Genomic DNA, 56,107 nt, shown 5'->3' on the forward strand with positions numbered 1-56,107 from the left:
CCATCGGCGACACGGCCGCGGCGCACGGGATCCCGCTTCACGAGGTGACGCCGCACAGCGCCTCGCTGGGCGCCCCCGCCGCTCAGGACTCGAAGCCGAGCGGCATGTACGTGTCGACGTTGTCCTTGGCGACCGTCTCGGAGGCCAGCGTGATCGACTGGGGCACCTGGAGCTCGACCAGGTCGGCCATGCCCTTGCCCTGCGCGATGAGCCGGCCCAGCTTGATCGCGGACGCGGCCATCGTCGGCGGGTAGGTGACGGTGGCCTCCAGCACGCCGCCGCCGGACTTGATCTCGCGCATCGCGTTGGCCGAGCCCGCGCCGCCGACCATGAAGAACTCCTTGCGGCCGGACTGCTTGATCGCGGCGAGCACGCCGACGCCCTGGTCGTCGTCGTGGTTCCACAACGCGTCGATCTTCTTGTGCGCCTGCAGCAGGTTGGAGGCGACCTGGTTGCCGGACTCCACGGTGAACTTGGCGTCCTGCTTCGCGGTGACGGTGTAGCCGTAGGACTTCAGCGCGTCCGCGAAGCCCTTGCTGCGGTCCTGCGTCAGCGGCAGCGTCGCGATGCCCTGGATCTCCACGATCACGGGCTTCGAGACGCCCTTGCCCTTCAGCTTCTTGCCGACGTAGTGACCGGCGGAGACGCCCATGCCGTAGTTGTCGCCGCCGACCCACGTCCGGTACGACAGCTTGTCGGGGAAGACGCGGTCGAGGTTGACGACCGGGATGCCGGCGTCCATCGCCTTGCGGGCGACCTGGTTCAGCTGCTCCCCGTCGTTGGGCAGGATCACCAGCACGTCGACCTTCGCTCGGATCAGCGACTCGACGGCGGAGATCTGCTGGTTGATGTCGTTGGTCGGCTCGACCGGCTTGAACGTCACGTCCTTGTACTTCTTGGCCTGCCCCTCGGCGTTCTTGGCGATCGCCGCGATCCAGCCGTGGTCCGCCGCGGGCGCGGAGAACCCGATGGTGACCTGCTTGCCCGGCTTGTCGTTGTCGCCGGCGAGCGACCCGGCCTGCGCCGCCGGGCTCGGGTCGTCCTTCTCGCTGTTGCTCGTGCAGGCCGCGGCGAGGCTGCCCGCCGCGACGACGGCGCCGCCGAACAGGACGCCTCTGCGGGTGGGACGGGGGCTCTGGTCACGCATGACGTGCTCCTGATGATCAAGGGATGGGGCGTCCCCCGCCGCGCGTTCCCCGGGATGCGCGGCGCCGGACGTGGGGTGGGTGTCGGGCGGTGACGAGCGGAGGTCAGGTGGGCGAGCGGAGCCCGCGGCGCTGCAGCAGCACGGCGATCACGATGATCGCGCCCTTGGCGATCAGCTGGTCGCTGGTCTGCAGGCCGTTGAGGATGAACAGGTTGGTGATGAGGGTGAACACCAGCACGCCGAGGATCGACCCGGCGACGGTGCCGCGCCCGCCGGTGAGCAGCGTCCCGCCGATGATGACGGCGGCGATCGCGTCGAGTTCGTACAGGTCGCCGTGGGTGCTGGAGCCGGTGGTGGTGCGGGCCATGATGATGAGCGCGGCGATGCCGCAGCAGAACCCGGACAGCGCGTACAGCTTCAGGGTGTGCCGGCGGACGTCGATGCCGGCCAGGCGCGCCGCCTCGGGGTTGCCGCCGACGGCGAACGTCCGGCGGCCGAACGTGGTGCGGTTGAGCAGCAGCCACCCGGCGGCGGCGACCGCGGCGAAGATGTACACGACGAGCGGCAGCCCGAGCACCTTGGTGGTGGACAGCGCCTCGATCGCGTCGTTCTCCGGCCGGACGAGCTGGGTCCTGCGGTCCGACATCCGCTGCGCCAGCCCCCGTGCCGCGACGAGCATCGCGAGGGTGGCGATGAACGGGACCAGCCGCCCGTAGGAGATCAGCAGCCCGGTGACGACGCCCGCGCCGGTGCCGACGAGGACCGCGCACAGCGCCATCACCACCGGGCCGTAGGACTGCGTCGCCACGGTCGTCGCCCACACCGACGCCAGCGCCATCACCGACCCGACGGACAGGTCGATCCCGCCGCCGATGATCACGAATGTCTGGCCGACGGTGATCACGCCGATCGTGGCGGCGAGCGCGAGGATGCCGACGACGTTGCCCGAGGTCGCGAAGTTGCCCGGCTCGGTCACCAGGCCGACGACCGCCAGCAGCACCAGCGCGGCGACGAGCCCGAGGTGGTGGATCTCGCGGCTCCCCGCGGCGCCGCCCCGCGCGAACGGGCGCCACGGCCCCCCGCCCCCGCTCTTGCCGGTCGGTCGGGCGGGCGCCCCGCCGCGCTCGCCCGCGTTCTTCTCGGTCCGGGGGGCCGACCCTCCGGAGTGAAAGGTGCCGGTCACAGGGCACTCCCCTCCATGATCATGTTGAGCACGGCGCCCTCGTCGAGGTCGCGGGCGTCGCCGGTGTGCACGACGCGCCCCTCCCGGACGACGAGGACGCGGTCGGCGAGCCCGAGCACCTCGGGTACCTCGCTGGACACCAGCAGCACCCCGATCCCGCGCCCGGCCAGCTCGCGGATCACCGCGTACAGCTCGGCGCGGGCGCCGACGTCCACGCCGCGGGTGGGCTCGTCGAGGATCAGCAGCCGCAGCCCGGCCGTGCCGAGCAGCCAGCGGGCCAGCACGACCTTCTGCTGGTTGCCGCCCGACAGCGTCACGACCGGGCGCCGCGGGTCGGGCGGCCGGATGTCGAGCGAAGCGATCTGGCGCCGCACGTCGGCGAGCTCGCGGCGGCGGCTGAGCCAGCCGAACGAGGCGTAGCGCGGCAGCGAGGCGACGCTGACGTTCGCGGCGACGGTCTCGTTCAGCAGCAGCGCCTGGCTCTTGCGCTCCTCGGGCGCCATGCCCATGCCGCGCCGCACCGCCGCGCCCGTGTCGCCGGGGCGGACGGGGCGGCCGTCCACGAGCACCCGTCCCCGCGCGGCGCGCCGGGCCCCGTAGACGGTCTCCAGGATCTCCGAGCGCCCGGACCCGACCAGCCCGGCGAGCCCGACGATCTCGCCCGCGCGGACGGTGAGCGACACGTCCTCGAAGGCGCCGGGCAGCGTGAGCCCCTCGACCCGCAGCACCTCGGGGCGGCCGTCCTCGGGTTCGGGCCGCGGCGGGAAGACGTACTCGACGTCGCGGCCGGTCATCAGCGACACGATCTCGTCGGTGGAGGTGCCGCGCGCGGGCAGCCCGCCCGCGACCGACCGGCCGTCCTTGAGGACCGTCACCCGGTCGCCGATCTCGCGGATCTCCTCCAGCCGGTGCGAGATGTACACCACGGCGACGCCGGCGGCGGTCAGCTCCCGGATGATGCGGAACAGGTTGGCGACCTCGTCGTGGGCGAGCGCGGCGGACGGCTCGTCCATCACGATGAGGCGGGCGTCATGCGACAGGGCGCGGGCCATGCTGACGACCTGCTTGCCCGCCGCCGGCAGCCGTCCGACCTCGCGGCGCGGCGGGATCTCCCCGTGGCCGAGCCGTCCGAGCAGCTCCCGCGCCGCCCGCTCGGCCTCGCCGCGGCGGGTGAAGCCCAGCCGCGCCCTCTCGTGGCCGAGGAAGATGTTCTCGGCGACCGACAGGCCGTCCACCAGGTCCAGTTCCTGGTAGATGGTGGCGATCCCGGCCCGCATGGCGGCGGTGGGCCCGGCGAGCCGCACCGGCGCCCCGCCGAACACGATCTCGCCCCGGTCGGGCTGGTGCGCGCCGGCGAGCACCTTGATGAGCGTGGACTTGCCGGCGCCGTTCTGGCCGAGCAGGCAGTGCACCTCGCCGGGGCGGACGTCGAGGTCGACGCCGTCCAGGGCGCGGACGCCGGGGAACTGCTTGACGATGCCGCGCATCCGCAGCAGTGGTTCGGGTTCGGGCGAGCCCATCGGGCCTCCTCAGGGGCCGGAGAGGGGTCAGGACGCGGAGAAGACGTGGTCGCTGATGAGCCGGGCGCCGCCGACCACGCCGGCGGCGCCGGCGAGCTCGGACAGCACGATCGGGAGGTTGCCGGTCGCGAGCGGCGCGGACCGCCGGTACACGACGCTGCGGATCTCGGCGAGCAGCGCGTGGCCGAGGCCCGCGACGCCGCCCGCGATGATGACGAGGCCGGGGTTGAAGAAGCTGACCAGCCCGGCGAGGACCTGGCCGACGTGCCGGCCGCCCTCCCGGATGATCTGCACCGCGGAGGGGTCGCCGGCCGCGGCGGCCTCGCCGACGTGCTCGGCCGCCAGCTCCCCGTGGGCCTCCAGCAGGGCCGCGAGGGCGGGCGAGCGGCCGGACCGCGCCGCCGCCTCGGCGTCCCGCGCGAGCGCCGCGCCGCCGAAGAACGCCTCCAGGCACCCGGCGTTGCCGCAGGCGCAGGTCGGGCCGTCGTCGTCCACCCGGATGTGGCCGATGTCCCCGGCGCTGCCGGACACGCCGCGGTAGATGGCGCCGTCCACCACGATGCCGCAGCCGATCCCGGTGCCGATCTTCACGAGCAGGAAGTCGTCCACCGACCGGGCGAGCCCGGCGTGCAGCTCGCCGAGGGCCATCAGGTTCACGTCGTTGTCGACGAGCACCGGGCAGCCGAGCTCCTGGCCGATCGCGTCCCGCACCGGGAACCGGTCCCAGCCCGGCATGATCGGCGGGACGACCGGCATGCCGTCGCGGAAGCTGACCGGCCCGGGCACCCCGATGCCCGTCCCGTGCACCTGCGGGATCAGGCCCTCGTCGCGCAGCTTGCCGAGCAGGTCCAGCGCCCGTTCCAGCACCACGGTCGCGCCCTGCCGGACGTCGCACCGCTCGCTGACGTGCCCGAGGACCTCCAGCGCGCCGTCGGTCACCGCCACGTCGATCGAGGTCGCCCCGATGTCGAAGGCGACGAACCGCAGCCGCGGCGACAGCCGGACGATCCCCGACCGCCGCCCGCCCCGCGAGGCCGCCAGCCCCGCCCCCTCCACGAGGCCGAGCTCGACGAGCCGGTCCAGCTCGACGGCCAGCTTGGACCGCGACAGCCGGACGACGTCGCCCAGCTCGGCGCGCGAGCGCGGCCCCTCGTCACGCAGCAGCCGCAGCAGGCGTGCCTGGTGCACGTTCTGCGGGCGAGCCGACATGCGCATCACGCCGTCCTCTCGGGATCAGGCCCGGCCCCGTGTGACGCCGGTCTCATGCCCGAGACCGTAACCCGCTTTCGCCGCCAAGAGAAGACCTTTCCCCCGAAAACTCCAAACTTTCCCCACTCAGAAGACAAAGCCGCCCACAAGCAACGACCCCGCCCAGCACGCCCAGCGCACCGAACGGGGCCGCCCCCCACCAAACGCCTACCTAAACGACACTGACCGCCCCTCCCGACACCAGCCCGCACCGCACCTACACGCCGACCTCAACCCCACCGCAACCCCGCAACAACCTCCAGGACCGCGATCGCGTCCGAAGGCAGATTCAAGCGAAGCAAGAATCTGATCGCGAAGCGAGCCGCAAGGCGAGCCGAAGCGATGCCAGCGATCGCCCGCAGTCCCCGACGACAGAGGGCCCCCAGGGCCCGAAGGAGGAGGGCACTGCAATAAACACAGCCGACACCAGCCCGCACCGCACCTACACGCCGACCTCAACCCCACCGCAACCCCGCGACAACCCCAACACTCGCGATCGCGTCCGAAGGCAGGTTCGAGCTTGCGAGAACCTGATCGCGAAGCGAGCCGCAAGGCGAGCCGGAGCGATGCCAGCGATCGCCCGCTTTTATCGACGATGGAGGGCCGCCAGGCCCGAAGGAGGAGAAAAAAGCTAATAAGACACAGTCTGCCTTCCGGTGCTCATGGTTCGCATGATGTGTTCGACGAGGCTGATGAGGACGCGTTTGGCGTCCTCGCGGTCGCGGACGTCGCAGGAGATCACGGGGATCTCCGGGGCGAGGTCGAGCGCGTCGCGGACCTGGTCGGCCGAGTGCTGCCCGGCGCCGTCGAAGCGGTTGACCCCGATGATGAACGGGACGCCGCGGCGTTCGAAGTAGTCGACCGAGGCGAAGCAGTCGGCGAGGCGCCGGGTGTCGACGAGGACGACCGCTCCAAGGGCACCCTTGGCCAGTTCGTCCCACATGAACCAGAACCGGTCCTGGCCGGGGGTGCCGAACACGAACAGCACCAGGCCGTTGGGCAGGGTGATGCGCCCGAAGTCCATCGCCACGGTCGTGGTGGTCTTGGACGCGACGGCGGTGGTGTCGTCGACCCCGATGCTCTTCTCGGTCAGCGCCTCCTCGGTGCGCAGCGGGCGGATCTCACTGACCGCGCTGACCAGGGTGGTCTTGCCGACGCCGAAACCGCCGGCGACGAGGATCTTTACCGTCAGCGCCGAGTCGCCCTGCTGGGCGGCCGCGTCAGAGCGCACGGATTCCATCGATCACTTCCTTGAGTACGCGCTCGCTGGGGAACTGCGCCACCGGCGCTGGGCGCCGGACCTGTATCAGCGAGTGGTCGAGCAGGTCGCCGAGCAGGACACGGACGACCCCGAGGGGAAGTTCCAGATCCGACGCTATCTCGGCGACCGACAACGGGGTGCGGCAAAGCTCCAGGATCATGTCATGTTCCGGCTCCGGCGCCCATGGGGTCGCCGGAAGTGCGTGGGCGTCCTCCGCGGGCTCGGGCGGGTCGGCCGCGACGATCAGCGCGACCAGGTCGAACTCGACGCCGTCGTAGTGCGTCCGGCCTCGGGTGAGCGCGTAGGGGCGCACGACGGGGCCCGCCGCGTCGTCGTACCAGGCCGTGCCGCCCACCTCACACTCCGCCGGGCTCGGCCGCGGCGACGCGCGGGTTGGCCGACAGGTGCTGGCCGACCCGGGTGACCAGCATCGCCATCTCGTAGGCGATGATCCCGAGGTCGGCCTCGGCGTCGGCGAGGACGGCGAGGCAGGCGCCCCGGCCGGCGGCGGTGACGAAGAGGAACGACGACTCCATCTCCACGATCGTCTGCCGGACGGGCCCGCCGCCGAAGGACTCCCCGGCCCCGCGCGCGAGGCTCTGGAAGCTGGCCGCCACGGCCGACAGGTGGTCGGACTCCTCGCGGGCCAGCCCGCTGGACGCGGCGATCCGCAGCCCGTCGCTGGACAGCACCACCGCGTTCTGCACCGGGGCGACCCGCTGGACGAGGCTGTCCAGGAGCCAGTTGAGCTCACCTCCGGCTCCGCCCGGGACCTCCGCGCCGGAGTGCTGGGGCTGTGTCATGGGGCGTCGTCCTCCTGGTCACCTTCGTTGCCCGCGGCCTCCGCGTCGGCCGCGTCCTGTCTGCCGCGCTGCCAGCCGCGCTGCATGGCCGACATCATCGATCGCATCGACTCGGGCGAGCGGGCGGCGCCGTCGTCCGGGTCATCGCCCGTGGGAACGGTCCCGGCCGCGTCGCGGCCGGTCTCGTCCGCGGGAGCGTCCATGGGGACGGGCGCGGCGAGCGGCATGCCGGCCGGCTCCGGGGCGGGCGGCGCCGGGGGCGCGGCCGGTTCCGGAGCGGGCGGCGGAGCCTGCCCCTGCGCGGCGAGGTGCGCGTCCACCCGTTCCTTGAGCTGGGGCGCCAGGTGCTGCTGCCGCCTGCGCCGGGGCAGCTCACCTTCCCGCGAGGGCGGGGCCGGCTCCGGCGGCGGCGCCTCGACCGGAGCGGGCGCGGGCGGCGTCGCGGCCCGCACGGGCGCCGCGGGCGCCGGCTCTTCGGCCGGGCGCGCCGGCTCGGGCCGGTACGGCTCGGCCTCGGCGACGAGGCGGACGACGCCGCCGGACTCGCCGCGTCCGGGCTGGGCGGCCGCGGGGAGCGCCGCGGCGGGGCTCGGCAGTTTCTGCATGGGCCCGGTGGCGCGGCGCACGGCGGCCGGTTCCGGCTCGGCGCTCTCCACGATGAGCGAGCTCGGGATCAGCGCGATCGCCGTCGTCCCCCCGTACGGGGACGGGCGGAGCGTGACGGTGATCTCCTGCCGCTCGGCCAGCCGGGCGACGACGAACAGCCCGAGCTGGGCGCTGTCGGAGGGGTCGAACTCGGGTGGGCGGGCGAGCCGCTCGTTGGCCCGGCGCAGCGCCTCCTCGGTCATCCCGAGGCCGCGGTCCTCGACCTCGATCGCGAACCCGCTGGCGACCCCGTGGCCGCTGACCCGCACCGGCGACTGCGGCGGCGAGAACGTGGTGGCGTTCTCCACCACCTCGGCGAGCAGGTGGATGACGTCGGCGACGGCGGAGCCGAGCAGCGAGACCCGCGGCAGCGGCTGCACCCGCACGCGCGGGTAGTCCTCGACCTCGGCGACGGCGCCGCGCACCACGTCCACCAGCGGGACGGGACGGCGCCAGCCGCGCCCGGCGGTCTTGCCGGCCAGGATGACCAGGCCCTCGGCGTGCCGGCGCATGCGGGTCGCGAGGTGGTCGAGGCGGAACAGGTCCGACAGCTCCGAGGGGTCCTCGGTGCGGCGCTCCATGGTGTCGAGCAGGCTGAGCTGCCGGTGCAGCAGCGCCTGGTTGCGGCGCGCGAGGTTGACGAACACCTCGCTGATGCCGCGCCGCGCCGCGACCTCGCCCTCGGCGGCGAGGAGCACGGCCTCGCGGGCGCGGTCGAACGACTCGGCGATCTGCCGGATCTCGGTGATGCGGTAGTCGAGCTCGGCCGCGGCCGCGGCCTCGGGTTCGACGGGGGCGCCGGCGCGGACCTGCTCGGCCATCAGCGGCAGCCGCGTGCGGGTGAAGTCCACGACGCCTGCGGCGAGCGTGCGGCACTCCTGGAGGAGCCGCCGCGACACCCGGACCGCGAGCAACGCCGACAGCACGATCGCGAGCAGGCCGACGCCGCCGGCGAGGCCGAGGCGGGTGAAGGCGCCGATCGCGATGTGCTGCCCGTGGTCGGCGACGTCGTCGAGGATCTCGTTCTCCAGCTCGAACAGCCGGCCGTTGGTGGTGTCGGCGAGGGACCGCCAGATGGCGGGCTCGATGACCGGTGCGTGCGGGGCGCGGGCGGCGGCCTGCCCGGTGCCGGCGCCCGCGGGCTGGGCGCCCGTCTCGCGGGTCTTGCGCACGGCGGCGCGGGGCGGTTCGGCGCCGCGGATGACCTGGTCCTCCAGCGCCCGCAGCTGGACGAACGGCGGCGACGCCGCGAGCCGCTCGTAGCGTCCGTGGTCGTCGTGCGGAAGGTTGGGCGCGTTGTCGGCGTACAGCATCCGCTGCGCGCCGACGAGCTGCGCGAACTGGCCGCGTTCGGCGGAGGTGATGTGCCCGGCGGCCAGGGCGCCGGTCAGCAGGGCGTCCTCGCGCGCCATGAACTCGCGGGCGCGGCCGAACGAGGCGAGCGTGCGGGCGTGCGCGGTGATGGACCCGTCCCCCGGCGTGGTCGCGTTGTACACGGCGAAGCCCGCGTCGATGATGTCGCTGTACCCGCGCAGCACGCGCTCGCGGTCGGCGACGCGCTGGTCCACGCTCTGGCGGACGCCGCGCAGCGTGTCGATCCGCTCCACGAACGAATCCAGCCGTTCGACGACCAGGGGCAGGATCGAGCCCCGCAGACCTTCGTCACGCGCGCCCTCGCGGACCTTCTCGGCCGCGTCGTCGGTGGTCTGGCGCTGCGTCCGCATCACGCCGAGGTCGGGGCGGGCGCCGCCGAGCTCTGCCATCGTCAGCCGCCGCTCCTTCTGCAGCGCGTCGATGAAGTGCTGCGTGGGCAGCACGGTCTTCTCCTGGAAGTCACGGCTCTGCAGCAGCTGGTGCGCGTCGCCGTAGGTGAAGCCCGTGAGGAACACCCACAGCGAGGCGAGGGCCAGCAGCGGCACGAGGACCAGCAGGCTGATCCTCGCCCGGATGGAGGAGAAACGGGGGCCCGTCACGGCTGGCGGACCCTGCTCACGTGTGTCGCGGTCGGCATTGGGGGGCGGAACATGCGGGGAAACCTCCCGATGCGTGGAGTACGGGGGTGTGCGGGAGCCTACTACGTCGCGGGTTCACGATGATCGGCCTTCCGGCCGCCGGGTGCCTCATCCTCTTCGTCCGGCCAGCTCAGCACGTGCTCCATCAGCGCGACGAGCACCTCCTTGGACGACTCGCGCCGGCGCGCGTCGCACAGCACCACCGGGACGCCGGGGTCCAGGTCGAGCGCGATGGCGATGTCGCTCGGCCGGTGCGTCCGCTCGCCGTCGAAGCAGTTCACGGCCACCACGAACGGGACGCCGCGGCGCTCGAAGTAGTCGATCGCGGGGAAGCTGCCGGTCAGCCGGCGCGTGTCGGCGAGCACGACGGCGCCGATCGCGCCCGCCGCCAGCTCGTCCCACATGAACCAGAACCGCTCCTGCCCGGGGGTGCCGAACAGGTAGAGCAGCAGCTGGTCCGACAGCGTGATTCGGCCGAAATCCATGGCGACGGTCGTGGTCGCCTTCGCGGCGACGCCGGCCACGTCGTCGACCCCGGATCCCTGGTCGGTCAGGGGCTCCTCGGTGTGCAGCGGGCGGATCTCGCTGACCGAGCCGACCAGGGTGGTCTTGCCCGCGCCGAACCCGCCCGCGATGAGGATCTTGGTGGTGACGAGCGGCCGGGCCGCGAAGCCAGGCCCGCCCGGCGCCCGGTCATAGTGCGCGGAGTCCATTGAGCACCTCTCTCAGCACCCCGGACGGGGGCCGCCGGCCCTCGGCCGGGCGCGCCTCGTCCACCACCGCGATCAGGCCCTTGTCCCGCAGATCGCCGAGCAGCACCCGCACGACGCCGATGGGCAGGCCGAGGTCGGCCGCGAGGTCGACGACCGTCACCGGCCGCGTACAGCCGCGCAGCACCCGCGCGTGGTCGGGGCTGTAGCGCAGCCGGTCGCCCGGGGGAACGCCGGTGGCCGCGACCACCGCGATCAGCTCGAAGCCCGCACCCTCGGGACGGGTCCGTCCCCGGGTCATCGCGTAGGGGCGTACGAGCGGTCCGGCGTCGCGGTCCAGCCAGCGCTCTCCCGGCGGGGTCATCGGTCAGAAGCCCCGTGGCGCGGACCCCCCGGCGCCTCCGAATCCCTGGCCGCCCGCCTCCGCCCCGAACCTCGGGCTCGCCTGCAGGTGCTGGCCGACCCGCTTGACCAGCACCGCCATCTCGTAGGCGACCAGTCCGGCGTCGGCCTCCGCCTCGGCCAGCACCGCCAGGCAGGTGCCGTCGCCGGCCGCCGTCACGAACAGCAGCAGCGCGTCCATCTCGATGATGGTCTGCCGGACGTTGCCGCCCGCGAAGTGCCGCCCGGCGCCGCGGGCGAGGCTCTGCACGCCGGACGCCAGCGCCGACAGGTGCTCGGCGTCCTCACGGGCGAGCTCGTTGGACGCGGCCACGGCCAGCCCGTCGCGCGACAGGATCACGGCCTGCCGCACCATCGTGACCCGCTGGGCGAAGTCGTTGAGCAGCCAGTTCAACTCACCGGTCACGGTGTTGTGCATCATCGGGTCCCCTCATCCCCAACGTCGGACGCGCGTCCGCGCCGCCATCCCTGCTGTATCGATGCCATCAGCGAGCGTGCCTCCTCGGGCGAGCGTGCGACGGCCCCGGTCGCGGTTCCGCCGGTCGGCGGAGGCGACGGGGGCCTCTTGCGCAGTTGCGGGGCCAGGTTCCTCTGCCTGACGCGGCGGGGCAACCCGGCGTGGGTCCCCGCGGGCTGCCAGTCCTCACCGGCGGCCTCGGCGGGGTCCTCGTGGACGGCGCCGCCGGGGCCCTCGGCCGCCGGCGTGTGGGCGTCGTCCGACCAGGGGTTCGGGGCGGGACGCGGGGGCGCGGCGGCCGCCGGCCCATCCGGGACGCCCCACGGTGCCACGGGCGCGGGGGGCGCCGGATCCTCGGCGGGCGCCGGAGTCGCGGCCGGCGCCGGAGTCGCGGCCGGCGCGGCGGGTCCGGTGAGCGCGGGCAGCGCGGGCGGCGCCTCCAGCCGGCCGCCGGCGCCCTCCAGGTGCCCTGGAGCGTTCCGCCGCCCCTGGTGCGGGTCGTCCGCGGGAAGGGCGGCGAGCTCCCCGGGGGCGCCGGAGTCGCGGAGCGGAACGACCCCCTCGGGGACCGGCGCGGCCATGATCGTCGGCCCCCACCCAGGGGCGCCCTCGACGGCGGTCCCGGTCAGGGCAGCGGTCTCGTCGTGCGGCGCGTCCGCGGGCGGCGCCACTCCGGCGGCCATCTCCTCGGCCGGCACCACCAGCTCGTGCGGGAACAGGACGATCGCGGTGACGCCGCCGTACGGGGACCGCTGGAGCGTCACGGAGATGTCGTGGCGGGCGGCCAGCCGCGCGACGACGAACAGCCCGAGCTGGTCGGTGTCGGCCAGGTCGTACTCGGGCGGCTCGGCGAGCCGCCGGTTGGCCTCGGCCAGCTGCTCCGGCTTCACGCCGAGGCCGCGGTCCTCGACCTCGACCGCGAACCCGATGCCGACGCGCTCGGCCATCACCCGCACCTCGGTGTTGGGCGGGGAGAACACCGCCGCGTTCTCGATCAGCTCGGCCAGCAGGTGCACCACGTCGGCGACGGCCGCGCCGACCAGGCCGTCCTCGGAGTCGGTCAGCACGGTCGCGCGGGTGTAGTCCTCGATCTCCGAGACGGCGGCGCGCAGCACGTCGGCGAAGCGCACCGGCCGCCGCCAGCCGCGCCCCGGCGTCGCGCCGGACAGGATGATCAGGCTCTCGGCGTGCCGCCGCATGCGGGTGGTGAGGTGGTCGATGCGGAACAGGTCTTCCAGGTCGTCGGCCTCGGCGCGGCTCTCCAGGCCGTCCAGCAGCGTCAGCTGGCGGTGCAGGAGCGACTGGTTGCGGCGGGCGATGTTGAGGAAGATGCGGCTGACGCCCGCGCGCATCTCGGCCTGGCCGACGGCGGCGTCGACGGCGGTCCGCTGCACCTTGGCGAACGCCTCGGCGAGCCGGGCGACCTCGGCGGTGCGCCCGGCGTGCAGGGGCGGGGCCTCCGCGGCGACGTCCACGCTCTCGTTGCGGCCGAGCCGCTCGACGATGCCGGGAAGCCGCTGCTCGGCCAGTTCCTCGGCCGAGCCGCGCAGCCCGACCAGCTCGCGGACGAACCCGCGCGCGAACCGCAGCGACAGCAGCACCGACAGCAGGATGGCCAGCAGGCCGAGTCCGCCGACGGCGGCGAGCCGGAGGTAGGCCTCGCGGCCGAGGTCGTCGGCGTGCTCCCCGGCACGCCTGGAGTTGCCGAGCACCATCGCGTTGACCGACAGCACGAGCGGCTGCGCCGTCCGCTGCCACTCGCCGGGCTGGACGGGGATCGGCCGGCGCGGATCGGCGTCGGCGACCCGGTCCTCCATCGCCGTGAACGCCTGGTACTGCGGGGACGCGAAGACCTGCGCGGTGCCGGTCCGGTAGACCACCGGGTCGAGCAGCGAGCGCTGCTTGGTCCACTGCCAGCGCTGCTCGCCGACCATCTCCACGAACAACCGGTGCTCGGCCGCCGTCATCCGGCCCTTGGTGATGAACGCGCCGGCGACCAGCGCGTTCTCGCGCTGCAGCAGCTCCATGCCGCGGCCGGCGTGCCGGGTGGACTGCGTCCAGTCGTAGAGCGCGGAGTCGTCGATGGCCACGAGGCTGTCGTAGAGCCGGTGCATGTTGTCGACCATCGTGCCGTACCCGTTGACCGCGGCCAACCGGTCGACGGACCGGGCGTCGACCGCGGCGCGCAGCCCGCCGAGCCCGCCGAGCGCCCGCAGGACCGCGCCGACGCGGGACTCCATCTCGGCGTTGGTGGCGCTGCGCGCGGCGCCGGAGGTGGCCTTGCGGCGGAAGTTCTCGACGGCCGCGTCGAGGCGCGAGCGCTGCGACAGCAGGGCGGCGGAGGTTCCGCCGGCGACCCTGCGCGGGGTGCTGAGGAACACCGCCGAGGCCAGCCGCTCCTTGCCCAGCTCGACCAGGACGCCCTGGCCGCTCGGCGCGAACTCGCGGTCGAGCGTGTGGTATCGGCGCTGGGCGAGCGCGTCGCGGCCGGTGACGATCGCGGCGTATCCCCAGAGCGCGACGAGCGAGAGCAGCGGCACGAGCAGCAGCGCGGTGACCTTCGAGCGGATCGACCGCCTACGGGGGGATTTCATGTGACCTCGAACGTTCCGGCACGGAGGGCCCCTGGATCATAAAGGCCGCCCGCGACGCCGCCGCAACCCCTTTGACGGCATTCGGCCGCATTGACGCAATTCGTTGCCACCTGCGGCGATGTGCGGAGGCAAGACGATCTTGTGGAACCCGACACAAGAGGATAGCGGCAAATCCGGACAATTTGCTTCATTTCCCCCTGTCGCTCCGCGACAATGCGCCATACTCTGCTTCTTCACCACCGCTCGCGCCGCGACCGGTCCGGGAAGGAGATCCACGATTCCTACAGGCAACGACGACGGCCGGGCCGGGAGGACGGCTCCTGGGCCTGAGGGCGTTACGATGCCCGCCGTGAGTCCCGAAAGCCAGGCATCCGAGGCATTGCCGTCGCGACGGCGCCGCACACCCCGCGGCGGCCGTCACCGCGGCGACGAATCCTTCCTGCTGCCCCCCGGATCCCCCACGCTCGTCCTCGCCGTCCCCGGACCCGCCCGGCGGGCCGGCACCGACCTCGCCGCCGAACTCGCCCGGCTCGTCGAGCTGGAGCACACCGGGCAGCCGGCCCACGTCGCGCACCTGGAGGGCGACGAGGCGAGCCTGCACGCCGTGCTCGCCGGGATCCGGCAGCAGGGCGACGAGCTCGCGGCCGTGGTGGTGCCGCTGTCCACCGGGCCCGACCCGGCGCTGGACGCCGCCGTGCGCGCCGCCGTGGCGGCCTCGCCCGTGCGCACCGTCGCCGCCGAGCCGCTCGGCCCGCACCCGCTCATCGCCGAGGCGCTGCACGACCGGCTCGCCGACGCGGGGCTCGCCCGCGCCGACCGGATCAGGCTGATGACGATGGTGACGGCCGCGTCCGGTGTGATCGTCGCCACTCCGGGCGGCGCGGCGGCCGTCCGGCAGGCCGAGGTCACCGGCGTGCTCCTGGCCTCCCGGCTCGCGGCCCCCGTCTTCACCGCCTCGCTGAACGACGAGGCGTCGGTGAAGGCCGCCTACGAGCAGCTGCGCGCGGCCGGCGCGGCGTCCATCGCGGTCGCCCCGCACCTGATCGGGCCCGAGCCGGAGGCCGCGCTGATCGCCGCGGCCGCCGCCACCGTGGGCTCCGCCCACTCCGCGCCCCTGGGCGCCCACCCGGCCCTGGCCCGCCTGGCCGCCCTCCGCTACGTCGAGGCGCTCTCCACCGCGCTCGCCGACTAGCCCAAGGGGGGTGCACCCCCCTTGGGCCGGTCTCGGCATCCTTTGTTCGGGGGGTGCCCCCGAACACCCCTGGCAGGGCCGCCGACCTTCAGCGATTCTTGAATTCGGGACGGCGTTTCTCCAGCGTGGCCGCCATTCCCTCGGCGAGGTCCTCGCTGAAGAAGGCCAGGGTCTGCACGGCCGTCTCCGCCATGAGCTGCCGGCGCAGGCCGGGGACGTCCAGGGACGCGTTGAGCAGTTCCTTCGTACGGCTCAGGCCGTAGGGTGACCTGCCGAGCAGCTCGTCGGCGAGGGCCTGGGCGGCGGCCAGGTCCCCGCCCTCGGGGGCGGTCTCGGTGAGGAGGCCGAGGGCCTCGGCGCGCGCCGCGTCCAGGCGCTGCGCCCGGTAGCAGATCTCCGCGGCCTTCGCCGGCCCGACCAGGCGCGGCAGCAGCCAGGACAGGCCGCAGTCGCCGGCCGACAGCCCGAGGTCGACGAACGGCACGACGAAGCGGGTCGTGGGGTCGGCGACCCGCAGGTCGCAGGCCAGCGCCCAGGACACGCCCATGCCCGCGACGGGGCCGTGCAGCGCCGCGATCACCGGCTGCGGGATCTCCCGCAGCCGCGCGGTGACCTCGCCGCCCCGCGCGATGCCCCGGTAGAGCCGCTGGACGCGGCCCTCACCGGTCGCGCCGCCCGGGTCGCCGCCCTGCAGGTCCATGCCCGAGCAGAAGCCGCGGCCCGCGCCGGTCAGCACGACCACCCGGGTGGACGGGTCGCGCATCAGCCCGTTGAGGACGTCCAGCATCTCCTCGGTCAGCGCGCCGTCGACCGCGTTCAGGCGCTCCGGCCGGGACAGGGTGATCGTGAGCACCCCGTCCCGCCGGTCGAGCTCGATCCCGCTCAACGGCTCAGGACGTGAGCTGCTGGATCAGCGGGCCCATCTGCTCGCCCACGTTGCCGAACACCGTCAGCGGCTCCGCCGCGCCGATGGCCGCCCAGTTGTCCCGGACGTCCTCGACCGACAGCGTCTCCTTCTGCCCGTAGCCGGGGCCCTCCGCCACGAAGATCTTCGCGATCCGGCCGCCGCCGACCGTGTAGACCTGGCCGGAGTCCTCGTTGGAGTCGTGCACGAGGTAGGCCACGAGCGGGGTGACCTGCTCGACGCCGAGCTTGTCGGCGAAGTCGGCGGGCAGCAGGTCCTCGGTCATCCGGGTCCAGGCGACCGGGGCGATCGCGTTGGCCTTGATGTTGTACTTGGCGCCCTCCTGGGCAAGGGTCTTGGTGAACCCGACCAGGCCCATCTTGGCCGTGGAGTAGTTGGCCTGGCCGAAGTTGCCGAACAGGCCCGCGGGCGAGGAGGTGTTCACGATCCGGCCGTAGCCCTGCTCGCGCAGGTGCGGCCAGGCGGCGCTGGAGACCAGGAACGAGCCGCGCAGGTGGACGGCGATGACGGAGTCGAACTCCTCGACCGACATGTTCTTGAACGACCTGTCGCGCAGGATGCCCGCGTTGTTGACGACGATGTCGACCTTGCCGAACGCGTCCAGCGCGGTCTTCACGATCGCCTGCGCGCCCTCGGGGGTGGCGACGTTGTCGGGGTTCGCGACGGCCTCGCCGCCGTTCTTCTTGATCTCGTCCACGACCTCCTGGGCGGGGCCGGCGGAGGCGCCGGTACCGGACCGGTCACCGCCGAGGTCGTTGACGACGACCTTGGCGCCGCGCGCGGCGAGCTCCAGCGCGTGCTGCCGGCCGAGGCCGTGGCCAGCCCCGGTCACGACCGCCACGCGGCCGTCGTAGCGCAGTTCCGACATCTCGTGTCTCCTCACATCGCACCGACTACGCCCCCAGGTAATCATCAAGGGGTTACCCAGTGGTACCACTAAACCGAATCCCGCTCGGCCGCGGCCCCCGGAGTTCCTTCCCGCCTGGACGCCGCGACAGTCCTGCGTACGATGGGACGCGGGGGGAAGTTGCGCCGATCGCCGCAATTCACCCCGCGCCCACCGCGTAGTCTCCTCACTCGTCGACGTCGCGAGGAGCAACGGAGGTCCCGTGCGATGAGCCTCGACACCGCGTCCGCGTCCGGCCGCCGCCACCGCGTGGTGCAGTGGGCGACGGGCGCGCTCGGGCGCAGCGCGATCCGAGCCGTCCTGGACCGCGACGACATGGAGCTCGCCGGCGCGTGGGTGCACACCCCGGCCAAGGTGGGCGTCGACGCCGGGACCCTCGCGGGACGCGACCCGGTCGGCGTCGCCGCGACCGGAGACCTCGGCGAGATCCTCGCCCTGGAGGCCGACTGCGTCCTCTACGCTCCGACCCCCAAGCACGACCGGTTCGCCGAGTTGGACACGATCTGCGCGCTGCTGGCGTCCGGCAAGAACCTGGTCTCCCTCACCGGACTGGTCTACCCGCAGGCGCACGGCCCGCTCTTCGTGAACGAGCTGGAGCAGGCATGCAAGCGGGGCGGCGTGTCGGTGCACGGCAGCGGCGTCAGCCACGGCTTCATGGCCGACGTGATGCCGCTGGTGCTGTCGCGGCTGTCGCGCCGGATCACCCACGTCTACGCCCGCGAGTGCTCCGACTTCGCCCGGCACCCGTCCTGGCGGATGGTCCACGACGTGCTCGGGTTCGGCAAGGACGAGGAGGCGTACCTGCGGGCGCTGCGGCCCAACCGCGCCGTGATGCGGACGCTGTTCTCCGAGAGCCTGCACCTGGTCGCCGCCGGGCTCGGCGTCGACCTCGACGAGATCGACGTGGACGTCGACCACCGGCTCGCCGGCGCCGACCTCGCCACCGCCGCCGGGCCGATCCCGCGCGGCACGGTCGCCGCGGACCGCTGGACGTTCAGCGGCTTCGCCGCCGGCCGCCCGGTGATCACCGTCGAGATCGTGCACAAGGCCGACGCCGCGCGGATGTCCGACGAGTGGGGGCGGCCCGGGTACTCGCTGCGCGTGGACGGCCGGCCGCCGCTCACGCTGTCGGCCGGTGAGGAGTGGGTCTCCAACGCGATCTCCGCCGCGTCCGCGCACGCGGTGAACTCCGTCCCGGTCGTGTGCGGCGCCGCCCCCGGCATCCGCACCTACCTGGACCTGCCGATGATCAGCGGCCGGATGCGCCTCTAGGCGCCGCCGCCGTCAGGACGGCAGCGTCGGCGCCGACTCGCCCGCCTGCTCGCCCGCGGGGACGTCCTCGGCGGCCTGGGCCCCGGTCTCCTCGCGCGCCTCGCGGCGGTGCCTGCGGACGCTCCACACCACCAGCGCGACGACGGCCGCGGCCGCCAGGCCGATCGCCAGGCCCCGGCCCGCGAGCTTGGCCGCGTGCTCGAACGCCGTGCCCGCGAAGAAGCCGCCGAGCGTGAACGTCACCACCCACGTGACGCCGCCGATGACGTTGAAGAGCAGGAACTTCGGATACGGCAGCCGCGAACTGCCCGCGAGCGCCGGCATGAGCGCCCGCAGCAGCGCCGTGAACCGTCCGATGAACACCGCGAAAGCGCCGCGGCGGCGGATCAGGTCCTGCGCGGCCGCGACCTTCGCCCGGTGTTTTCGCATCATCGCCACGTCCAGCAGCCGCGGCCCGTACCTGCGGCCGATCTCGTAGCCGACCGAGTCGCCCGCGACCGCGGCGACCACCGCGATGACCAGCAGCAGCGGCAGCGACAGCACGTGCTGGCTGGCGAGGACGCCGCCGACCACGATCGCGGTCTCGCCCGGGAACACGAACCCGACGAACAGCGCGGCCTCCGCGAACACCAGCGCCGCGATGATCAGGTAGATCATCGCCGGTGGCAGGCCGTCCACCAGGGCGTTGAATTGCTCGAGCATGGACCCCCGCCACCTCGTCGATCCTCAGGTCGGCCGTCGCGGCCGTTTCACACTGGATACCGACGGTTATGGTAGCCGCGAGGTTCCCGGACCCGGATCGCCCGCAGGAGCCAATCTCCGGGCCGTCCTCACCTACTTCAGAGGGAGACGGGCATGAGCGTGCAGGAGGTCGAGGAAGGCCGGTTCGTCCGGCAGGCGAACCGGTTCACCGAGCGGATCACGGCGGACGGGTCGAGCGGCCTGCCCGCCGAGCCCGGGCGGTACCGGCTCTTCGTCTCCTACGCGTGCCCGTGGGCGCACCGCACCCTGATCGTGCGGCGGCTCCTCGGCCTGGAGGACGCGATCGGCGTCGGAATCGTCGACCCCATCCGCGACGAGCGGGGCTGGCGGTTCCCCGACCGCGACCCGGTGACCGGCGCCGTCTTCCTCTCGGAGCTGTACCTGTCCACCGACCCGGCGTTCCAGGGCCGCTACACCGTGCCCTGCGTCTGGGACACCGAGACCGGGCGCCTGGTCACCAACGACTTCCCGAACATCACCACGATGTTCGAGACGGAGTTCACCGCCCACCACCGCCCCGGCGCGCCCGACCTGTACCCCGAGGCGCTCCGGCCCGAGATCGACGAGCTGAACGAACTCGTCTACCACACCGTCAACAACGGCGTGTACAAGGCCGGCTTCGCCACCTCGCAGGGCGCCTACGAGGAGGCCTTCGACGCCCTGTTCGACACCCTCGGCCGGCTGGAGGAGCGCCTGTCCACCCGCCGCTACCTGTTCGGCGACGAGATCACCGAGGCCGACGTCCGGCTGTACCCGACGCTCGCGCGCTTCGACGCCGTCTACCACGGCCACTTCAAGTGCAACCTGCGGCGCCTCGCCGACTTCGAGAACCTGTGGGGCTACGCCCGCGACCTGTACTCGATCCCCGCGTTCGGCGAGACCACGAACTTCGACCACATCAAGCGGCACTACTACGTGACCCAGCGGAACATCAACCCCTCCGGCGTCGTCGCCAAGGGTCCGCTCGTGGACTGGACCGCCCCGCACGACCGGGGACGTTGACCGCGTCTCCCTCGTTATGCTGGCGCACCTCCAGTAATCCGCACGAGAGGCACGACCCCACCATGCGCAGCCAGTTCTTCGGCAATCTCGAACAGGGACAGCAGCTCCCCGGCCACTTCGCCCTCCAGAACTCCAAGATGCTCCGGGTCCACCTGAACGGCGACGTCCTCGCCCGGCAGGGCTCCATGGTCGCCTTCCAGGGGCAGATGGAGTTCGACTACGAGGGCGCGGGCGGCATCGGCAAGTTCATGAAGAAGGCCCTGACCGGTGAGGGCGTCCCCCTCATGCGCGTCAAGGGCCAGGGCCTGCTGTTCGTCGCCAACGACGCCGACGACATCCACCTGTTCTACCTGGAGAACGAGGGCATCACCGTCAACGGCAAGAACATCCTCGCCTACGACTCGCACCTGCAGTCCGACATCCAGCGCGTCCAGGGCGCCGGCATCGCCGCGGGCGGCCTGTTCAACACCACCCTCCAGGGCACCGGCTGGGTGGCGCTCACCACACACGGCACCCCGGTGATGCTCGACTGCGGGCGCGCCCCCACGTTCGCCGACGGCCAGTCCGCCGTCGCGTGGAGCACCAGCCTCCAGGTCGGCGTCAACCGCACCTTCAAGGCGAGCGCCCTCATCGGCCGCGGCAGCGGCGAAGCGATGCAGCTCGCCTATCAGGGCCAGGGCTTCGTCCTCATCCAGGCTTCCGAGGGCCCGACGGTCGCCCCGCACACCCACTGAGCCCGGCCGGACGACCCTGGCAGATCTCGCCAAAGGCACGGCCCTGCCTTTGGCTGGTTCAGTCAATGGCGGGGCGGTGTGGGCGGGGTTACGACACGCTGGCGTGGTGCGGGGGCAAGTGCGAGTAGCCTTGTTGCGTCTCAGAACTTACCTGCGAGCTGCGGAAGAGGGCGATCTCCGCCGTGTCGACAGAGTCGTCGCATACTAGTGCCGACCCGATGCTGACCGATTTCGGCGCCAACGAGTGGCTGGTCGACGAGCTGTACCAGAAGTACCTCGACGACCCCAACTCCGTTGACGAAGCCTGGTGGAACTTCTTCGCGGACTACCAGCCGGACAGCCGGCCTGCGTCCGCCACCCCCCAGGCCGACGGCGCGGCCCCGACGGCCGCCAACGGCTCGGCGGCCGCTCCGCCGACACCGCGGCCACCGTCCGCGCCGCCGAAGGCTCCGGCCAAGGCTCCGGCCCCCAAGGGGGACAGGCCGGCGCCTCCGCCGGTCCCGGCGGGCGCCGAGGAGGTCCGGCTGCGCGGCGTCGCCGCCCGGACGGCCAGCAACATGGAGGCCAGCCTCGCCGTGCCGACGGCGACCAGCGTGCGCGCCGTCCCGGCGAAGCTGCTGATCGACAACCGCATCGTCATCAACAACCACCTCAAGCGCGGGCGCGGCGGCAAGGTCTCCTTCACGCACCTGATCGGGTACGCGATCGTCAGGGCGCTGGCCTCGATGCCCGAGATGAACGCCGCGTTCACCGAGGTGGACGGCAAGCCGGTGCTGATCAGGCCGGAGCACGTCAACTTCGGGCTGGCCATCGACCTGCAGAAGGGCGACGGCTCGCGCCAGCTGGTGGTGCCGAGCATCAAGGCCGCCGAGACGCTGGACTTCCGCCAGTTCTGGGCCTCCTACGAGGAGATCGTCCGCAAGGCCCGCGGCGGCAAGCTCACCCTGGAGGACTTCCAGGGCACCACGATCAGCCTGACCAACCCGGGCACGATCGGCACCGTCCACTCGGTGCCGCGGCTGATGCCCGGCCAGGGCACGATCATCGGCGTCGGCGCCATGGAGTACCCGGCCGAGTTCGCGGGCGCGTCCAGCGACACCCTGGCCCGCATGGGGATCAGCAAGGTGATGACGCTGACCTCCACCTACGACCACCGGATCATCCAGGGCGCGCAGTCCGGCGACTTCCTGCGCCGCATCAACCAGCTGCTGCTCGGCGAGGACGGCTTCTACGACGAGATCTTCGAGGCGCTGCGCATCCCGTACGAGCCGGTGCGCTGGGTCAAGGACATCTCCGCCACCCACGAGGACGACGTCGCCAAGGTCGCCCGCGTGCACGAGCTGATCCACGCCTACCGGGTCCGGGGCCACCTCATGGCCGACACCGACCCGCTGGAGTACAAGCAGCGCCGCCACCCCGACCTCGACATCCTCAAGCACGGCCTCACCCTGTGGGACCTGGAGCGCGAGTTCGCGACCGGCGGGTTCGGCGGCAAGCCGACGATGAAGCTGCGCGACATCCTCGGTGTGCTGCGGATGGCGTACTGCCGGACGGTCGGCATCGAGTACATGCACATCCAGGACCCCGAGGAGCGCGCCTGGATCCAGGAGCGCGTCGAGGTCCCGCACGAGAAGCCCTCGCGCGAGGAGCAGCTGCACGTGCTGCGGCGGCTGAACAGCGCCGAGGCCTTCGAGACGTTCCTGCAGACGAAGTTCGTCGGGCAGAAGCGGTTCTCCCTGGAGGGCGGCGAGTCGGTCATCCCGCTGCTCGACTCGGTGATCTCGGCGGCGGCCGGGGCCAGCCTGGACGAGGTCGTGATCGGCATGGCGCACCGCGGCCGGCTGAACGTCCTCGCCAACATCGTCGGCAAGTCCTACGGGCAGATCTTCGGCGAGTTCGAGGGCAACCTCGACCCGCGCAGCGCCCAGGGCTCGGGCGACGTGAAGTACCACCTCGGGGCGTCCGGCGACTTCGTCGGCAGCGACGGCTCCAAGATCCACACCGAGCTGGTCGCGAACCCCTCCCACCTGGAGACGGTCGACCCGGTGCTGGAGGGCGTCGTCCGCGCCAAGCAGGACCTGCTGGACGTCGGCGAGGCCGGCTTCACCGTGCTGCCGATCCTGATCCACGGCGACGCCGCGTTCGCCGGGCAGGGCGTGGTGGCCGAGACGCTGAACCTGTCGCAGCTGCGCGGCTACCGCACCGGCGGCAGCGTGCACGTGATCATCAACAACCAGGTGGGGTTCACCACCGCGCCGGAGTACTCGCGCTCCAGCGTGTACGCCACCGACGTGGCGCGGATGATCCAGGCGCCGATCTTCCACGTGAACGGCGACGACCCCGAGATGTGCGCGCGGGTGGCGCGGCTGGCGTTCGAGTACCGGCAGACGTTCAAGAAGGACGTCGTCATCGACATGGTCTGCTACCGGCGGCGCGGCCACAACGAGGGCGAGAACCCCTCGTTCACGCAGCCGCTCATGTACGACCTGATCGACGCCAAGCGGTCCGTCCGCAAGCTCTACACCGAGGCGCTGATCGGCCGCGGCGACATCACGGTGGAGGAGGCCGAGCAGGCGCTCCGCGACTACCAGGAGCAGCTGGAGCGGGCCTTCACCGAGACCCGCGAGGCCGTGAAGAAGCCCCTCGAACCGGGCTCGGTCGTGAAGCCCGACGTCGAGGAGCGCATCCCGATCGACCACGGCAAGGCCGGCTCGGCGATCCCGCAGGAGACCGTGAAGCGGATCATCGAGTCCCAGGTCAGCCTGCCGGAGGGCTTCACCCCGCACCCGCGGCTCCAGCCGATCCTGCAGCGCCGCGCCCAGATGATCGAGGACGACGCGATCGACTGGGCGACCGGCGAGCTGCTGGCGATGGGCTCGCTGCTGATCGACGGCCACCCGGTTCGGCTCGTCGGGCAGGACACCCGGCGCGGCACGTTCGGCCAGCGGCACGCGGTGCTCGTCGACCGCAGGACGGGCGAGGAGTACACGCCGCTCAAGCAGTTCGGGCAGGGCGTCTCGAAGTTCTACGCGCACGACTCGCTGCTCAGCGAGTACGCGGCGATGGGCTTCGAGTACGGCTACTCGATGACCCGCCCCGACGCGCTCGTGTGCTGGGAGGCCCAGTTCGGCGACTTCGCCAACGGCGCCCAGTCGGTGGTGGACGAGTACATCTCCTCCGGCGAGCAGAAGTGGGGCCAGCACTCGGGCGTCGTGCTGCTGCTGCCGCACGGCTACGAGGGCCAGGGGCCCGACCACTCGTCCGCGCGGATCGAGCGGTACCTGCAGCTGTGCGCGCAGGACAACATGACCGTCGTCTACCCGACCACGCCGGCGAACTACTTCCACCTGCTGCGCTGGCAGGTCCTGTCGGGGCGGCACAAGCCGCTGATCGTGTTCACGCCGAAGTCGCTGCTGCGGCTGAAGGCGGCCACGTCCCCGGTCGCGGAGATCACCGGCGGTGCGTTCCAGCCGGTCATCCCGGAGAGCGACCCGGCGGTCGACCCGGCTGGCGTGCGGCGGGTGCTGCTCACCACCGGCAAGATCTACTACGACGTGGTGAAGGCCCGGCAGGCCGCGGGCGCCAACGACACCGCGGTCGTGCGGGTCGAGCGGCTCTACCCGCCGCCGGTCGACGAGATCAAGGCGGAGCTGGCCAAGTACCCGGCCGACGTCGAGATCGTCTGGGTGCAGGACGAACCCGCCAACATGGGCGCCTGGCCGTTCATGGCGCTGAAGCTGCCGCGCCACATCGAGGGGCTGAAGATGTCGCGGGTGTCGCGCCCGGCGTCCTCGTCCCCGGCGGTGGGCTCGGCGAAGCTGCACCAGGCGGAGCAGGAGGCGCTGCTCGCGCGCCTGTTCGGCGAGCAGAAGTAGAGCGGTACTGATCGACCCGAGGGCTCCGGTGCACCGCGCCGGGGCCCTCGGCGTCCATGGGGAGGGACGCGATGTACTTCACCGACCGCGGCATCGAGGAGCTGGCGGACCGGCGCGGCGCCGAGGAGGTCAGCCTGGAGTGGCTGGCGGGTCGGCTGCGCGAGTTCGTCGACCTGAACCCCGAGTTCGAGACCCCCGTCGACCGCCTCGCGACCTGGCTCGCACGCCTCGACGAGGAGGAGGACTGACCGGTGACCGGAGCGGAGCGCCGGAGGGGTGGAGGGCACCGGCCGGTCTCTCGGGGCGCCCGGGGCCCTCTCCTTGAGGCCAAACGCGATATGTCTTGACTTCCGGAGGACGCGACATATCGTGTTAACTGACGGCAGGCCTCTCCACGAAGGGCACATCGTGATGTCGCGCTGGACGATCGACGAACCGACCACCCTCGACTTCGACGGCGTGGTCGCACTGCGGGTCACGCTGATCGCGGGCAGCGTGTCGGTGCTCGCCTCCGACGAGCGCCCCTCCATCATGATCGGCGGCGTCGAGGGGCCGCCGCTGGTGGTCACGCACGAGGCGGGGATGCTGACCGTCACCCACGAGAAGCTCTGGGAGGGCGTGCTCGGCTGGCTGCGCAACCAGAAGGTCCGCGCGGCGATCACCGTGACCGTCCCGCACGACTGCCCGGTCAGCCTCAACCTGGTGTCGGCGGACGCGGTGGTGACCGGCACCACGGCCCGCACGTCCATCAAGAGCGCCTCGGGCGAGGTGACGCTCGACGGGGTGTCGGGCGCGATCGACGCCAACACCGTCTCCGGCGCGGTCGAGGCGCAGGGCCTGGACGGGACGGTGTCGTTCACGTCCGTCTCCGGCGACCTGACCCTGGCCGGCGCGTCCGTCGAGCGGCTGGCCGCCCGGACGGTCAGCGGCCGCATCGCCGCCGACGTCGACCTGTCCGGGAGCGGCGGCGTCGAGGTGAACACGGTCTCGGGCGAGGTGGCGCTGCGCGTCCCGGCGTCCACGGGCGCGCAGGTGACGCTGAACTCGGCCGCCGGGCGGATCGAGACGTCCTTCCCGTTCGACCGGCAGGAACGCGCCGTCTCGCGCTCCGTCACCGGCAGGATGGGGGACGGCGCGGGGCGGGTCGCGGTCAACACGGTGTCCGGCACGATCGCCCTCCTCGGCCGCGACGACGACGCCCCCGAGATCACCACACCCCGAATGGAGAAGTGACGACGTGAGCCCCGTCTTCGGCCACGGTCGCCTGCGGCTGTACCTGCTCAAGCTGCTGGAGGAGAGCCCGCGGCACGGCTACGAGGTGATCCGGCTCCTGCAGGACCGGTTCCTCGGGGTGTACTCGCCCTCCCCCGGCACGATCTACCCGCGGCTGGCCCGGCTGGAGGCCGAGGGCCTGGTCACCCATGAGGTGATCAAGGGCAAGAAGGTGTACTCGCTGACCGACAAGGGACGCGAGGAGCTGGAGCGCCGGATGGACGAGCTGGCCGAGCTGGAGGAGGAGATCTCCGCCTCGGCGCAGGAGTTCGCGCGCGGCGTGCAGGAGGACGTCCGCCAGACCGTCCGGACGCTGCGCGAGGAGCTGACGCAGGCCGCCCGGACGATGCGCGACCAGGGCAAGGCCACGTCCAAGGACGCGTGGAAGGAGACCACCGAGCGCCAGAAGGACGAGTGGCGCCGGCAGAAGGAGCACTGGCGGGAGCAGAAGCAGGCGTGGAAGGAGGAGTGGCGGCAGAACTGGGACGACGCCTGGAAGACGGCGACCGGGACCCGCGAGGACGTCGCCCGCCTCAAGCTGGAGCGCCTGCTGCGCGGGTTCGTCGAGGACGTCCGCAAGGCCGCGAAGACGGCCCGCCTGGACGACGACGATCTCGCCGCCGCGCAGGCCCTCCTCGACGAGACCCGCGAGCGGCTGCGGGACGAGATCTTCCGCCGGGAGCCGTGACCGGGCGTCCCGGCCACGGCCTGCCCTCCCGGCGTCACGGCATCGTCACGGGGTGAAGACGATCTTGCCGAAGTGGTCGCCCTCCGCCATCGCGGCGAAGCCCTCCTGCGCCCGGCCGAGCGGCAGCGTCCGGTCGATCCGCGGCCGCACGCCGGTCTTGACCAGGAACCGCGCGAGGCGCTCCAGCTGGTCGCGGGTCCCCATGGTGGAGCCGACGATCTGGAGCTGGAGGAAGAACACGCGGTTCAGCTCGGCGGGCGGCACCTGCCCGCTGGTCGCGCCCGACACCACGACGCGCCCGCCGGGGCGCAGCGACTTCAGCGAGTGCGACCAGGTCGCCTGGCCGACGGTCTCGATCACGGCGTCGACCCGCTCGGGCAGCCGCGCGCCCGGCTCGAAGGCGGCGTCCGCCCCGATCTCCTCGGCGCGCTTGCGCTTGGCCTCGCTGCGGCTGGTCGCGTAGACGCGGTGGCCTGCGGCGGCCGCCAGCGCGATCGCCGCGGTCGCGACGCCCCCGCCGGCGCCCTGCACCAGCACGGACCCGCCGGGCTGGAGCCCGGCCTTGCCGAACAGCATCCGGTACGCGGTGAGCCACGCGGTCGGCAGGCAGGCCGCCTCCTCGAACGTCAGCTCGGCGGGCTTGCGGACGAGGTTGCGGCGCGGCACCGCGACCTTCTCCGCGAGCGTCCCGGGATGGACCTCCGACAGCAGCGACCGCTTGGGGTCGAGGGTCTCGTCGCCGCCGCCCCGGTCCGGGTCGCCGATCACCGAGTGGACGATGACCTCGTTGCCGTCCTCGTCCACCCCGGCCGCGTCGCCGCCGAGGATCATGGGGAGCCGGTCGGCGGACAGGCCGACGCCCTTCAGCGACCACAGGTCGTGGTGGTTGAGCGCGGCGGCCTTCACCGTGACGGTCGTCCAGCCGTCCGGTACCTCGGGATCGGGCCGCTCCCCCAGCGTGAGCCCGTTCAGCGGATGGTCTGCGTCGATCTGTGTGGCCGTGACAGCGAACATGAACGCACACTAACCGCCGGCCGGCGCGGCGAACGGCCCGCCCCCGGCGTGTCGGGGACGGGCCGCGTGCTCCGTCGTCACAGGACCTTGGACAGGAAGTCCTGTGTTCGGGGGTGCTTCGGGTTGGCCAGGACCTCCCGGGGGGTGCCCTCCTCGACCACGACGCCGCCGTCCATGAAGACCAGCGAGTCGCCGACCTCGCGGGCGAAGCCCATCTCGTGGGTGACCACGATCATGGTCATGCCGTCGAGGGCGAGCTGCTTCATGACCTCCAGGACCTCGCCGACGAGCTCGGGGTCCAGCGCGGAGGTCGGCTCGTCGAACAGCATCAGCGCGGGCTCCATGGCGAGGGCCCGCGCGATCGCGACCCGCTGCTGCTGCCCGCCGGACAGCTGCGCCGGGTAGCTGTTCACCTTGTCTTCGAGCCCGACCCGCGTGAGCAGGGCCACGGCCCGCTCCCTGACCTGCGCCTTCGGCTGCCGCTTCACCCGGCAGGGCGCCTCCATGACGTTGTCCAGCGCCGTCATGTGCGGGAACAGGTTGAACCGCTGGAACACCATGCCGATCTCGCGGCGCTGGGCGGCGACCTCCCGGTCGCGCAGTTCGTAGAGCTTGCCGCCCGACTCCCGGTAGCCGACGAGGTGGCCGTTCACCCACAGCCGCCCGGCGTTGATCTTCTCCAGGTGGTTGATGCAGCGCAGGAACGTCGACTTGCCCGAGCCGGACGGGCCGACGACGCACATCACCTCGCCGGGCCTGACCTCCAGGTCGATGCCCTTCAGCACCTCCAGCCGCCCGAACGACTTGTGCACCGCCTCGGCCCTGACCATCAGCCCGCCGCTCGCGGCCGCGGGTTCCGGGGTGACGGGGGCGTCGCCCACGATGTCCTCGCCTCCGCTCACTGGCCGCCTCCTCCGCCGCGGAAGCGGAGCCGCTGCCTGGCCTCCGCCCCCTTGCTGGTGCCGCGGCTGTAGTGCCGCTCCAGGTAGTACTGCCCGATCATCATGACCGAGGAGATGAGCAGGTACCACAGGCAGGCCATCACCAGCATCGGAACGATCTTGTAGGTGGTGGCGTAGATGGTCTGCGCGGTGAAGGTCAGCTCCGAGTACGGGATGGCCGCGACGAGCGAGGTGTTCTTCAGCATCGAGATCGCCTCGTTGCCCGTCGGCGGGACGATGACGCGCATCGACTGCGGCAGCACGATCCGCCGCATCGTCTGCATGCGGGACATGCCGAGCGCGCTCGCGGCCTCCTGCTGCCCCTCGTCCACCGACAGGATGCCGGCCCGGACGATCTCGGCCATGTAGGCGGCCTCGTTGAGGATCAGCCCGAGCGCCGCCGCGAGCGCGGCGTTGACCAGCTCCTGCGTCTTCCACGTCTCGAACTCGGGGCCGAACGGGATGCCGATCCCGACCGTCGGGAACAACGTGCCGATCGCGCCCCAGATGAGCAGCTGCGTGTAGAGGGGAGTGCCGCGGAAGAACCACAGGTACACCCAGGCCGCGCCGCTCAGCAGGGGGTTGGCCGACAGCCGCATCAGCGCGAGCACGACGCCGAGCACGACGCCGCCGCCCATGGCGGCCAGGGTGAGCCAGACGGTGTTCCGGACGCCCTTGAGCACCGGATCCGAGAACAGGTACTTCCACTGCTCCGGCCAGTCGAGCGCCTTGCTGGTCAGCAGGAAGTGGATGAACATGGCGACCAGCACGAGGACGACCGCCGCCCCGAGCCAGCGGCCCGGATGCCGGACGGGGACGGCCTTGATCGCCTCAGGCCGCCCCTTGCCGGCGTCGTTGTCGACCGTCATGCGATCAGCTCTGCGCTCCGTTGATCTTCGGTTCGGTGATCGCGCCGCTCTCCACGCCGGCATCGGTGAGGATCTTCTTGTAGGTGCCGTCGGCGATCAGCGCCTTCAGGGCGCCCTGGATGGCGTCCTTCAGCTGGCCGGAGTTCTTGCCGACCGCGAAGCCGTAGGGCGCGGTGTCGTACGCCTGGCCGATGATCTCCAGCTTGCCGCCGGTCTTCTTCACCGCGTCGCCGACGATGGGCGAGTCGGCGGCCATGCCGTCGACCTTGCCCGCGACCAGGTCGTTGTTGACCTCGGTCTGCTGCTTGCGGACGACGCTCTTGATGCCCGGCTTGCCCGCGTCGGTGCACTTCTTGCTGCGCGCCGCGAGGTCGTCGACCTGCACCGTGCCCTGCTGGACGCCGATGGACTTGCCGCAGGCGTCGTCGGGGTTGACGCCCTTCGGGTTGCCCTTGAGCACGGCCCAGGTCGTCCCGGCCGAGTAGTAGGTGATGAAGTCGACGGCCTGCTCCCGCTCCTTGGTGTCGGTGAAGGAGGAGACGCCGGTCTCGTACTTGCCGGACTGGACGCCGGGGATGATCGTGTCGAAGCCGGCGTTGCTGTACTGGGTCTTCAGGCCGAGCTTGGCCGCGACCGCGTTGAACAGGTCGACGTCCCAGCCGACGATCTTCTGCGAGGCAGGGTCGACGGACTCGTTGGGCGGGTAGGACGCGTCGGTGCCGACCGCGATCTTCCCGTCGCTCTTGATCGCGGCCGGGACCATCGCCGCGAGCTTGCTGTCCACGCTCGTGTTCGAGGCCGGTGAGCCCGAGTCGCCCGAGTCGTTGCTGTCGCCGCATGCGGACAGCGCGAGCGCGCCCGTCAGTACGAGCGCGCTCGCCGCGACGGCGCGGCGGCGCAGAGAACCGGTGATCACTGGTCCCCCTCCAGGTGGTTTCGTCGGATCCGCGTAGATCCGAAGGTCAGGTGCACAGTTTGGCGCACAACGTCCCTGATCTGGATAAAGGGTGCGAAACAATCACGCAACGAGGCAGCGCCGGATCAGCGCGCCTTCCCGGGGTCTACCTCACGCAATGCGATCGAACCACGACCGTGCGAGCACGGTCACGTGACGGTCACCACCACCCCGGCCTCCGGGCGGCCGGGACCCCCTGTGGCACAATCAGACAACGGGTGACCCCCGTGCGTCGCGAGATCCACCGGGTGACCGGCCACACCAGACCACACCGCGGCGGCATCTCAAGAAAGCCAACTTTCACAGACAGGGGTCGCTGTGGCTGCTGAGCCCATTCCCACCGAACCACCCTCACTGGACGACGATCCGGCCTTTCCGCTGCACCGCGGCGGCAAGCTGGAGATGCGCTCGACCATTCCCGTCCGCAACAAGGACGATCTCTCGCTGGCCTACACGCCGGGTGTCGCCCGCGTGTGCACCGCGATCGCCGACAACCCCGAGCTGGCCTACGACTACACCTGGACCTCCAGGGTCGTCGCCGTCGTGACCGACGGCACCGCCGTGCTCGGCCTCGGCGACATCGGCCCGGTGGCGTCCATGCCGGTCATGGAGGGCAAGTCGCTGCTGTTCAAGGAGTTCGCGGACGTCGACTCCGTGCCGATCGCGCTGAACTGCACGGGCGTGGACGAGATCGTCGACACCGTGATCCGGATGGCGCCGAGCTTCGGCGGCATCAACCTGGAGGACATCAGCGCCCCGCGCTGCTTCGAGATCGAGGACCGGCTGCGCGCCGCGCTCGACATCCCCGTCTTCCACGACGACCAGCACGGCACCGCGATCGTCGCGCTCGCCGCCCTCACCAACGCGGCGCGCTTCGTCGGCAAGCCGCTGTCGGAGCTGCGCGCGGTCGTGGCGGGCGCGGGCGCGTCCGGCATCGCGGTCTCGCAGATCCTGATCGAGGCGGGCATCGGGGACATCGCCCTGTCGGACAGCAAGGGCATCATCCACGAGGGACGCGACGGCCTGAACCCCGTCAAGGAGCGCATCGCCGCGATCACCAACCGCTCGCACCTGAAGGGCTCCACGGAGGAGGCGCTGCGCGGCGCCGACGTGTTCATCGGCCTGTCCGGCAGCACCGTCCACGAGTCGTGCGTCGCCACGATGTCGGACAGCGCGATCGTCTTCGCCCTCTCCAACCCGACGCCCGAGGTCCACCCGGAGGTCGCCCGCCGGCACGCCAAGGTCGTCGCGACCGGCCGCAGCGACTTCCCGAACCAGATCAACAACGTGCTGGCGTTCCCCGGCATCTTCCGCGGCGCGCTGGACGTCCGGGCCCACACGATCACCGAGGGGATGAAGCTGGCGGCGGCGAACGCCCTCGCCGGCATCGTCGGCGACGACCTGACCGCCGACTACGTCATCCCCGGCCCGTTCGACGAGCGCGTCGCCCCGGCCGTCACGGCCGCCGTCGCCGCCAAGGCCCGCGAAGAGGGCGTCGCCCGCATCTGATCGCCGCCCGATCGGCGCCGCGGCCCGTGCTCCCGCCCCGGAGCACGGGCCGCACCGGCTTCACCGGCAGCGGCCAGTAGCGGGCGACGACGCGCCCTCTCAGCAGGGCGTCGGGGACGGGGCCGAAGTCCCAGCTGTCGCGGCGGCCCCGGGCGCGCTGGTTGTCGCTCTCCAGCCACCAGCCGTCCGCGGAGCGGTGCGCGACGCGTTTGACGATGAGCAGCCCGCGGTGCTCCGGGTGCTCGGCCACGACCACGTCGCCCGGGGCGGGGCGGGCCCCGGGGCGGACGACGAGCCAGTCCCCCGGGCGCAGGCCCGGGAGCATCGAGTCGCCGGTGACCTCCACGGTCGCCGGCCTGCGCGCCGCCGCGAGCGCGAGCGCCGCCGCGCCGGCGAGGCCCCACAGCAGCGGACGGCGGGGGGTGCGGATCCGCATGGTCCTCCTCGTCGGGCCGCATACTTCGGCGGGCGGCGGTCACAAACACTGCTGGAGAGGTTCCGGGCCGAAAGGCCCGGGTCTTAGGCCGAATTACCGAGTGCCCTGCCCGGACGGGCCCCGGTGCACAAGAGTAATGTCGGTGACCTGAGCATGATCCGCAACGAGGGAAGGGAATCGCAGGTGTTGCTCAAGCTTCTGCGCCCGAAGACCACGGTGTCTGCGCACTGCGATCTGCCGTGCGGCGTCTACGACCCGGCGCAGGCCCGGATCGAGGCCGAGTCCGTGAAGGCGATCATTGAGAAGTACGCCGCCAACGAGGACCCGGAGTTCCGCGCCCGGGCGATCCTGATCAAGGAGCAGCGCTCGCAGCTGGTCAAGGAGCACCTGTGGGTGCTGTGGACCGACTACTTCAAGCCGCCGCACTTCGAGAAGTACCCGCAGCTGCACCAGCTGTTCAACGAGGCGACCAAGCTGGCGGGTGCCTCCGGCACCAAGGGCAGCATGGACGGCAAGGCCGCCGAGGACCTGCTCGCGAAGATCGCTGAGATCGACAAGATCTTCTGGGAGACCAAGCAGGGCTGAGCGCGTCCAGCTCGTCGCGAGGGCCGTCCGTTGCCGGACGGCCCTCGCGGCGTGTCAGGGGGCGATCATCCGGGCGGCGCGGGCCGTCAGGGCGTCCAGCACCTCGGCGTGGCGGTCGCCGGTGCTGATCTCCATGGCCAGCGCGCCGCCGGTCGCGGTGAGGGTGAAGGTGAAGAACGAGCAGCAGCCCGTCTCCCGGGCGGCGAGCTCGGCGGCCCGCCCGGCCGCCCGCGGGTCCGGGCGCAGTTCCATCCGCACCCGGCCCGTCCCGGCGGGCCGCACGGCGGTCACCGCCTCGGCGAACAGCGCGTCGAACTCGGCCACCCGCAACGGCCGCTCGGCTGTCGGCAGCGCGCACGCCCGCGGCGCCCATCCATCGTCGTCCGGCCGTCCCGGCACCTGGTGAATCTCCATGGCCCGACGGTAGGTCCGTACCCCGGTACCGGACGCAAGTCAGCCGCCGGACGAGCGCGCGGCCCGGGTGAGGGCGTCGCCGGTGAGGCGGTAGACCGTCCACTCGTCCTGCGGGCCGGCGCCGAGGGCCTTGTAGAACCCGATCGCCGGCTCGTTCCAGTCCAGGACGGACCATTCGACGCGCCCGTAGCCGCGGTCGTCGGCGACGCGGGCCAGCTCGGTGAGCAGCCCCCTGCCGTAGCCGTGGCCGCGGTACTCCGGCTCGACGAACAGGTCCTCCAGGTAGATGCCGTGCGTGCCGTTCCACGTGGAGAACGAGAGGAACCACACGGCGAACCCGACGACCCGGCCGTCGTGCTCGGCGACGTGGGCGAAGACCTTGGGGTCGTCGCAGAACAGCCGGTCCCGCAGCTGGTCCTCGGTCGCCTTCACCTCGTGGAGGGCGCGCTCGTACTCCGCCAGCTCGCGGACCAGCCGCAGGATCTCGGGGACGTCGCCGGTCGTCGCGTAACGAATCACACGTGGCAGGCTAATCGAGCGGCGGCAGTGCGACGTCGGGATCGGCCCACCGGTCGTTGGGGACGAGGGGGTACCAGCCCGGACGGCCGGGGTCGCGGTCGTAGGGGTAGCCGCCGAGCTCCTTGTACAGCTCCGCGTACTCGGCCAGCTTGTCACGGTCCAGGCGAACGCCGAGGCCGGGACCCGACGGCACCGGGATCCTGCCGCCGGAGTACCGCATCGGTCCGCCCTCGATGACGTCGTCGGCGAGGTGGTGGTAGTGCGCGTCGGCGGCGTAGGTGAGGTTGGGCAGGACGGCGCCGAGGTGCAGCATGGTGGCGAGCTGGATGCCGAGCTCGCCGGAGGAGTGGACGGCGACGCCGATCTGGAACGTCTCGCACACGCCGGCGGCCTTCACGCACGCCCGGATGCCGCCCCAGAACGTGGTGTCGAGCAGGACGACGTCCGCGCTGCGGCGCAGCACGTTCGCCGCGAGCTGCTCGAAGTTCACGACGACGGTGTTGGTGGCGAGCGGGATGTTGACGCGCTCGCGGACGAGCCGCAGCCCCTCCAGCCCGAGGACGGGGTCCTCCAGGTAGTCGTTGGGCAGGTCCTCGATGGCCTTCCCGAACCGCAGGCCCTCCTCCAGGCTCAGCACGGAGTTCGGGTCGTAGCGGAAGCGGTCGCCGGGGAACGCCTCGGCGAGCGCCTTGTAGCACTCCAGCTCGTGGCCCGGCGGGAACACCCCGCCCTTCAGCTTGTGGACGGTGAACCCGTGCGCGTCCCTGAGCGCGCTGGCGTGCTCGACGAGCTGCTCGGGGGTGCGCACCTCCGGCGAGCCCCCGGCGCCCGGATAGCGGTAGAACAGGTAGGACGCGAACGGGACGGAGTCGCGGATGCGGCCGCCGAGCAGGTCGTGCACCGGGACGCCGAGGTGCTGCCCGACGAGGTCGAGGCAGGCGAACTCGATGGCGGCGAGCATCTGGGTGCGGTTGTTGTACAGGCTCGCCGTCGGGTTGGCGATCTTGAAGCGGAGCGCCTCCAGCTCGAACGGGTCGTGGCCCTCCAGGTGCGGGGCGAGGGCCTGGAAGGCGGCCTCGGCGCTCTGGCCGCCGCCGCCCATCTCACCGAGCCCGACCAGGCCGTTGTCGGCCTCCACCTCGACGATCGTCCGGACGAAGCGGCCCCAGTGCGCGCCGTTGCTGTGCAGGAGGGGCGCCTCCAGCGGCACGGTGACCGTGGTGGCGCGGATGCCTGTGATCTTCATGTGTCCCCGATCCGTACTCAACGCCGAACCGTGACGGTGGCGACGCCGCAGGCGGGCAGACGCACCGTCATGGTGCCGTCCCGGACGGGCAGTTCCGCCGGGTCACGCTCCAGACCGCCGCTCAGCAGGGCGCCGGTGGCCCCCGGCACGTGCAGGCCCGTCTCCACCGGGCCCGCGGCGAGCGACTGGAGCCGGACGGCCAGCCCGTCCCCGTCGCGGGCGCGCCCGACGGAGGTGACGAGCACGTCCGGGTCGTCCACGCGCAGGAAGGTCCCCGATTCCGCGGCGGGCATGTCGCCGGTGGCGAGGGTGGCGACGAACGGGTCGGTGATCCCGGCGGCCGTGCGGGCGCCGAGCCGGCGGCCCGAGCCCGCCGCGCCGGACGCGAACGCGTACCGGAAGGTGGTCTCGCCCTGCTGCTGGGACGGGAAGTTGGTGTCCCAGATGTTGTTCAGCGCCCACGAGTAGACGGTGCCGTCCTCGATGTCGAGCGTGGGCGGGAACGGCGCGTAGGGCATGTGGATGGAGCCGAACTGGACGAGCGGCGCCTCCAGCGTCGCCCACGCGACGGTCAGCTCGGCGTCCTCGAAGGCGACCCAGTGGCGGATCGGGCGCATGTGCTCAGCCGATCCCGGGACGCTCGGGACGCCGGTGCCGCCGACGCCGCCGGTCAGCTCCCAGGCGTCGGGCGGGCCGTCCACGGCGAACGGGAACGCGAAGAAGACCGCCTCCTTGGCCGCGGTGGGCTGCTTGCCGAGCTGGTAGCGGACGTCCACGCGCGGCACGCCCGCGTACAGGTCGATCGTCGTGCGCAGCCAGTCGACGCCCTTGCCGTGCAGCTCGACGACGAGCCGCTCCCCCGCGGGGGTGCGGCTGCACTCGGTGACCGTCGCGTGGGTGGCGACGGCCCGGTCGCCGAGCATCGTCTTGTCGTGCACGAGCATGTGCCCGGACATGTGGTTGAAGTGCGGCGCGGTCGCGTACCGGTCGTAGACGTACTGCCCGAAGCCCGCGACGGAGTCGGCGTTCACCAGCTCGCGGCCGGCGGTCTTGTCGAAGACCGAGCCGATGTGCCCTTCCCTGAGGTCGTAGACGACCCGGTAGAACTCGTTCTCGATCGTGCCCTCGAAGCCGAGGTCGACCGGCTCCGGCGCGCCCGTCGCGGCCGGGACGACGTCCACGCGGACGTGCCCGTGGCCCGGGACGTCCGGTACCACCGCCTCCAGGTGGCGGCCGATGGGACGGGTGGGCCACTCGTCCGGGTCGACCTCCTCCTCGCGGTGCGGGACGGGTTCGCCGGTGCGGGCGTCCACCAGGGCGACGGGGACGTCGACGGCGACGACGTCGCGGGGCAGGAACGCGCGGGCCACGTCGGTGCGGGCGGCCGTGCCGGGGTTGACGACGAGGAACGAGGCGAGCGCGTCCGGCGCGGCCCCGAACGTCGCGCCGATGCGCCGCGCGCCGGCCTGGAGCAGGTCGAGGGCGTCGTCGTGGGCCTGGTAGCCGACCTGGGACTTGCGGGTCCACTGCAGGCCGCCGGAGTCGCCGCCCTCCTCGGCGTCCTCCCACGGGTTGGCGGCACCCCAGGTGTGCTCGTCGAACAGCGCGGCCCGGTCGTAGGCCTCGTCGATCGCCTCGGACGCGCCGGTGCGCTCGCCGCTGCGCTCGTCGGCGAGCGCGTGCAGCGTCTCGGCGGCCCGCAGGACGTTCTGCGCCCGCCGGACGTACCCGAGCGGCCGGGCGCCGGAGCCGAGGCCGTCGGCCCACCAGTCCGTCCAGTCGCCCTCGTGGGTCTGGAGCCGGTCGCCGTGGTGCTCCTCGACGTAGGCGAAGAAGTCGGCGTTGGTCGCCATCCGCAGCCGCGGGTACGCCCAGGTCTCGTTCCAGCGGTGGGCGATGTCGGCGGGGACGATCGACGGTCCGGCGTTGTCGGCGTGCGCGCCCTGGACGCGCAGGTGGACGGCGTCCAGGAAGTCGGGGTCCTTGGCGGCGCCGACCTGGCCGGGCGCGGCGTACCAGCCGAACGTCCCGGGCCCGTAGGGGTAGGGCCGGTCGGCGAGGGAGCCGAGGTAGCGGGGCAGCAGGTCCTCGGCGAGATCGTAGCCGTCGACGAGCCCGACGGTGTTGCCCTCCATGTAGGCCATGCCGTGCGGGGTGTCGGTGAACCAGACGATCAGCTCGCCGCCGCCCGGCGAGCGCCACCGGAACGGGCGGGCGAGCCGGTCGCCGCCCGTGATGTACGGGACGGAGCGCCCGGCCCAGTTGTGCGCGGCGGCGAGGTAGCGGACGCCGGCCGCGTTGAGGGCGTCCACCGTCCCGACGACGGCGCCCGGGATGTCGGTGTGCATCGCCGACCGGACCTCGATGCCGTGCTCGCGGCGCAGCTGCTCGACGAAGCGGAGCTGCCGGTACAGCTCCTCGGTCGAGCACGCCTCGGTGTGCAGCTGCATCGGGAACGCGGTGACCTCGATGTCGCCCGCGCGGGCCCGCGCGGCGAACTCGGCGACCTGGTCGTCGGGGCGGGTCGCGAGCCACCGCAGCGCGGGCATGGACGACTCGACCGACCAGCGGAACCGCGCGTCGTCGGGCCGCCCGTCGGTCTCCCGCGCCAGCCGCAGCGCCGCGTCGAGGTAGTCGAGGTGGTGCCGCAGCACGGTGCCCTGCGTGTCGGTGTAGCCGATGTCGAGGTGCGAGTGGTGGACGACGAAGACGTTCCACTTGCGCTGCGGGGTGACGTCGAGCGGCGCGGCCCCGACGAGCCCGCCGGAGTCGCGCACCTCCAGGGTGAGGCGGCGGGGGGCGTCCACCTCCGGGACGAGCAGCGTGACCGTCCCGCCCGCCGCCGCCGCGGCGGCGACCTCGGCGTCGCCGTCCTTGAGGGCCACCTCCACCGGGCCCTCACCGGACAGCGTCAGCCGGACGGCCTGGAGGAGCGCGCCGCCCTCGTCCCGCTGGAACAGCGGCAGCACGGCGGCGCGCACCGACAGCCCGCGCACGGCGAGCACCTCGGTCGAGGTGTCCTGGCGCAGCGCGTCGCGGATCCCGTCATAGTCGGGCGAGCCGAGGCTCGCCTGCAGCAGGCGACTCGTCATCGTTATGCGTCAATCTCTCTTCGGGGAGCTTCTAGAACTGGGCGAGGGTGAGGCCGCGGGTGAACAGGCGCTGGGTGGCGAGGAAGATCGCGACGGTCGGCAGGGAGACCACCAGGCCGGCGGCGAGCGCGATCGGTACCGGCGTCCCGGCGTAGACGTCGGTGGTCAGCGCGGACAGCTCGGCCCACACGGGCCGGACGGTCGGCGACTGGGAGAGCGTCAGGCCGAACAGCAGGTCGTTCCAGACGAAAGTGAACTCCAGGATGAACACCGCGGCGAGGGCCGCGGCCGACAGCGGCAGGTAGATCCGCCAGAAGATCCGGAAGGTGGACGCGCCGTCCAGCCGCGCCGCCTCGAAGATCGACACGGCGACGTTGCCGAAGAAGTTGCGCATCACCAGTGCGGCCAGCGGCACGTTGATCGCCGAGTAGATGATGATCAGCCCGAGGTGGTCGTCGTACAGCGTCACCTTGCTGTAGCCGACGAACAGCGGCACCAGCAGCATCTGGAACGGCACGATCGTCCCGGCGAAGATGACCACGAACCAGGCGAAGCCGTGCCTGAGCCGCAGGACCACGATCGCGTACCCGGCGAGCGCGCCCATCAGGACGGCCAGCGCGGGCGAGACGACGCTGTACAGCAGGGTGCTGAGCAGCGTGTCGCCGACGGCGGTCCGGTCCCATGCCTGCGCGATGTTGTCGAACAGGCCGATGGAGGACGGCGGCTTCACCGCGTCCGACGGGTCGTAGTCGCCGGCGGGGCGCAGCGCGTTCGCGACGATCAGGTAGGTGGGGAAGAGCCACACCAGGCCCAGCACCGCCAGTACGGCGCGGCGCACGTGGATCAGTCTCGCTCCGGTCATCGCGGCATCTCCTCCCTGCTCACCTGGCGGCGCAGGTACACGTACGAGGCCAGGCCCGTGATGGTGGTGAGCAGCACCGCGACCGCCGACCCGTAGCCGTACTCGTTGGCGACGAACACGTCCCGGTACATGGTCACGGCGAGGGTCTCGGAGGAGCGTCCGGGCCCGCCCTGCGTCATCACCCACACGATGTCGAAGTTCTTCAGGCCGGCGACGAGCGCGAGCCCGAACACCACGGTGGTGATCGGGCGCATCAGCGGCCAGATGACGTGCCGGAACATCGCCCATCCGGACGCGCCGTCGATGCGGGCGGCCTCGATCGGCCCCTTCGGGATCGACTGGAGGCCGACGACGAACAGCAGCATGTTGACGCCGAGCTGCTGCCACGTCCACACCACGATCATGGCGACGGTGTTGCGGGGGCCGTCCTGCAGGAACGCGGTGTCGCCGCCCGGCATCCCGAACACGGTCAGGATCTGGTTCGCCATCCCGTCCGGCTGGAGGATGAAGCCCCAGATCACGCCGAGGCCGGCGCCCGACATGGCGTACGGGAGCAGGAACGGCAGCCGGAACCACGCGCCGCGCTTGAGGTCATAGGACAGGACGGCGACGAGCAGGCCGAGCCCCACCGGCAGGACGACGGTGCCGACGACCCACAGGAGCGTGTTGCGGATCGAGGTGACGAGCGCGTCGTCCTCAAGGAGCCGCCGGTAGTTGTCCAGGCCGGTGAACTCGGGTGAGGCGAGCCCGTCGTAGCTGGTGAGGCTCAGGTACGCCGTCCACAGGAACGGCAGGTAGAGCAGGACGGCGACGAACAGCACGGCCGGCGATATGTAGACGTGCCGGAACCGGCCGTGCAGCGCGAACCCCTTGCCGGGTCGGGCGCCGGCCCCCCTGCGGCGCCCGCCGCCCGCGGGGGGCACCACCGTCAGCTTGGGACGGTCGGCGGTGGCCTTGTGCGTGCCCATGGATCAGTGCGACTTCCAGTAGGTCTCGTTGACCTTCTGGATGCTCTTGAGCACGTCCATGTAGGTCTCCGGCTTGTTGAGGAACTTGTCGAAGCCGCTCAGGGCCTCGGTGAGCACGGGCGCGGGCGCCGCCTCGAAGTAGCGCAGGACGAGGCGGTTGCCGCCCGACGCGGCCTCCTTGGTGACCTTGTCCAGCTCGGGGTCGGCGACCTTGACCTTCGGGTTGCCGGACACGTCGCCGCGCGCGTTCGCCCACTTCTCCTGCGCGGCGGGCGTGACCCACCACTTGAGGTACTTGGTGCTGGCGGCCGCGTCGGGGGCCTTGCGCAGCGAGCACAGCGGGCCGCTCTCGAACACCAGCGACCGCTTCGGCAGCGCCGGGTCCACGTTCGGGACGAAGAAGAACCCGTAGTCCTCGCCCTGCTTGAGGCCGCGCTGGGTCATGCTCGTGTTGAACCAGGTGCCGTTGATGACCATGGCCGCGTCGCCGGACTTGAAGTGGTCGGCGGGGTCGGCCTTGTCGCCCGGCTTGCTGAACCACCCGGCGTCGATCATCGACTTCCAGCGCTCCATCGCCTTCACGACGCCGGGGTCGGTGTAGGACGCCTGGCCCTTCGACAGCCGCTCGTACAGGTCGGGGTCGGTGCCGGCGAGGATCTGCTCGAACCAGGCGAAGGAGAACAGCGACGTCGGGGTGGTCTGGTTGAAGGGCACCTGGCCCTTCGACTTCAGCGTCTGCGCCGTCTTCTCCAGTTCCGCCCACGTCGTGGGCGGCTTCAGGTCGTACTTGTCGAAGATCTTCTTGTTGTAGAACATGCCCCAGTAGGCGGTGTTCAGCGGGACGCAGTACTGCTTGCCGCCGACGGTGTAGTACTTCTTCAGGTCCTCGGTGAGGTCGCCGCCGGCGATGGCGTCCTGCCAGATCTTCGTGGTCTCGGCGACCTGGTTCTGCTTGACGATCTCTTCCAGGCGCCCGCCGGTCGTCCAGGTGAACAGGTCGGGCTTGACGTTCGTGCGGAACGAGGTCTTGATGAACGCCGTGTAGGTCGGTTCGTCGGTGTAGCCGACCGGCGTCATGTCCAGGCCGGTCTGCTGCTTGCCGAGCGCGCCCATCTGCTCGAAGAAGGGCTTCCATGCGCCCTTGTCGTTGTAGAGCTTGAGTTCGGACTTGCTCCCGCCCGAGTCGCCGGACCCGCAGCCGGCGGCGAGCAGCAGCGCGCCCACGGTGAGCGCGGTCACCTGGAGTCGCTTGGACGGCACCATGGTGAGCCTCCTTCATCGGGCGGCGATGCCCGATCGGGGTGGTCGAAGGATGGAATCGGAGAAGGGTGAACCGGCCGCGCGGCGCTGGCGCCGGCGGCGGGGGGACGGCCCGCTCAGGCGAGCCGCTGCTCGATCACGTGTTTGACGTCGGCGAGGTGGGACCGCATGAGGGACTCGGCGTCCCGCTCCGCGCCGGCCTCGATGGCGGCGAGGATCGCGGTGTGCTCGTCGAAGTCGCGGACGCGGTCGTCGAAGATCCGCTGTATCGCGCGCTGCTCGGAGGCGTGCACCGACAGCAGGGAGTCGATGACCTCGCAGAGTACGGAATTGCCCGCGACGCCGGCGACCTCCCGGTGGAAGGCCATGTTCGCCTTGTGCAGGCGGGTCTCCGCCTCCTGCGCGTCCGAGCCGAGGTCCGCGCCCGCCTGGTCGAGGAGGGCCCGGAGCAGCTCGATGTCGGCGGGCCGCGACCGCCGCGCCGCCCGTCCGGCCAGCGGCGGCTCGATGAGCAGCCGCGCGTCCAGCAGCTGGAGCAGCCGGTCGGCCTCCAGCTCCCGGACGTTGGGGTTGGGGATGACCACGCGTTCGAGGTCGGCGCCCACATAGATGCCCGAGCCGTGCCGGAGCTGGATCGCGCCGGTCGCCTCCAGGCGGCGCAGCGCCTCCCGCAGCGTCGGCGTCGTCACCGCGAAGCGCTGGGACAGCTCCCGCGCGGACGGCAGCCGGTCGCCGGCCTGCAGGCCGCCGGCCCTGATCAGGTCCAGCATGCGCTCCGTGAGGGCGTCCGCCAGGCTCGGCCGGGCCACATCCTGTGACATCGCCACCTCGTTCCCAAAGAAGTAAAGTCATCTAATCACTTAGCGATTGGCGTGTCCACCCTCCCGGAGAGACATCGCCGCAGTACGGCGCGCTCCTCCTCGAACGCGAGCCGCCCCAGCCGCGCCGACATGATGCCGTCGAATCCGTGGCAGGCGCCCGGCACGTGGTGCAGCTCCGTGGGAACCCCGGAGACGATCAGCCGGTGCGCGTAGGCGAGCCCCTCGTCCCGCAGCGGGTCGTGCTCGGGGACGAGCACGTAGGCGCGCGGCAGGCCGCCCAGGTCCTCGGCCCGCGCGGGCGCGGCGTAGGCGGGGACGTCCGTCCGCCCGCCGAGGTAGTGGCGCCACATGTGCCGCACGTCGCCGCTGTTGAACAGCGGCGGCTCGGTGAACGTCCGCATCGACGGGGTGGCCATCCGGTCGTCCAGGACGGGGTAGAGGAGCATCTGGAACACCAGCGGCGGCCCGCCCTCGTCCCGCGCCCGCAGCGCCACGGCGGCGGCCAGCGCGCCGCCGGCGCTTCCGCCCCCGACCGCGACCCGTTCCGGGTCGCCACCGAACTCGCCCGCGTGCTCCCAGGCCCACACGGTCGCGGCATGGCAGTCGTCGAACCCGGCCGGAAAGGGGTGCTCGGGCGCGAGCCGGTAGTCGACCGAGACGACCGCGATCCCGTCCTCACCGGCGAATTCCAGGCAGCGCTCGTGCTCGTTCTCCAGCCCACCGGTCACGAATCCGCCGCCGTGGAAGTACACGAGCACGGGCGCCGGCGTCACGCGCGGCCGGTAGATCCGCACGGGCACCGACCCGGGAAGGGTCCGGTCCTCGACGACCACCCTCTCGTCGCCCACGGGCCGGGCGAGGGCGCGGACCAGGTCGTTCATGGCCGCGCGGGCCCGGCCGGGGTCCGCGAGCCCGACGTAGGGCATGCCGTCGAGCGCGGCGGCGAGTTCGGCGTCAAGGGGCATGGTCGGCACCTCCGGATGGACGGACGGGACGCGCCCCCGGGCGGGAGGTCACCCGGGGGCGCGGGAAGCGGTACCGCCGTGGACGGGACGACGGTGCCGCGGCCTGGGGCTAGCCGGTGACCGGCAGGTTGATGTAGCGCGCCCGGTAGATCCCGACGTCGCGGTAGTTGTCGTTCGCCGGGCCGTCGGTCGTGTCCAGGCTGTTGACGTTGTAGGAGATCACCAGGCTGCCGCTGGACGAGAGCGCCGCGTGCTGGTGGGCGTTGTAGGTGAAGATGTCCGGGTCGCCGTAGGAACCGAGGGGCCCGGTCTCGGGCGTCTGGTAGACGGTCTGCTCGCCGCTGAACGGCCCGGCCGCCGAGCACGACAGCAGGACGTCGATCTCGCCGCCGAACGCGATGTTCGCGTCCTGGTTGACCATGACGTAGTGCGAGCCGCGCTTGGTGACGCTGAACTCGTTCGACACCCCGCTCATCAGCCGCACCGAGTCCGTCTCCGCGGCCGACCAGCCGCTCGCCGTGCGGTACTGCCAGGCGCCGCGCAGGTCCGTGCCGCTGACCCGCGCGACGCGCAGGTACTTGGTGTTCACCTGCGTCTGGGGGTCGGTGTAGTCCTCGGTGCCGTAGACGTAGGTGTAGCCGCCGTCCCTGAGCAGCGCCGACCCCCACTGAACGCCCGACGCCGAGGGCATCGCCTGGACGGTCGGCGCGGCCAGGTTCCCGCTGGAGAACCGGGCGAGGACGTTGTCCTTGAACTTCATGTCCCACCCGGTGCCGTTGTCCGGGTCGGGGTCGTAGTACTCGCGGTAGAGCTGCTGCACCTCCGACCCGCTCTGGGTGAGGTCGCCCGCCCAGTACCAGTGGGCCGGCTGCGCGGGCGGCATGACCGCCTTGGGGGCGGCGGCCGTCCCGCCGTGCACGGTGGTGAGCCCGCCGCCCGTGCCCTGGACGACGAACGAGTTGTTGATGAACGGCGTCGTCCCGCCCTCCTCGACGACGACCGGCCGCGACCCGTCCGCGTTGACCTTGCCGAGGAAGGTGTCGGAGTAGGCGTAGACGATGCGCCCGTCCGAGAGCTTCAGCGAGTACGTGGTGTCAGCGCCGGTCCAGTCGTCCAGAAGCGTGTTGCTGTTGCCGTAGGACGTGAACTTACCGTTGAGAGCGGCGTTCTGCGAGGCCGTGCCGAAGGTCGGCGCAGCGTGCCCGGAGCACGTGGGCCCGGCGGCCGCGCGGCCGTGGCCCTTGCCCTTCCCCTTGCCGGGGCCGTGGCCGTGGGTGTCGGCGCCCGCCGGCACGGCGGGCGCGGCCACGAGCAGCAGGACGGAAGCGAGAACACCGGCGCGGCGGCGCCGACCCCCGCGAACGGGTGAGGGCCGATCGGAAGAGAAGGAGGAGGGAGGGACGGACGCCTGCATGGAAACCTCCGCGAGGTCACGATCACACGCTGCTCGTGCGCCCCACATTTTGAGTCATCAAATGACTTGGTGTCTAGATCTTTCAGGAGATTTCCGGAAGTGCCGCCGGATTGCGGGCCAGCAGGCCGCCGTCCACCCGGTGCTCGGCTCCGGTCACGAACGACGAGCGGGGCCCGGCGAGGAACGCCACGACCTCGGCGACCTCCGCGGCCGCCGCGACCCTCCCGAGCGGGTGCGCACGCCCCCACTCGGCGACCTGCGCGTCCTGCCCCGTCGTCCCGCGGAACAGGTCGGCGGCCCAGCGCAGCATGGGCGTGTCGACCGACCCCGGGCACACCACGTTCGCGCGGATGCCGTCCGCCGCATGATCCAGCGCCACCGCCCGCGTCAGCGCGTTGATCGCGGCCTTGCTGGCGCTGTAGGCGGCCACCCGGTCCTGCGACACGAACGCCTGCACCGACGACACCGTGACGATCGTCCCGCCGCCCCGGCGCCGCAGTTCGGGCACGGCGGCGCGGCAGGCGAGGAACACGCCCTTGACGTTGACGCCGAGCACCTCGTCCCACAGCTCCTCGGACGTCTCCTCGACCGTCCCGTACCGCTGCACTCCCGCGCACGTCACCAGCACGTCCAGGCCGCCGTGCCGGGACACGGCCTCCCCGACCAGCCCGTCCATCCGCGCGGCGTCGGTCACGTCGGCGACGGCGCCGGCGACCTCCAGTCCCGCACCCCGCAGTTCGTCCTCCGCCCGCCGGACCTCGTCCTCGCCGATCCCGCAGAACACCACGGCGGCGCCGTCACGCGCGAGCCGCTCCACCACGGCCCGGCCGATCCCCAGCGACCCCCCGGTCACGACGGCGACCTTGCCCTCGAACTCCCTCACGTGCCCTCCTCGATGACCGCCGCTCGCAGCCACAGGCTCCGCCGCGCGTGCGGTTCCAACGTCAGCGCGGTGCCGTTCGCGACGGCGGCGGCCAGCCCGTCCGTCGGATATCCGGCGAACGGCTCCAAGCCCATCACGTACGCGCGCCCCCACCACGGATGCCCGGTGGTCGCCCCGAACTCCTGCCACAGCCACAGATGCGGCAGGACGTCCACGTCCCAGCGCACCCGCATCCCGAACCCGGCCGGATCGACGACCTCGTAACGCCCCTCCTCCAGCCCGGTGAGGTAGACGATCTCACTGGGCACCCCGGCGCCGGGCACGACATCAAGATCAACGACCCCGCCCCCGTCGGCCGGGACACGGGGCCAGGCATGCGGCCCGCCGCCCCTCACCCGCCGTCCACCGGGGCCGATCGCCGTCTCGTGCGGGACCACCCGGGCACCCGCGCCCAGCCTGATCCGGTGCCCGGGCCGCAGGAAGGGCGCCCCGAATACGATGTGATGCCCCCACATCGCCTCCAGCGCCACCCCGGACTCGTTGACCAGCTCTTCCTCGATGACGAGCTCGGCCTCCCCCGCCCTCAGCCGGAGCGTCTTGGCCACCCGCAGCGGCATGCGCCGCCCCCGGACGGTGAGCCGGACGGCGACCTCCCGGGCCTCGTCGGCCACGATCTCGGAATCCCACGGCAGCCCGGCCACCTCCCCGTGCTGCGCGAACGCCGCCCCCCGATAAGTGCTGGGCCCGCCCCCGTTGGGCAGGACCTCCTGCCAGCCACCCTCGTAACCGTCGAGGAACAGCGCGACATCGTCGCCCGCGCCCCCCGCCACATCACGGGGATCACGCAACCCATCGGGCGACAGCCACACGAAGTCCATGTCGCGCGGCTTGTAGCAGAACTCGGCGACGTCACCGCCCTTGCCCACCAGGACGGTGACCCGGAGCAGCTCGTTCTCCAGGACCACGGCCTCGACCCCGGCCCAGGTGATCTCGTGGATCCGGGCGCCCCAGTTGCGGGACGGCCGATGCCGCCGCATCAGCTCCAGTTCTCCGCGCCGCCGAACGCGAAGTGCTCCCCCGCCGCGTACCGGGGCCGCGGCTGGTACTCGTTCACGCCCGGGTCGCCGCGCAGCAGCAGCGCGGACGGGAACGGCAGCGGCTCCTCGGTGATCCGCGTCGAGGTCGGGATGTACCGGATGGTCAGCCCGCACCGCCGGTGGGGCGACTCGTTGGCGTTGCTGCCGTGCATGATGTTCGGGTGGTGGACCTCGACGTCGCCGGGTTCGAGGACGAGGTCCACGGCGCGCGACTCGTCCACGCCCACGGCGCTCTCCACCCCGAAGACGGCCTCCGCGTCCTCCCGCTCCCGCACCTCGTGCAGGACCTCCTTGTGGCTCCCGGGAATGACCCGGAGACACCCGTTCGCCGGCGTCGACCGGTCGATGGCGAGCCACAGCGTCACCACGCGCATCGGTTCGAGCGGCCAGAACGCCCCATCCTGGTGCCACAGCACAGCCTTGCCGGTGAAGGGCGGCTTGGAGATGTAGGCGGACGCGAAAAGGGCGATGTCAGGCCCGATGAACCGCTCGGCGACGTCGAGAAGCCGCTCATCGGAGACCAGCCGCACCCAGAAGGGATCCTTGGCGACCAGCTCGGTGGAGAGCTCCTCGCCGGTCCGGTCGGGATGACGGGCCTCCAACCAGCGGACGTGCGCGTCCGCCTCGGCCACGAGCTCCGGATCCAGCACGTTCCGGAAGATCGCGTACCCGTCCTCGTCGTAACCTCGCAGCGGATCGGCGTGCATGGGCGTCCCTTCTCGATGAGCGCGACACCCGAAGTCTTAGTCATCAGATCACTTGTTGTCTAGATGTATCGTGCCCGCCATGCGGAACCGGATCGCCCTGATCGGCGAATGCATGATCGAACTGAGCCATCTCGCCCCCGACCGCCTGGCCGTCGGCTACGCCGGCGACACCTTCAACGTCGCCGCGTACCTGGCCCGCACCGCCGCCCCTGGCACGGCCGACGTCCAGTTCGTCACCCTCATCGGCGACGACCCCTACAGCACACTGATGCGCGAATCCTGGACCGCTCACGGCGTGGGCTCCGACCACACCCGCACCGTCCCCGGCGGTCAGGCCGGCCTCTACCTCATCCGCACCGACGAGGCCGGCGAGCGGACGTTCCACTACTACCGATCCCAGTCGGCGGCCCGCGGCCTGTTCGGCCCGGCCCACTCCCCAGAGATCGACGACGCGATCGCCGGCCACGACCTCGTCTACCTCTCCGGCATCACCCTGTCGATCCTGGACGCCCCCGCCCGCGCGAGGCTCCTCACCGTCCTGGACGAGACCCGCCGCCGCGGCGGCCGGGTGGCCTTCGACACCAACTACCGCCCAGCCGGCTGGCCCTCCCCCACGGCCGCGGCCGAAGCCATGTCCACCGTCCTGGCCAGGACGGACATAGCCCTCCCCACCCTCGCCGACGACCAGGCCGTCTTCGGCGACAGGACCCCGGCCGACACGATCAGACGCCTGAGAAGCGCCGGAGTGACCGAGATCGCCGTCAAACAGGGCGCCCAAGGCTGCGTGATCGCCGACCCAACGACGACCATCCAGATCCCCGCCGTCCCCCACGTGCAAGTGATCGACACCACAGCCGCAGGCGACGCCTTCAACGGCGCCTACCTGGCCACCCGCCTGACCGGCGCACCCCCCGAACAAGCAGCCGAAACCGCCACCACCCTGGCCGCCGAGGTAATAACGCACCAGGGCGCCCTACTCCCAGCAAAACCCTGACCCGCACAGCAGGCCCCAGCCGAGCCGAAGCGCCACACCCCCTCACACCCCGCACCATCTCCACCCACGGCACGAGCGAAGCAAGGGCCAACCGCGAAGCGAGCCGCAAGGCGAGACGCAGCGCCCCAGCACCCCCCACAACCCGCACCAACCCCACCCACGGCACGAGCGAAGCAAGAGCCACCCGCGAAGCGAGCCGCAAGGCGAGCCGAAGCGCCCCAGCACCCCCCACAACCCCACCCACGGCACGAGCGAAGCGAGAGCCAACCGCGAAGCGAGCCGCAAGGCGAGACGCAGCGCCACAACAACCCCCCACAACCCGCACTAGACCCCCACATCCCCACCCCACCGACACCCCCCGCTCCGCACACATCACCCGCCACCACAGCACCCCGGACCGGGGGCCACTGTCGCGATCGCGTCCGAAGGCAGTTTCGAGCGAAGCAAGAAACTGATCGCGCAGCGAGCCGCAAGGCGAGTCGAAGCGATGCCAGCGATCGCACGCGTTGCGTTGGGTTGGGGCGCCCCAGGCGCCCCAACCCAACGCAACGCAAATAAACACAGCGCGCCGAAGTCTCGATGCACGGCTCGTAGGCGGTAGTTTCGAAGGCAGCGGGACCATCCTGCGAGGGAGTGACGTGACCAAGGAAACCGCTGCAATGCCGGCCAGTACGAAGTTGTCCGTCCGTGACGTGGTCACGGTGAAGCTGCCTGCCGCGAGCGCCTACCTGTCCGTGCTGCGGACCGCGACCGCGGGCTTGGCGGCCAGGTTGGACTTCACGCTGGACGAGATAGAAGACCTGCGCATAGCCGTTGACGAGGCGTGCGCGATGCTGCTCGCTCAGGCGGTGCCCGGCACCGACCTGACGTGCGAGTTCGAGCTGACCGGGGAGGCGATGCGCATCTCCGTGTCGGTCCTGACGATGGACGGTGAGGAGCCGAGCCGCGACACGTTCGCCTGGACGGTGCTGTCGTCCTTGGCGGGCGAGGTCGACGCCCGGGTGGGCTCCGACGACCGGGTCACCGTGACGCTGCAGAAGCGTCGCGGTGCGGCGGGGGCCCCGTGACGGAGAAGACGACGACGGAGCAGACGACGGTCGCCGCGGCGAGCACCGAGCGTTCTGACAGCAGCGCCGTGCCGGACCGGGCCCGGGCGCGCGCGCTGTTCGAGCGTCTCACCGAGCTGCCGGAGGGCGACCCGGAGCGCCAGCGCATCCGCGACCAGCTCGTGGAGCTGCATCTGCCGCTGGTGGAGTATCTCGCCCGGCGCTTCCGCAACCGCGGGGAGTGGCTGGACGACCTGATCCAGGTCGCCACGATCGGGTTGATCAAGTCGATCGACCGGTTCGACCTGGAGCGCGGGGTGGAGTTCTCCACCTACGCCACGCCGACGATCGTCGGTGAGATCAAGCGGCACTTCCGCGACAAGGGCTGGGCGGTGCGCGTGCCGCGCCGGCTGCAGGAGCTGAAGCTGTCGCTGACGAAGGCGATCAGTGATCTCGCCCAGAAGGAGGGCCGCGCCCCGACCGTGAGCGAGCTGGCGGCTCACCTGCAGATGACCGAGGAGGAGGTGCTGGAGGGGCTGGAGTCGGCGAACGCCTATTCCACGGTGTCCCTCGACGCGCCCGACTCCGGCGACGAGGACGCCCCGGCGGTGGCGGACTCGCTCGGCATGGTGGACGAGTCGCTGGAGGGCGTGGAGTACCGCGAGTCCCTCAAGCCGCTGTTGGAGAAGCTTCCGGCGCGCGAGAAGAAGATCCTTCTGCTGCGCTTCTTCGGCAACATGACGCAGTCGCAGATCGCGGCGGAGCTCGGCATCTCCCAGATGCACGTGTCCCGGCTGCTGGCGCGGACCCTCGCGCAGCTCCGCGACGGCCTGACCGCCGACGAGTAGCGATGGTGAGCCGAAAGGGCCCCGAGGACGTGGACGTGTCCTCAGGGCCCTTTCGGCGTTCGTCAGCCCTTGCCGTTCTTGGTGGGCTGTTCGTTCAGGCGGTCTTTGAGGCGCCGGCCGAGGGAGCGCGGCTCCGTGGTCGGCGGGGCGCCGGCCGTCTTGGCCGGTGCGGTGGGCTCGGGGTCCTTCGGCGCGTCCTCGTCGTCCTCGTCGTGGTCCTCGATGAGCCAGGCGGTGCTCGGCGGGCTGAGGGCGGCGATCAGCGCGAGGACCGCGACCACGCCCAGCGGGACGGCGATCGCGAGCCGGTCGCTCTGCCACAGCGACCAGGCGATCGGCAGGGCGAACAGCTGGGTCAGGACCGTGGGGGCGCGGCTCCACTGGGCGGCGCGCAGCAGCCCGCGCGCGCAGCCGAGCATGCCGAGGCCGCCGGCGAGGGCCAGGACGGTGACCCCGATCGCGCTGGCCGGGTCGACGGCGGAGCCGGCGGCCGTCTCGACGCCGGTGAAGACGCCGAATCCGACGGCGGCGGCGCCCTCCGCGGCCTGGAGGGCGGCGGCGGCCTGCACGGTGAAGGGACGCTTGGTCACACCCCGAAACCCTACTCGCCCCGTTCGGCGGCCCGCCCCCAGGGGAAACGGCGGGCGAACGCATCCGGAACGCTCGATACCCTGACGCCGTGCGCGCCATGCTCATCGCCAACCCCAAGGCGACCTCCACCTCCCGGCGGGCCCGCGACATCCTCGTGCGGGCCTTCACCGGCGATCTCGACCTCGTCCTCGCCGAGACCGGCCACCGCGGCCACGCGACGGAGCTGGCCCGGCAGGCCGCCGTCGAGGGCTACGACGTCGTGATCGCCCTCGGCGGGGACGGGACGGTGAACGAGGCCGTCAACGGGCTGCTGGCGAACGGCCCGTCCCCCGATCTGCCCGCGCTGGCGGTGCTGCCGTGCGGGAGCGCGAACGTGTTCGCCCGCGCGCTCGGCCTTCCGGACGACCCGATCGGCGCGACGCGGTCGGTCCTGGAGGCGCTGCGGGCGGGCCGGTACCGGACGGTCGGGCTCGGCACGGCCTCCCATCCCGGGGCCCCCGAGCGGTACTTCACGTTCTGTGCGGGTGTGGGGCTGGACGCGGAGGTCGTGCGGGAGGTGGAGCGGCGCCGCGAGGCGGGCTTCCGGGCCGACCCGTCGCTGTATGTGCGGACCGCGATCCGGCATTTCTTCTCCGGCACCGATCGGCGCCATCCGGCGCTCACTTTGGAACAGCCCGGACGGCCGCCTAAATCGGGGTTGTTCCTGGCGTTCATCTCCAATACGTCTCCGTGGACTTTCATGGGGCGGGTGCCGGTGAATCCGAGTCCGAAGGCGAACTTCTCGCGCGGCCTGGACGTGTTCGGGATGCGTTCCCTGGAAGTCGGCGCGACGCTGGGGGCGCTGGCCCGGATGCTGGCCCCGCGGGCGTATCCCGTTCAGGGGCGGCACGCCCTGAACCTGCACGACGAGGCCGAGGTCACGGTGTGCGCGGACCGTCCCGTGGCGTTCCAGTTGGACGGCGACTACCTGGGAGAGCACCGGACGGTCACGTTCCGCTCCGTGCCGAAGGCGATCCGCATCGTCATTTGAGGCGCGCGAGCCGCATGTGAGAGCCAAGTAACATGCCCGACCGATGGGTGTGACACATGCGACACCCATACTTTGAGAATCCTTTCTCAAAGGTCTTGCGTCTGCCCGCACCCTCCTGAAACGCTCAAAGTGCGCCAGCCGACAGGGACCCCAACGCCGCCGGTCACCTGCTCGCGGCGCCGCCGAACAACAATCCCTGGACCTGGCCACAGCCACCCCGGGCGTTCGCGACATGTGAACCCGTTCACAAGAGTGGAGCAACTCCACCACCTGACGAAGGAGTGGACCGCATGGACTGGCGCCACCGCGCAGCCTGCCGTGACGTGGACCCCGAGCTCTTCTTCCCCATCGGCAACACCGGCCCCGCGATCCTGCAGATCGAGGAGGCCAAGCAGGTCTGCCGCCGCTGCGACGTCAGCGATGCCTGCCTGCGCTGGGCGCTGGAGTCCGGCCAGGAGTCCGGCGTCTGGGGCGCCATGGGCGAAGACGAACGCCGCGCACTGCGGCGCCGAACGCGAGTCAATCGCACCGCCATCAGCGCCAGGCGTTAGAGCGCGCGGCGGCCTCCCCGACTGTTCGTGCGGCCTAAGCCGTTACCGCACCCGGCGGGACCGGCGCCTCGGCCGTCAGAAACCTGAAGGAACCGCGATCGCGTGCGAAGCCGGCTTCGCGCGAAGCAAGAGGCCGATCGCGCAGTGAGCCTCAACGCGAGCCGGAGCGATGCCGGCGATCGCAGCAGTGCCCGGCGATGGAGGGCCGTCAAGGCCCGAAGGAGGAGCGCACTGCGTTAAGGGCGACTGGGGCCGTGGTGGTGGTCCAGGGGGATGTCGACCACTACCTCGGTGCCGCCGCCTTCGCGGGGGCGGAAGTCCAGGTCGCCGCCCAGTTCGCCCACGATGAGGGTGCGGACGATCTGCAGGCCGAGGCTCTCGGTGCTCTCCATGTCGAAGTCGGCGGGCAGGCCGACGCCGTCGTCCGCGATGACGGTGACGAGGCGGCGGCCGGACGGGTGCTCGGGCTCGACGCCCGGGGCGCGGGGCTCGTTCGCACCGGCCGCCTTCCACTCGCCCCAGAACGAAGCGCCGCCCGGATCCTTGGAGACCTCCCCCTCCCCGTAGCGGTGCGCCACGACCTCCAGGGTCCCGAAGCGGTTCGCCAGGCCGTGCTCCAGGGCGTTCTGCAGCAGTTCGGTGAGCGCCATCGCCAGCGGCGTCGCGATCTCGGCGGGCAGGACGCCGAAGCTCCCGGTCCGCTTGGGGGTGACCTTGGTCTCCGGGGTGGACACCTCCCCCGCCATCGTGATCACCCGGTCGGCGATGTCGTCGAAGTCGATCAGCTCGTCCGGGGTGTGCGACAGCGTCTCGTGCACGATCGCGATCGACCCGACGCGCCGGACGGCCTCGTCCAGCGCGGCCCGGCCCTCCGGGATCCGCAGCCGGCGCGCCTGGAGCCGCAGCAGCGCCGCGACCGTCTGCAGGTTGTTCTTCACCCGGTGGTGGATCTCCCGGATGGTGGCGTCCTTGGTCATCAGCTCCCGGTCGCGCCAGCGCAGCTCGGTCACGTCCCGGCACAGCACGACGGCGCCGATCCGCGTCCCGCCGACGACGAGGGGGATCGTGCGCAGCTGCATGATCGACCCGCGTGACTCGACCTCGACCTCGCGCGGCGCGCGGCCCGACAGCACGACGCTCAGCGCCTCCTCCATCGGCTCGCCGGTGTCGCACAGGTCCGCGGTGACCTGCCCGAGCGCCTCGCCGACCAGGTCCGTCGGGTAGCCGAGCCGCCGGTAGGCGGACTGGGCGTTGGGACTGGCGTAGGTGACCTTGCCGGCGCGGTCCAGCCGCATCAGGCCGTCGCCGACGCGCGGCGAGCGGACCATGTTCGGCTCCTCGCCGGGCACCGGGAACCGGCCCTCGGAGATCATCGTGGCGAGGTCGCTGGCGCTCTGCAGGTAGGTCAGCTCCAGCCGGGACGGGGTGCGCGCCGAGCTGAGGTTGGTGCTGCGCTGGATCACTCCGAGGATCTTGGCGCCGCGGCGCACCGGGATGGACTCCTCGCGGACGGGGATGCCGCTGCCCCACTCCGGGTCGCCCTCGCGGACGATCCGGCGCTCCCGCCACGCCACGTCGATCAGCCCGCGGCGGCCCGTCCGGACGACCTTGCCGACGAGGTCCTCCGGGTAGGCGGTCGGCCCGGTCGTCGGCCGCATCTGCGCGATCGCGACCCAGCCGGGGACGGTCGCGCCGGTGTCGAGCACGCCCGGCCTGCTCCGGCCCGCGCGGGACGTCCCGTCGGCGGGCAGCGCGTCCGCCGACCGCAGCGGCACCCAGAGCAGCAGGTCCGCGAACGACAGGTCGGCCAGGAGCTGCCAGTCCGAGACCAGCGCGTGCAGCCACTCCAGATCGGTGTCGGTGAGGTCGGTGTGGTCGCGGACCAGATCGGTCAAGGTAGGCACTCGACCATCATCGCCGATGGTTTTCTGTCCGAGGGCAGGTGGCCCCGCCTCCGGGGCCACCTGGCAGGATGCCCGGCATGACCGCAGTACGAGACCCCCTGGCCAGACTCCGGGACGCGGCCGGGCGGCGCGCCGCCGCCGGGCTGCGCCGGTCGCTGCGCCCCCGGCCCGACGGGCTCACCGATCTGGCGTCCAACGACTACCTCGGGCTCTCCGGCGACCCGCGGCTCGTGGAGGGCGCCGTCGCCGCCGCGCGCGAGTGGGGCACCGGCTCGACCGGTTCGCGCCTCGTCACCGGGACGACGGAGCTGCACGCCGAGCTGGACCGGCGGCTCGCCGCGTTCACCGGCAGCGCCGCCGGCCTGGTGTTCTCCTCCGGTTTCCTCGCCAACCTCGGCGCCGTCACCGCGCTCGCCGGGCCTGACACGCTCGTGGTGTCCGACCAGGTCAACCACGCCTCCATCGTGGACGCGTGCCGGCTGTCGCGGTCCCGCGTCGTGATCGTCCCGCATCGGGACGCCGCCGCCGCGGAGCGGGCCCTCGCCGAGCGCGAGGAGGACCACGCCGTCGTCGTCACCGACGCGGTGTTCTCCGTCGACGGCGACCTGGCGCCGCTGGGCGCGCTGCACGCCGCCGTCCGGGCGCACGGGGCGCTGCTGCTGGTCGACGAGGCGCACGCGCTCGGCGTCGTCGGCGACGGGGGCCGGGGCGCGGCGCACGCCGCCGGCCTCGCGGGCGAGCCCGACGTGGTCCTCACCCTCACGCTGTCGAAGTCCCTGGCGTCGCAGGGCGGGGCGGTCCTCGGGGCCCCCGAGGTGATCGACGCCCTGGTCGACACGGGGCGGTCGTTCATCTTCGACACCGGGCTGAACCCGCCCGCCGCGGGCGCCGCCCTCGCCGCGCTGGACGTGCTCGGGTCCGACCCCGGGCTGCCCGGCAGGGCCCGCGAGCGGGCCCTGGCGATCTCAAACCTGGCGGCCGGTTCCGGCCTGGAAACGGCCCCGCCCGCGGCGGCCGTGGTCCCCGTGTTCCTGGGCGAGCCGCAGGCCGCGGTGCGGGCCGCCGAGATCTGCGCTGAGCACGGTCTCCGCGTCGGCTGCTTCCGTCCGCCGTCGGTTCCCAAGGGCCGGGCCTGCCTGCGCCTCACCGCACGCGCCACGCTGGACGAGTCCGACCTCACACGATTGCGGGCGGCCCTGGCGGAAATCGCCTCCTCTACCGGCCGTAGTCTTCACCCATAACATCGGGGAAACCGGTGATGAACGTGAGGAGATGCCGTGACGGAGGTCAGAGGCGGGCCCCGGCACGGGGGCGGGTTCGAGCACGGCTTCGACCGGGTCTCGCTCGGCGACATCGGTAAGCGCCACCCGAACCAGGCGCCCCGGATCCCCAAGTACTACAAGCTGAAGGAACTGCTGGTCGAGCTGATCCAGTCGCTTCCCGCGGGCAGCCCGCTGCCGCCCGAGCGGACCCTCGCGGAGAAGTACGAGACGTCCCGCACCACCGTCCGGCAGGCCCTCGCCGAGCTGGTCGTGGAGGGGCGCCTCCAGCGCATCCAGGGCAAGGGCACCTTCGTCGCCAAGCCGAAGGTCGCCCAGGAACTCCAGCTCGTCAGCTACACCGAGGACATGCGGCACCACGGGCTGCGCCCCGAGACCCGCATCCTGGAGGCCGGCTACGTCAGCGCCGACGAGCGCCTCGCCAATCTCCTGTGCATCCGCCCCGGCGGCCGGGTGCTGCGGATCCACCGCCTCCGGCTGGCCGACGGCGAGCCGATGTCGATCGACACCTCGCACCTCCCGGCCCGCCGCTTCCCCGGCCTGCGCCGCGAGCTGCCGCGCCACCACTCCCTGTACGAGACGCTCGCGACCGCCTACGACGTCCACCTCACCGAGGCCGAGGAGACGATCGAGACCGTCCTCGCCACCCCGCACGACGCCCAGCTCCTGGGCGTGGACGTCGGCCTGCCGATGCT

At 72.1% G+C, this 56,107-nt stretch carries 52 protein-coding genes (1 of these 52 cut by a window edge); 17 read left to right on the top strand and 35 right to left on the bottom strand.

The window, feature by feature from the left end:
- Positions 1–82 precede the first annotated feature (82 nt).
- The 12 genes from AB0H37_RS28150 to AB0H37_RS28205 all read right to left on the bottom strand — a co-directional run bounded on the left by AB0H37_RS28150 (position 83) and on the right by AB0H37_RS28205 (position 13,982).
- A complete protein-coding gene (locus tag AB0H37_RS28150) occupies positions 83–1,147 on the bottom strand; it encodes an ABC transporter substrate-binding protein (protein WP_179833178.1) in 1,065 nt (354 codons plus the stop codon).
- A gap of 103 nt (positions 1,148–1,250) precedes the next feature.
- Entirely contained in the window at positions 1,251–2,330 is a 1,080-nt protein-coding gene (locus tag AB0H37_RS28155) for an ABC transporter permease (RefSeq protein WP_229810483.1), read from the bottom strand.
- On the bottom strand, positions 2,327–3,850 hold the full coding sequence (locus AB0H37_RS28160; RefSeq protein ID WP_329094321.1) for a sugar ABC transporter ATP-binding protein: 1,524 nt from the start codon (positions 3,848–3,850) through the stop codon (positions 2,327–2,329). The genes AB0H37_RS28155 and AB0H37_RS28160 overlap by 4 nt, the downstream gene beginning before the upstream one ends.
- Positions 3,851–3,877: 27 nt before the next feature.
- A complete protein-coding gene (locus AB0H37_RS28165) occupies positions 3,878–5,065 on the bottom strand; it encodes an ROK family transcriptional regulator (protein ID WP_218935025.1) in 1,188 nt (395 codons plus the stop codon).
- Positions 5,066–5,729: 664 nt separating this feature from the next.
- Entirely contained in the window at positions 5,730–6,338 is a 609-nt protein-coding gene (locus tag AB0H37_RS28170) for an ATP/GTP-binding protein (RefSeq protein WP_179833176.1), read from the bottom strand.
- Positions 6,319–6,714, bottom strand: a complete 396-nt coding sequence (locus AB0H37_RS28175) for a DUF742 domain-containing protein (RefSeq protein ID WP_179833175.1) — start codon at positions 6,712–6,714, stop codon at positions 6,319–6,321. Before AB0H37_RS28175 ends, AB0H37_RS28170 begins: the two co-directional genes overlap by 20 nt.
- A 1-nt stretch (position 6,715) precedes the next feature.
- Entirely contained in the window at positions 6,716–7,162 is a 447-nt protein-coding gene (locus AB0H37_RS28180) for a roadblock/LC7 domain-containing protein (RefSeq protein WP_179833174.1), read from the bottom strand.
- Positions 7,159–9,780: a nitrate- and nitrite sensing domain-containing protein gene (locus AB0H37_RS28185; RefSeq protein ID WP_360616317.1), complete on the bottom strand. Its 2,622-nt coding sequence runs from the start codon at positions 9,778–9,780 to the stop codon at positions 7,159–7,161. Before AB0H37_RS28185 ends, AB0H37_RS28180 begins: the two co-directional genes overlap by 4 nt.
- Positions 9,781–9,881: 101 nt before the next feature.
- Entirely contained in the window at positions 9,882–10,532 is a 651-nt protein-coding gene (locus AB0H37_RS28190) for an ATP/GTP-binding protein (RefSeq protein ID WP_179833172.1), read from the bottom strand.
- Positions 10,513–10,893: a DUF742 domain-containing protein gene (locus tag AB0H37_RS28195; protein ID WP_179833171.1), complete on the bottom strand. Its 381-nt coding sequence runs from the start codon at positions 10,891–10,893 to the stop codon at positions 10,513–10,515. Before AB0H37_RS28195 ends, AB0H37_RS28190 begins: the two co-directional genes overlap by 20 nt.
- A 3-nt stretch (positions 10,894–10,896) precedes the next feature.
- Positions 10,897–11,349, bottom strand: coding sequence for a roadblock/LC7 domain-containing protein (locus AB0H37_RS28200; protein ID WP_179838456.1), 453 nt, complete (start codon positions 11,347–11,349; stop codon positions 10,897–10,899).
- Positions 11,349–13,982: a nitrate- and nitrite sensing domain-containing protein gene (locus tag AB0H37_RS28205; protein ID WP_360616318.1), complete on the bottom strand. Its 2,634-nt coding sequence runs from the start codon at positions 13,980–13,982 to the stop codon at positions 11,349–11,351. Before AB0H37_RS28205 ends, AB0H37_RS28200 begins: the two co-directional genes overlap by 1 nt.
- A gap of 349 nt (positions 13,983–14,331) precedes the next feature.
- On the opposite strand from AB0H37_RS28205, the gene AB0H37_RS28210 reads away from it, so the two are divergent.
- Positions 14,332–15,174 carry a CbiX/SirB N-terminal domain-containing protein gene (locus tag AB0H37_RS28210; protein ID WP_329094324.1) on the top strand — a complete coding sequence of 281 codons (843 nt, stop codon included), beginning with the start codon at positions 14,332–14,334 and terminating at the stop codon, positions 15,172–15,174.
- A gap of 88 nt (positions 15,175–15,262) precedes the next feature.
- On the opposite strand, the gene AB0H37_RS28215 is transcribed toward AB0H37_RS28210, so the two are convergent.
- Both AB0H37_RS28215 and AB0H37_RS28220 read right to left on the bottom strand, forming a co-directional pair.
- On the bottom strand, positions 15,263–16,060 hold the full coding sequence (locus AB0H37_RS28215) for an enoyl-CoA hydratase-related protein (protein ID WP_179833168.1): 798 nt from the start codon (positions 16,058–16,060) through the stop codon (positions 15,263–15,265).
- 4 nt (positions 16,061–16,064) lie between these two features.
- On the bottom strand, positions 16,065–16,967 hold the full coding sequence (locus tag AB0H37_RS28220) for an SDR family oxidoreductase (protein ID WP_179833167.1): 903 nt from the start codon (positions 16,965–16,967) through the stop codon (positions 16,065–16,067).
- Between the two features lie 246 nt (positions 16,968–17,213).
- Here AB0H37_RS28220 and AB0H37_RS28225 point away from each other — a divergent pair, with 246 nt between their 5' ends.
- On the top strand, positions 17,214–18,278 hold the full coding sequence (locus AB0H37_RS28225; RefSeq protein WP_360616319.1) for a dihydrodipicolinate reductase: 1,065 nt from the start codon (positions 17,214–17,216) through the stop codon (positions 18,276–18,278).
- A 12-nt stretch (positions 18,279–18,290) separates the two neighbouring features.
- Here AB0H37_RS28225 and AB0H37_RS28230 read toward each other — a convergent pair whose 3' ends face one another.
- Positions 18,291–18,980 (bottom strand): DedA family protein, encoded by a 690-nt coding sequence (locus AB0H37_RS28230; RefSeq protein ID WP_329094326.1) that lies wholly within the window; start codon positions 18,978–18,980, stop codon positions 18,291–18,293.
- Positions 18,981–19,133: 153 nt separating this feature from the next.
- On the opposite strand from AB0H37_RS28230, the gene AB0H37_RS28235 reads away from it, so the two are divergent.
- From AB0H37_RS28235 to AB0H37_RS28260, 6 genes are all read left to right on the top strand, one after another.
- Positions 19,134–20,042: a glutathione S-transferase family protein gene (locus AB0H37_RS28235; RefSeq protein WP_360616320.1), complete on the top strand. Its 909-nt coding sequence runs from the start codon at positions 19,134–19,136 to the stop codon at positions 20,040–20,042.
- A 62-nt stretch (positions 20,043–20,104) separates the two neighbouring features.
- Positions 20,105–20,776 (top strand): AIM24 family protein, encoded by a 672-nt coding sequence (locus AB0H37_RS28240; RefSeq protein ID WP_179833163.1) that lies wholly within the window; start codon positions 20,105–20,107, stop codon positions 20,774–20,776.
- A gap of 182 nt (positions 20,777–20,958) precedes the next feature.
- Entirely contained in the window at positions 20,959–24,651 is a 3,693-nt protein-coding gene (locus AB0H37_RS28245; RefSeq protein ID WP_329094327.1) for a multifunctional oxoglutarate decarboxylase/oxoglutarate dehydrogenase thiamine pyrophosphate-binding subunit/dihydrolipoyllysine-residue succinyltransferase subunit, read from the top strand.
- A gap of 71 nt (positions 24,652–24,722) precedes the next feature.
- Positions 24,723–24,899 (top strand): DUF6104 family protein, encoded by a 177-nt coding sequence (locus tag AB0H37_RS28250; RefSeq protein WP_179833161.1) that lies wholly within the window; start codon positions 24,723–24,725, stop codon positions 24,897–24,899.
- 163 nt (positions 24,900–25,062) lie between these two features.
- Entirely contained in the window at positions 25,063–25,884 is an 822-nt protein-coding gene (locus tag AB0H37_RS28255; RefSeq protein ID WP_329094328.1) for a DUF4097 family beta strand repeat-containing protein, read from the top strand.
- A gap of 4 nt (positions 25,885–25,888) precedes the next feature.
- Positions 25,889–26,611: a helix-turn-helix transcriptional regulator gene (locus AB0H37_RS28260; protein ID WP_329094329.1), complete on the top strand. Its 723-nt coding sequence runs from the start codon at positions 25,889–25,891 to the stop codon at positions 26,609–26,611.
- A 45-nt stretch (positions 26,612–26,656) separates the two neighbouring features.
- Here the strand turns inward: AB0H37_RS28260 and AB0H37_RS28265 are convergent, their stop codons facing one another.
- The 4 genes from AB0H37_RS28265 to AB0H37_RS28280 form a co-directional block, all read right to left on the bottom strand.
- Positions 26,657–27,625 carry a zinc-binding dehydrogenase gene (locus AB0H37_RS28265; RefSeq protein WP_360616321.1) on the bottom strand — a complete coding sequence of 323 codons (969 nt, stop codon included), beginning with the start codon at positions 27,623–27,625 and terminating at the stop codon, positions 26,657–26,659.
- A gap of 77 nt (positions 27,626–27,702) precedes the next feature.
- Positions 27,703–28,455 (bottom strand): amino acid ABC transporter ATP-binding protein, encoded by a 753-nt coding sequence (locus tag AB0H37_RS28270; protein WP_329098363.1) that lies wholly within the window; start codon positions 28,453–28,455, stop codon positions 27,703–27,705.
- 68 nt (positions 28,456–28,523) lie between these two features.
- Positions 28,524–29,435 (bottom strand): amino acid ABC transporter permease, encoded by a 912-nt coding sequence (locus tag AB0H37_RS28275; protein WP_179833157.1) that lies wholly within the window; start codon positions 29,433–29,435, stop codon positions 28,524–28,526.
- A gap of 4 nt (positions 29,436–29,439) precedes the next feature.
- On the bottom strand, positions 29,440–30,351 hold the full coding sequence (locus tag AB0H37_RS28280) for an ABC transporter substrate-binding protein (RefSeq protein WP_179833156.1): 912 nt from the start codon (positions 30,349–30,351) through the stop codon (positions 29,440–29,442).
- 357 nt (positions 30,352–30,708) lie between these two features.
- On the opposite strand from AB0H37_RS28280, the gene AB0H37_RS28285 reads away from it, so the two are divergent.
- Positions 30,709–31,899: an NADP-dependent malic enzyme gene (locus tag AB0H37_RS28285; RefSeq protein WP_329094331.1), complete on the top strand. Its 1,191-nt coding sequence runs from the start codon at positions 30,709–30,711 to the stop codon at positions 31,897–31,899.
- On the opposite strand, the gene sodX is transcribed toward AB0H37_RS28285, so the two are convergent.
- Positions 31,847–32,335: a nickel-type superoxide dismutase maturation protease gene (sodX, locus tag AB0H37_RS28290; RefSeq protein ID WP_329094332.1), complete on the bottom strand. Its 489-nt coding sequence runs from the start codon at positions 32,333–32,335 to the stop codon at positions 31,847–31,849. The genes AB0H37_RS28285 and sodX overlap by 53 nt on opposite strands.
- 183 nt (positions 32,336–32,518) lie before the next feature.
- Here sodX and sodN point away from each other — a divergent pair, with 183 nt between their 5' ends.
- Positions 32,519–32,920, top strand: a complete 402-nt coding sequence (gene sodN / locus AB0H37_RS28295; protein ID WP_218826240.1) for a superoxide dismutase, Ni — start codon at positions 32,519–32,521, stop codon at positions 32,918–32,920.
- A gap of 54 nt (positions 32,921–32,974) precedes the next feature.
- Here the strand turns inward: sodN and AB0H37_RS28300 are convergent, their stop codons facing one another.
- The 13 genes from AB0H37_RS28300 to AB0H37_RS28360 form a co-directional block, all read right to left on the bottom strand.
- On the bottom strand, positions 32,975–33,334 hold the full coding sequence (locus tag AB0H37_RS28300; RefSeq protein WP_329094333.1) for a hypothetical protein: 360 nt from the start codon (positions 33,332–33,334) through the stop codon (positions 32,975–32,977).
- Between the two features lie 39 nt (positions 33,335–33,373).
- Entirely contained in the window at positions 33,374–33,853 is a 480-nt protein-coding gene (locus AB0H37_RS28305; protein WP_360616322.1) for a GNAT family N-acetyltransferase, read from the bottom strand.
- A 10-nt stretch (positions 33,854–33,863) separates the two neighbouring features.
- Positions 33,864–35,099, bottom strand: a complete 1,236-nt coding sequence (locus AB0H37_RS28310; RefSeq protein ID WP_360616323.1) for an enolase C-terminal domain-like protein — start codon at positions 35,097–35,099, stop codon at positions 33,864–33,866.
- Positions 35,100–35,116: 17 nt separating this feature from the next.
- A complete protein-coding gene (locus tag AB0H37_RS28315; protein WP_360616324.1) occupies positions 35,117–38,191 on the bottom strand; it encodes a glycoside hydrolase family 38 C-terminal domain-containing protein in 3,075 nt (1,024 codons plus the stop codon).
- Between the two features lie 31 nt (positions 38,192–38,222).
- A complete protein-coding gene (locus AB0H37_RS28320; protein ID WP_179833149.1) occupies positions 38,223–39,053 on the bottom strand; it encodes a carbohydrate ABC transporter permease in 831 nt (276 codons plus the stop codon).
- On the bottom strand, positions 39,050–40,021 hold the full coding sequence (locus AB0H37_RS28325) for a sugar ABC transporter permease (RefSeq protein ID WP_329094336.1): 972 nt from the start codon (positions 40,019–40,021) through the stop codon (positions 39,050–39,052). The genes AB0H37_RS28320 and AB0H37_RS28325 overlap by 4 nt, the downstream gene beginning before the upstream one ends.
- A 3-nt stretch (positions 40,022–40,024) precedes the next feature.
- Entirely contained in the window at positions 40,025–41,284 is a 1,260-nt protein-coding gene (locus tag AB0H37_RS28330; RefSeq protein WP_179833147.1) for an extracellular solute-binding protein, read from the bottom strand.
- Between the two features lie 113 nt (positions 41,285–41,397).
- Positions 41,398–42,102, bottom strand: a complete 705-nt coding sequence (locus tag AB0H37_RS28335; protein ID WP_179833146.1) for an FCD domain-containing protein — start codon at positions 42,100–42,102, stop codon at positions 41,398–41,400.
- A 35-nt stretch (positions 42,103–42,137) separates the two neighbouring features.
- Positions 42,138–43,067 carry an alpha/beta hydrolase gene (locus tag AB0H37_RS28340; protein ID WP_360616325.1) on the bottom strand — a complete coding sequence of 310 codons (930 nt, stop codon included), beginning with the start codon at positions 43,065–43,067 and terminating at the stop codon, positions 42,138–42,140.
- 109 nt (positions 43,068–43,176) lie between these two features.
- Positions 43,177–44,376, bottom strand: a complete 1,200-nt coding sequence (locus AB0H37_RS28345) for a DUF4185 domain-containing protein (protein ID WP_360616326.1) — start codon at positions 44,374–44,376, stop codon at positions 43,177–43,179.
- A gap of 187 nt (positions 44,377–44,563) precedes the next feature.
- On the bottom strand, positions 44,564–45,364 hold the full coding sequence (locus AB0H37_RS28350; protein WP_360616327.1) for an SDR family oxidoreductase: 801 nt from the start codon (positions 45,362–45,364) through the stop codon (positions 44,564–44,566).
- Positions 45,361–46,401, bottom strand: coding sequence for a DUF4432 family protein (locus tag AB0H37_RS28355; protein ID WP_360616328.1), 1,041 nt, complete (start codon positions 46,399–46,401; stop codon positions 45,361–45,363). The genes AB0H37_RS28350 and AB0H37_RS28355 overlap by 4 nt, the downstream gene beginning before the upstream one ends.
- Positions 46,401–47,168 carry a phytanoyl-CoA dioxygenase family protein gene (locus AB0H37_RS28360; RefSeq protein WP_329094341.1) on the bottom strand — a complete coding sequence of 256 codons (768 nt, stop codon included), beginning with the start codon at positions 47,166–47,168 and terminating at the stop codon, positions 46,401–46,403. Before AB0H37_RS28360 ends, AB0H37_RS28355 begins: the two co-directional genes overlap by 1 nt.
- 79 nt (positions 47,169–47,247) lie before the next feature.
- Here AB0H37_RS28360 and AB0H37_RS28365 point away from each other — a divergent pair, with 79 nt between their 5' ends.
- The 3 genes from AB0H37_RS28365 to AB0H37_RS28375 all read left to right on the top strand — a co-directional run bounded on the left by AB0H37_RS28365 (position 47,248) and on the right by AB0H37_RS28375 (position 50,056).
- The gene (locus AB0H37_RS28365; RefSeq protein WP_360616329.1) at positions 47,248–48,162 is read left to right on the top strand and encodes a sugar kinase; all 915 of its coding nucleotides are present in this window, start codon (positions 47,248–47,250) and stop codon (positions 48,160–48,162) included.
- Positions 48,163–48,800: 638 nt separating this feature from the next.
- Complete coding sequence (locus AB0H37_RS28370) at positions 48,801–49,229, top strand: anti-sigma factor (protein WP_179833140.1); 429 nt, start codon at positions 48,801–48,803, stop codon at positions 49,227–49,229.
- A gap of 68 nt (positions 49,230–49,297) precedes the next feature.
- On the top strand, positions 49,298–50,056 hold the full coding sequence (locus AB0H37_RS28375; RefSeq protein WP_329098364.1) for an RNA polymerase sigma factor SigF: 759 nt from the start codon (positions 49,298–49,300) through the stop codon (positions 50,054–50,056).
- 62 nt (positions 50,057–50,118) lie between these two features.
- On the opposite strand, the gene AB0H37_RS28380 is transcribed toward AB0H37_RS28375, so the two are convergent.
- Complete coding sequence (locus AB0H37_RS28380) at positions 50,119–50,646, bottom strand: hypothetical protein (protein ID WP_360616330.1); 528 nt, start codon at positions 50,644–50,646, stop codon at positions 50,119–50,121.
- 89 nt (positions 50,647–50,735) lie between these two features.
- On the opposite strand from AB0H37_RS28380, the gene AB0H37_RS28385 reads away from it, so the two are divergent.
- Positions 50,736–51,677 (top strand): diacylglycerol kinase family protein, encoded by a 942-nt coding sequence (locus AB0H37_RS28385; RefSeq protein ID WP_179833138.1) that lies wholly within the window; start codon positions 50,736–50,738, stop codon positions 51,675–51,677.
- Between the two features lie 290 nt (positions 51,678–51,967).
- On the top strand, positions 51,968–52,228 hold the full coding sequence (locus tag AB0H37_RS28390; RefSeq protein WP_329094344.1) for a WhiB family transcriptional regulator: 261 nt from the start codon (positions 51,968–51,970) through the stop codon (positions 52,226–52,228).
- A 236-nt stretch (positions 52,229–52,464) separates the two neighbouring features.
- Here the strand turns inward: AB0H37_RS28390 and AB0H37_RS28395 are convergent, their stop codons facing one another.
- Positions 52,465–54,132, bottom strand: coding sequence for a histidine kinase N-terminal domain-containing protein (locus tag AB0H37_RS28395; RefSeq protein ID WP_360616331.1), 1,668 nt, complete (start codon positions 54,130–54,132; stop codon positions 52,465–52,467).
- Between the two features lie 77 nt (positions 54,133–54,209).
- Here AB0H37_RS28395 and AB0H37_RS28400 point away from each other — a divergent pair, with 77 nt between their 5' ends.
- A complete protein-coding gene (locus tag AB0H37_RS28400; protein WP_179833135.1) occupies positions 54,210–55,373 on the top strand; it encodes an 8-amino-7-oxononanoate synthase in 1,164 nt (387 codons plus the stop codon).
- A 36-nt stretch (positions 55,374–55,409) separates the two neighbouring features.
- Positions 55,410–56,107, top strand: partial view of a GntR family transcriptional regulator gene (locus AB0H37_RS28405; RefSeq protein ID WP_229810485.1) — the 5' portion only. The gene runs 106 nt beyond the window's last position; only the first 698 of its 804 coding nucleotides appear in the window; the start codon lies at positions 55,410–55,412; its stop codon lies off the right edge, out of view.

This window comes from Actinomadura sp. NPDC023710 (assembly GCF_040639875.1).
Taxonomy (GTDB): Bacteria; Actinomycetota; Actinomycetes; order Streptosporangiales; family Streptosporangiaceae; genus Spirillospora; species Spirillospora citrea.

What these genes read in the sequence shown, in the direction of transcription:
- AB0H37_RS28400 (WP_179833135.1), top strand. Translation starts at nt 54,210, where the DNA reads ATGACCGCAGTACGAGACCCCCTGGCCAGACTCCGGGACGCGGCCGGG.
- AB0H37_RS28250 (WP_179833161.1), top strand. Translation starts at nt 24,723, where the DNA reads ATGTACTTCACCGACCGCGGCATCGAGGAGCTGGCGGACCGGCGCGGC.
- AB0H37_RS28340 (WP_360616325.1), bottom strand. Translation starts at nt 43,067, where the DNA reads ATGCCCCTTGACGCCGAACTCGCCGCCGCGCTCGACGGCATGCCCTAC.
- AB0H37_RS28195 (WP_179833171.1), bottom strand. Translation starts at nt 10,893, where the DNA reads ATGACCCCGCCGGGAGAGCGCTGGCTGGACCGCGACGCCGGACCGCTC.
- AB0H37_RS28225 (WP_360616319.1), top strand. Translation starts at nt 17,214, where the DNA reads ATGAGCCTCGACACCGCGTCCGCGTCCGGCCGCCGCCACCGCGTGGTG.
- AB0H37_RS28200 (WP_179838456.1), bottom strand. Translation starts at nt 11,349, where the DNA reads ATGCACAACACCGTGACCGGTGAGTTGAACTGGCTGCTCAACGACTTC.
- AB0H37_RS28325 (WP_329094336.1), bottom strand. Translation starts at nt 40,021, where the DNA reads ATGGGCACGCACAAGGCCACCGCCGACCGTCCCAAGCTGACGGTGGTG.
- AB0H37_RS28150 (WP_179833178.1), bottom strand. Translation starts at nt 1,147, where the DNA reads ATGCGTGACCAGAGCCCCCGTCCCACCCGCAGAGGCGTCCTGTTCGGC.
- AB0H37_RS28190 (WP_179833172.1), bottom strand. Translation starts at nt 10,532, where the DNA reads ATGGACTCCGCGCACTATGACCGGGCGCCGGGCGGGCCTGGCTTCGCG.
- AB0H37_RS28315 (WP_360616324.1), bottom strand. Translation starts at nt 38,191, where the DNA reads ATGACGAGTCGCCTGCTGCAGGCGAGCCTCGGCTCGCCCGACTATGAC.
- AB0H37_RS28275 (WP_179833157.1), bottom strand. Translation starts at nt 29,435, where the DNA reads ATGACGGTCGACAACGACGCCGGCAAGGGGCGGCCTGAGGCGATCAAG.
- AB0H37_RS28160 (WP_329094321.1), bottom strand. Translation starts at nt 3,850, where the DNA reads ATGGGCTCGCCCGAACCCGAACCACTGCTGCGGATGCGCGGCATCGTC.
- AB0H37_RS28335 (WP_179833146.1), bottom strand. Translation starts at nt 42,102, where the DNA reads ATGTCACAGGATGTGGCCCGGCCGAGCCTGGCGGACGCCCTCACGGAG.
- AB0H37_RS28180 (WP_179833174.1), bottom strand. Translation starts at nt 7,162, where the DNA reads ATGACACAGCCCCAGCACTCCGGCGCGGAGGTCCCGGGCGGAGCCGGA.
- AB0H37_RS28170 (WP_179833176.1), bottom strand. Translation starts at nt 6,338, where the DNA reads ATGGAATCCGTGCGCTCTGACGCGGCCGCCCAGCAGGGCGACTCGGCG.
- AB0H37_RS28205 (WP_360616318.1), bottom strand. Translation starts at nt 13,982, where the DNA reads ATGAAATCCCCCCGTAGGCGGTCGATCCGCTCGAAGGTCACCGCGCTG.
- AB0H37_RS28310 (WP_360616323.1), bottom strand. Translation starts at nt 35,099, where the DNA reads ATGAAGATCACAGGCATCCGCGCCACCACGGTCACCGTGCCGCTGGAG.
- AB0H37_RS28270 (WP_329098363.1), bottom strand. Translation starts at nt 28,455, where the DNA reads ATGGTCAGGGCCGAGGCGGTGCACAAGTCGTTCGGGCGGCTGGAGGTG.
- AB0H37_RS28320 (WP_179833149.1), bottom strand. Translation starts at nt 39,053, where the DNA reads ATGACCGGAGCGAGACTGATCCACGTGCGCCGCGCCGTACTGGCGGTG.
- AB0H37_RS28235 (WP_360616320.1), top strand. Translation starts at nt 19,134, where the DNA reads ATGAGCGTGCAGGAGGTCGAGGAAGGCCGGTTCGTCCGGCAGGCGAAC.
- AB0H37_RS28355 (WP_360616328.1), bottom strand. Translation starts at nt 46,401, where the DNA reads ATGCGGCGGCATCGGCCGTCCCGCAACTGGGGCGCCCGGATCCACGAG.
- AB0H37_RS28365 (WP_360616329.1), top strand. Translation starts at nt 47,248, where the DNA reads ATGCGGAACCGGATCGCCCTGATCGGCGAATGCATGATCGAACTGAGC.
- AB0H37_RS28300 (WP_329094333.1), bottom strand. Translation starts at nt 33,334, where the DNA reads ATGGAGATTCACCAGGTGCCGGGACGGCCGGACGACGATGGATGGGCG.
- AB0H37_RS28165 (WP_218935025.1), bottom strand. Translation starts at nt 5,065, where the DNA reads ATGCGCATGTCGGCTCGCCCGCAGAACGTGCACCAGGCACGCCTGCTG.
- AB0H37_RS28360 (WP_329094341.1), bottom strand. Translation starts at nt 47,168, where the DNA reads ATGCACGCCGATCCGCTGCGAGGTTACGACGAGGACGGGTACGCGATC.
- AB0H37_RS28240 (WP_179833163.1), top strand. Translation starts at nt 20,105, where the DNA reads ATGCGCAGCCAGTTCTTCGGCAATCTCGAACAGGGACAGCAGCTCCCC.
- AB0H37_RS28230 (WP_329094326.1), bottom strand. Translation starts at nt 18,980, where the DNA reads ATGCTCGAGCAATTCAACGCCCTGGTGGACGGCCTGCCACCGGCGATG.
- AB0H37_RS28330 (WP_179833147.1), bottom strand. Translation starts at nt 41,284, where the DNA reads ATGGTGCCGTCCAAGCGACTCCAGGTGACCGCGCTCACCGTGGGCGCG.
- AB0H37_RS28220 (WP_179833167.1), bottom strand. Translation starts at nt 16,967, where the DNA reads ATGTCGGAACTGCGCTACGACGGCCGCGTGGCGGTCGTGACCGGGGCT.
- AB0H37_RS28265 (WP_360616321.1), bottom strand. Translation starts at nt 27,625, where the DNA reads ATGTTCGCTGTCACGGCCACACAGATCGACGCAGACCATCCGCTGAAC.
- sodX (WP_329094332.1), bottom strand. Translation starts at nt 32,335, where the DNA reads ATGCGGATCCGCACCCCCCGCCGTCCGCTGCTGTGGGGCCTCGCCGGC.
- AB0H37_RS28255 (WP_329094328.1), top strand. Translation starts at nt 25,063, where the DNA reads ATGTCGCGCTGGACGATCGACGAACCGACCACCCTCGACTTCGACGGC.
- AB0H37_RS28390 (WP_329094344.1), top strand. Translation starts at nt 51,968, where the DNA reads ATGGACTGGCGCCACCGCGCAGCCTGCCGTGACGTGGACCCCGAGCTC.